Below are 57,353 nucleotides of genomic sequence, written 5' to 3'. Positions count from 1 at the left end.
CGTCTTCGGTCCCATCTGGCTGATCGTCGCCGCCGTCGGCGCCCTCACGCCCCCCGAGACGGCCCCGTGGTCGCACACCGACCTCCTCGCCTTCTTCATCGCCACGATCCTCCTGACTCCGCTGCAGTCGGCCGGCGAGGAGTACGGCGTGCGTGGGCTCATCTTCCGCGTCGTCGGCGGCTGGACGCGCGGCCGGCGGGCAGGCCTGATCGCCGGAGTGGTGATCACGAGCGTGCTGTTCACGGCCGCCCACGCCTCAACGGATCCGTACATCAACATCTGGTATCTGGCGCTCTGGGCGAGCCTGGCCATCATCACCTGGCGCACCGGCGGCCTCGAGGTCGCGATCATGCTGCACGCCATCTTCAACACGGTCACCTTGGTCCTGGCCACGTACTTCCGCATGGATCTGGGTGGCGCGCTGCAGGACCGCTCGTCCGGGGTCGGTACGTCGTACCAGCTCGTTCCCGCCTTTGTCGTCATCGTCATCGCCGCGATCGTCTGGTGGTGCACCCGAAAGACCGGACCGGCACTCACCACGGGCGGTGGTCAGACGTCACGTCACACGCGGTCGTGACGTCACGTCACTCACGGGTGTCTTCGCGGGCTGTCGTCGTCAGTTGTGTGTCCGCCACGCCAACGATCGGAGGCAATGTGACGTTATCGCTGGCTTGACCGTGCCAGGAAGCTGCGGTGTCGGATCGGATGAACGATGCGGCAGATAGGACATGCTGAATGTTGCGAAGGGCAGGTGCAGTGCGCGAAGGTGCTGGTTCCTCTGGATCACGGTGACCGCGCTGCACCCAGATCGAGCTCATGGTGTCGCGGATCGCGATCACGAAGCCGGAGAAGCGGCGCGGCGTGCTGGTGTTCAACCCGTGAGGAGCAGCCTCAGGGTTGGTCGTGGCGGGACGTCACGAGGGCTCGGCCGAGGAAGTCATCGATGAGTTCCGCCACCGTCCGCCCTTCGCTCTCCAGCAGAAAGTGCCCGCCGTCCAACAGGTGAATCTCCGCGTTGGGCAGGTCGTCCCGGAAGGCCTCCGCCCCCTCCGCGGAGAAGATCTCGTCGTTGCGGCCCCAGACCGCGAGGAGGGGGATCTGGCTGTTACGCAGATACTCCTGCAGCCGAGGGTAGAGCTCACGGTTGGTGTGGTAGTTGCCGAACAGCCGCAGTTGCACCGCGTCGTTGCCGGGCCGCTGCAGCATTGCGTGATCGAGCGTCCACGTGTCCGGGGCTACCACACTGCGGTCCGGCACACCGTGCGTGTACTGCCAGACGATCGCGTCGAGGCCGAGGGCGGGCCGGAGAGCGGCCTCGGTCCGCGGATTCGGGTCGTCGCCGTACGCCCAGATCGGAGCCCAGAATTCGGGCACGAAGCCGGCCTCGTAGCCGTTGCCGTTCTGGCTGATGATGGCGGTCACCGGGGCGGTCGGCTGCAGCGCGAGCCGCCACCCGATCGGGGCGCCGTAGTCCTGGACGTAGATGGCGTAGCGGTCGACCCCGAGGTGGCCGAGCAGCCCGGCGGTGAGTCGCGCCAGGGCGTCGAAGCTGTAGTCGAACTCGTCAACCGCCGGGGCGTCCGACTGACCGAAGCCGAGGTAGTCCGGCGCGATCACGTGGTAGCGGTCGGCCAGCCTCGGGATGAGGTCCCGAAACATGAACGAGCTGGTGGGGTAGCCGTGCAGCAGTACCACGGCAGGGGCGTCGGCAGCGCCCGCCTCGCGGTAGAACAGCCGCCGCCCCTCGACGGTGGCGTACCGGTGATGCACCTGCATTTCTAACCTCCACAGTTCAGCAAGGCGGTCAGAGCCATCGACGGGCTTCTAACCTGTCACGCTCGTGGTGATGGTCAGGCGGTGCGATGGCGGTCTGCACTGGCGAAAAGTTCCTCCAGTTCATTCTGAACAGCACCCCGCTGGTCAACGGCGATTCACAGGATCCAGTCCCCGTGCGTGGAGAAGCTGTGGGACCACGAGAACCAGATCAAGTTCCGGAACATCCCATGCTGCGCACCTTTCGACAGCGTGAACAGTGACGCTGCGTCATGGTCCGGCATGACATGGTGCCACTGACGGGCGGCTGCGGCGGCTGGTTGCGTGGGAGGCATCGAGCCGGCAGCGCGATGAAGGAGGCCAAGCCATGAGCAGTACGTCCGTCCCTGTCCCCGGCCGCCCGATCCGGCGGCCACTCGGTTTCGCGACTGCCGCCCTGGTGGTCTGCGGGGTGTCGGTCGTGGCGTGCGCGCCCGCCGGTGATCCCGATCCGGGCGAGAGCGCGTCCAGCACCGCGCTGCAGCGGTACTACGACCAGAAGCTGCAGTGGAAAGGGTGCACCGACTTCGCCACCAGCCCGCGTGAGAAGGAGATCCTCGGGAAGAGTCCGGCGCAGTGCGCGTGGCTGAGCGTGCCGCTGGACTACGACGACCCTCAGGGCACCTCCACCACCGTCGCGGTCCTGCGCGTCGCCGCCCGGGGCGAGTCGCAGGGCTCGCTCCTGTTCAACCCCGGCGGCCCCGGTGGCTCCGGCGTCCTCGGAGGACTGGCCGTCGCAACTCAGCTGACGAAGAGCCGCATCACCGAACGATTCGACGTGATCGGCTTCGACCCCCGCGGTGTCGGCGCGACCAAGCCCGCAGCCGACTGCTACACCGAGGGCGGCACGACCCGGGGCGACGAGGTGTTTCCACTGTTGCCCACGACCGCCTCGCTGACGGAGGAGGACACCCGCGCGGTGCTCGACCGCTGCACCAAGGGATCCGGAGGCGAGAAGGCCCTTACCCAGATGGGTACGCGCACGACCGCTCGGGACATGGACGTGCTGCGGTCGGCGCTCGGCGAGGAGAAGTTGACCTTCCTCGGCCAGAGCTACGGCACCCGGCTGGGAGCGGTCTACGCGGAGCAGTTCCCGCAGCGGGTACGGGCGATGATCCTCGACGGCGCGTTCGACCCGAACATGGGCACGATCGAGCGCCGGCTCTTCGCGTACGCGGGTTTCCAGCGCGCCTTCGAGGCGATGGCCGCCACGTGCGCGAAGACGCCGAACTGCCCCCTTGGGACCGACCCGAAGGCGTGGACCTCGACGTTCCAGTCGATCGTCCAGCCACTACGGGACAAGCCGGTGCCCGCGCTGGACAAGACGCTCGACTTCGACACCGCGCTCGGTGGCGTGATGGCGGGCCTGTACAGCCTGGACAAGTGGCCCACCATCGCCAGCGGTCTCGCCGAGGTGCGGCAGGGGCGCGGTGACACGCTGCTGAAGCTCACGTTCGACTTCGAAGGCGGCGATCCCGACGCTGTGGTCAACGGCAACGCCACCGAGGCGGCGTTCGCGATCAACTGCATGGACGAGCAGCGGCTCACTCCCCAGGACGCCGGCCAGCTGCGCGCGAAGACCTACGAGGTCGCACCCTTCATGAACCCCGGTGGAGACCCCGCGAAGGGCGCCCGGGACGGATGCGAGTTCTGGCCCGCCCCGCCGACGCTGGGTATCCCGTACGCGGAGAACATCAAGGGCCTGCCGGACACGCTGGTCATCTCCATCACCGGCGACCCCACCACCCCCCACCAGGGTGCCATCACCCTCGCCGACACCCTGGGAAGCGCCCTGCTGACCGTCAAGGGCGAGGGACACACCGTCGTCTCCTCCGGCAAGAACACGTGCGTCGACACCATCGCCGCGGACTACCTCATCGACCTCAAGCTGCCGACGAAGATGCCCACCTGCTCCGTCTGAACCGGGTGAGCCTCTCGGACGTCGTCGCCGGCGAGTTCTGACCCCCGCCAGGGTCAGACGGCCGCACCTGGGGAACAACCCCGGGTGCGGCCTTGCTGCCATTTTCATGAGCAACACGCAACCGCGGGTCTCCCTGCTCGACCGGACCCGTACGCGCGTCGGCGAAGCCGAGTCGGCGGCGCTCGAGGGCACGGTCGCGCGCGCGACCCAGGTCGAACAGCTGGGATACGACCGGTTCTGGGTTTCGGAACACCACGGGGTCCCCGGGATCGCGGGCGCGGCTCCGGCCGTGCTGCTGGCCGCGGTTGCCGCCGCGACGACCACCATCCGGATCGGTTCGGCCGGGGTGATGCTGCCCCATCACCAGCCGCTCGTCGTCGCCGAGCAGTTCGCCACGCTGACCGCCTTCGCCCCGAGCCGGGTCGATCTGGGGCTCGGGCGCTCGCCGGGCTTCACCGAGCCGGTCCGCCGGGCGCTGCGGCAGACCGACCGCGACTTCGTGGCCGACCTCGCCGAGGTGCGCGCCTACCTCGCCGGGACGGCGGAGATCACCGCGCACCCGCAGCCGCGGGGCGAGGTGCCGCTGTACGTGCTGGCCACCGGCAGCGGCCTGCAGATCGCGGCCGAGCTCGGTCTGCCGGTGATCGTGGGCGGGCCGGTGCTCGGCGTCGGTGGTGACCCGGCGCCCGGACTGGCCGCGCTGGCCGACTACCGGCGTGCCTTCCGGCCGTCGGAGCAGCAGCCGGAACCGTGGGTGGCGATCAGTCTCGACGTGCTGGTCGCCGACACCGCTGCCGAGGCCGCCGACCTGCTGCTCCCCGAGGCGTGGGCGATGGCTCAGGCCCGTACGACCGGGGTCTTTTCGCCCTTGGAGCCGGTCGAGACGGTTCTTGCCGCCACGCCCACCCGGCGCCAGCAGCACTTCATGGACCGGACTGCGGCGGCCGCCGTCACCGGCACCCCGGCTCGGGTCGAGTCGCGGCTCGCCGAGCTGATCGAGCGCACCGGGGCCGCCGAGCTGGTCGCCTCCGGCGTCACCTTCGACCGGACCGCCTTGGCCGCCTCGGACGCGGCGCTGCGCGAGCTGCTCGGCCGGCCGTGAACGCCGAGCGGCGACGTCGGCGTACAGGGAGTGCCCTGCCGGTCACCGGGACCGCGCCGCAGCCCCGCGTGATCGGCGGGCCGACCCTGGTTCAAGGCGTGTTTCAGGCTCGGCTTGACTGCCCTGATGACACACGCCTGGACGATCACTCGGACACGTACGCCGGGTAGGTGAGGTAGCCGTCGTCGCCGCCGGTGTAGTAGCTGTCCTGGTCGGCGACCGCCAGCGGCAGGTCCGCTCGGAACCGCTCCACGAGGTCGGGGTTGGCGAGGTACGCGCGGCCGAACGAGACCAGGTCCGCCCCTTGGGCCAACCAACGCTCGGCGTCGGCCCGGGTCGACGGGACGGGATTGCTCGGCGTCGACGGGTTGATGATGAGCGTGCCGGGCCAGGCGCGGCGCAGCCCGAGCAGGACGTCGTCGTCGGTGCCGGTCAGGTGCACGTACGCCGGTCCGAGCGGAACGAGTTCGGCGAGCAGGGCGCCGTACACCTCGGGGATGTCGGTGTCGATGGCGTCCCAGATGCCCGCGCCCGGCGACAGCCGCAGCCCGACGCGGTGCGCGCCGATCGCGTCGATCGTGGCCGCGACCGCCTCCACCGCGAACCGGATGCGCCCGGAGACGGACCCGCCGTAGCGGTCCGTGCGGAGGTTGGCGTTGCCGGAGAGAAACTGCCCGATCAGGTACCCGTTCGCGCCGTGCAGTTCCACGCCGTCGAAGCCTGCCTCAATCGCCCCTTGAGCCGCCGTCGCGAAGGACTGCACTTCACCGGCCACCTCACGGGTCGACAGCGCGCGCGGCGTCGGCGCGAGCTGCGGGCCGGTGGGGGTGAACACGTACGCCTCGCGTGCGGCGACCGCGGAAGGCGCGACCGGCTGGTGGCCGGTCGTGTCCGGGTGACTGATCCGTCCCGCGTGCATGATCTGCGCGAAGATCCGACCCCCGTTGGCGTGCACGGCGGAGGTCACCTGCCGCCAGGAGTCGACCTGCGCCGGGGTGTACAGCCCCGGCGTGAGGGGATTGGACTGCCCGACCAGGCTGGGCTGGACACCCTCGCTGACGATCAGTCCCGCGCTCGCCCGCTGCGCGTAGTAGGTCGCCATCGACGGGGTCGCGAGCCCGTCACGGTTGGATCGCACGCGCGTCATCGGGGCCATCACGATCCGGTTGGGAAGGCGGAGTTCACCGAGGGAGACGCTGTCGAAGAGTGATGCCATGGCTCGACCGTAAAACCTGACGTTGATGTGAGGGGCAAGCGTTGGGTGTTGCGACGTGGCGTGGTTCACCGGAACGCGATCCGTCCCCGGAATTTCTTGGTGCGGGCTAACGCTGTTAGCTACAGTTGCGGCTAACAGCGTTAGCCGTACTGAGGAGGGAGCAGAGCATGAGCACAGCCGTCAGCACCACGATCGACATCGCCGCCAGCCCGCAGGCCGTGTGGGAGGTTCTGACCGACTTCGCCGCCTATCCGGACTGGAATCCGTTCATGCGCCGCATCGAGGGCACCGCCGAGGTCGGCACCAAGCTTGTCGTGCACCTCAGCCCTCCCGGGGGACGTGGCATGACCTTCAAGCCCACGGTGCTGGTCGCGGACCCGGGCCAGGAGCTGCGCTGGCTCGGCAAGCTCGGCTTCGGTGGACTGTTCGACGGTGAGCACTCGTTCGTCCTGGCCGCCAACGCCGACGGCACCACGCACCTCACTCACAGCGAACGCTTCTCTGGCGTCCTCGTCACCCTGTTCAAGGGCAGTCTGAAGAACACCCACGCCGGGTTCGACGCCTTCAACCACGCGCTCAAGCAGCGCGTGGAGACCACCCACTTCCAAGGATGACCGCCGATGCCGCGGCCGGCGTCCGGACGGATCGGCGCGCTGAACTGATCGCCGCCGCGCGGCACCTGCTGGAGACCGAGGGCGCCGAGGCGATCACCATCCGCCGCCTTGGCGCCGCGGTCGGGATCCGCGGCCCGTCGGTCTACAAGCACGTGCCGGACAAGGCCACGATCGAGGACGCGCTCACTGCCGCCGGCCTGGCCGAACAGGCCGACGCCCTGCAGGAGGTGCCCGCGACGTTCACCGCGCTCGCCCGCGCCTACCGGACGTGGGCACTGAACCACCCCCACATGCACCGGCTGATCAACGACCGACCCCTCAACCGGGTACAACTGCCCGCCGGTCTGGAAGACCGCGCCGCGGCACCGCTGGTCGCCGCCTTCGACGGTGACAGGGACATGGCTCGTGCCGCCTGGGCCACCATCAAGGGCCTCGTCGACCTCGAACTCGCCGACCGGTTTCCCCCCGACGCCGACATCGACGCGATCTACGCTGCGGCAGACCGGGCCTATGCCACGGCCGAACCCGCCCCACCGGCATGAGCGCCGACCCCAGGGTCTACCGCCGAGCGCACTGGGCTGCCCGGGCGCGAACGACGAGCCAGCAGACCCGACCAACCGGAGTCGCCGTGAACAGAGCCACCAGCCGAATCGCCGTCCGGGTCGCAGTACGTCACCGAAGGGTGCTGCGGCGCTCTCTACGTCACCATCCAGCGACGCGGTGACGAGATCGTGTGGCGCGACCGGCGCGACCGGGCCGCCTCCCGCCTCACCGTACCGGCGTTCACGTTCGACGCCGCTCAGTACGACGCAGAGATCGCCCGCGCCGAATCCGATCGCACCTGGGAGTGGCACGAGCGGACCGTGGCCCGCCTGGTGCGTGAGCGCCTGAATGACGAACCCGAGCTGCTGGGCGGATGGGAATGCGAGCCAGGTTGGGTCGAAGCCCGTCCGAACGATCGTGGACGCATCCACGTGTCGTACCTCTTTCCGCGGCGACCGAGCGCCGGCGACGACCCTTGGCTCCAGTTCGTGGCCGTTCTCGACGTTCCCGCGGGGGACCCGGCGGCCGTCGCCGACGACATCGTCCGAGAACTCTGTGACCGCGACCCGCGGAGGCAGGACCGGCTGGCCGGTGGTAGCCGGGAAGCGGCACAACAGCTCGGCTTCCAGTGGCCACCGCACCGAGCGTAGGTCAGCGGTGACGGGGCGACGCGACATCGGTCAGCTTGTTGCGGCAGGCGGGGTTGTTCGCGATGTACTGGGCGTGCAGGCCGGCGACCAGCTCTGCGGTCCGAGTGGCTGCGTGCTGGTGGCTGCCGGCTCGGAGGTGGGCGACGAAGATCCGTCGCTGTTCGGGTAGTCCGATGTCGCGGGTGGTGAGGCCGCCGGTGCGGCGGATGGTGGGGGCGCAGAGAGTGATTCCCCTGAGTTCCACCAGGGCGGGTGGAAGTTCGTCACCCGCCCGGAACGGCATCTGTCGGGGTTGGAACCCGCCGTAGTTCGCGCATACGGCGACGGTGAGCTGGTGCAGGTCCGGCTGGCTGTTCAGGACGAGCCAGGTCTCGTCGGCGAGGTCGGTGATGGCGAGCCGGGACCGTCGGGCGAGGTGGTGACGCCTTCCGAGCGCCAGCCAGACCGGTTCGGCGGCGACGTCACGCCGTTCGACGCGCTCGGGCAGTGCCAGGGGCACCGAGGTAAAGTCCTGGCCGACCAGGACGTCCAATTCTCCGTCGAGTAGCAGGGCGAGGCCGGCCGGGGTGCCGGTGGTGATGGCCTCGACGGGGTGTTCCGGATCGCCGAGTCGCAGTGCGTCGGTGATCTCCCAGTTGTTCCAGGGCGCGCGGAAGCAACCTACGCGGATCGGGGCGGTGGCCGGCAGTGCGGCTCTTGCGGCGCGGACGGCGTCGTCCGCGGCGGCCAGCGTGGCCTGAGCGTGATGCAGGAACGCTTGTCCGGCCACGGTGACGCGGACTCCGTTGGGGAGCCGTTCGAACAGCTGCGCGCCGACCGCGCGTTCCAGTGCCTGGATCTGGACGCTGAGCGTCGGTTGGCTGATGCGCAGCTGCGCGGCCGCGCGGGTGAAGGTGCCGTACTCGGCCAGGGTCACGGCGTAGCGCAGGTGTCGCAATTCCACGTCGCCTCCATGCGGTCGAACTGAGCTGTAGTGTGCCCCGGCCCGGCGACGGCTCGGTGAAGCCCGTCGAGCAACTGGGTGCTCTACCGCCGCACCCGGACGAGGCGGGCGTCGCCCGGTCACCGAATAGGCGCAGCCTATGGCCCCATAGATGGGCATTATTGGACAAAGCACCGTGGTATGTCGTGAACTACCCCTGCTTCTTGTTTCTCGTGTAGTCGGAAAAGGTGCATGACCGGCCGGCGTCCCCCTGCCGGCCGCTTTCCCCTTGATCGAGGAGATGACATGTTCGCACCCGCGGGCAGCCGACCACTGCCCACGCTGCTCACCCGCGCCCTGGTCGCTCTCGGCTTGGCGCTCGCCGTGGTCCTCGGCTCCACCACGCTCACCGGCGGCGCCGCCGTCGCAGCCGCCACGTCATCGTCCACCACCACCACGGCCACCGGGCTCAACGACCTGTGGCACGGCTGGCCGTGGGCCAACGTGTACTTCAGCGGCTCCAGCGGCACCCTGAACGTCGGCCAGTGCGGCTACCTGGTCGTCTACCGCAACGTAAAGCAGACCTCAGCGACCACCTGGAGTGCCGAAGAGGCCTCGAGTGTCGAGGGTGGATGTCCCGGAAAGGTGGTGACCTGGATACCGGTGACCCTGACCCTGCGGTCACCGAACGAGTTGATCGCACGCGACAACGCCAGCGGCGCGACCTTCGGCTACACCCGGGCGAGCAGGGACGCCGGTAACGGCGCGTTCTGGTACCCGGCGGAGCGCATGAACCTCTACTACGCATGGCTGGGGCTGGCCGCCAAGCAGATCGGCTGGTTCGACTACCGGCTCAGCATGAACTTCGTCAACGGAAAGCCCGTGGTCTACGGAAGCATCCTGGCCATCGGGCAGGCAGAGGGCTGGAACGCCGTCGGCTACGGCACCCAGACGCTGGTCCAGTGCACGAACAACAACTGGAACGACGTGGGCAAGTACCACTACTCACTGTGCTACCTGAAGATCAAGATGCAGAAGCCCGGCAACGTGTCCGGCACGATCGAGGGCACCTTCAAGGGACTCACGGCCAAGGGCGGCTACGACGCCAACAGCGGCTACTCGTTCGTGAACCTCACCGGCAAGGTCGAGATCCGCAAGACCCACGCCGACGCGCCGTACATCCTCTGCTACAACTACCCGGTCGCCCACTGCACGAGCGTCACAGGCCCGTAGGCACCAACCCAGGCCTCGACACGTCTGGTACCACCCACTCGAACGACCTCGCCGACGCACCTTCCGCCAGCCTTCGACCTTGCCGAGACGGGGGCGGCCCGCTACGACTGAGCGTCGCCAGCCGACGCCAGCGCGGCGGGCCGCGTCGTCGGCCGGGAGCCGGGACGCTGTCCTCCGCGGTGCTCACGCCGTCGAATCTTCTCACCAGCAACGGAGATACCCGCCGGATCCGCGGCTTGTTCATCCCGAGGTAAGCAAAAACGGATGAGGTCGTCGACACTGTCCATTCGCTGATTTGCTTCGAAGCATCGGTATGCCGGAGGAGTCTGGGTGGAGTGAAAGTGTGGGGCGATAACGGCTGGTCCGATCCTCGGGTAGGGCGGTGTGGGCGGGCGGCGATCCCACAAGGAAAGCAAATCCCGGGGTTGGAAATGATGACGCCCGCCAGTATCGCCGGTAGATCCTCAACATCGCCGTCGACCGGCTTCCATTCCTCACATCAGTGCTGAAAGGGTCCCGACATGACACACGACCAGAACCGTCACAGCCAGATTACCTCGCTGCTCATTGGTGCCGCGCTCGCGGTGCTGTTCCTCGTCCTCGGCCTCTGGCTCGAGACCTGGGTGGCATTCCTCATCACCTTCGCTGTCGCCCTGCTCGGCTACGGCGTCCGGCGGCTGACCGCCCGCCAGGGGGCACCCGACCGGGGGCGTGTCGTCGACCACCCGTAGGCATCACTTCCTGCTCAGTTGCGGCAGCAACCGGGCAACGCCCAGCAGCCGGCAACTCGGAGCCAGGCCGCTACGAATCCCAGCTGTTGGCGTTGCTGGATGCGATCCGGGTCAACGAGCCCGGGCCGGGTCGGTCCCCAAGCGGCCCGAGGTGCTGATTGCGGACAAGGGCTACGCCCACGACGGCACCCGCCGAGCACTGCGGCAACGGGGAGATCGGCACGTCAACCCCGAACGCTCGGACCAGGTCGCCCGCCGGCTGCCAGGAGCAGTGCCGGCGGGCGGCCACCGGCCCTCGACTAGGCGATCTACCGCAAGCGCAACGTCGTGGAACGCTGCTTCGCTTGTGGACGTATGGCTGCTCGGTGGCTGCCCGTCGACGAGCATCCCTTGCGTTCCGGCCCGTCCGATGGGCTGGGGTGCGCCGTCACCGCCGGGACCAGACAGGACCCGATGGCGCTGCGACCTCGGGCATGGCGTCCTCGGCACCGAGGGCATTGGACTCGCAACCCCGACGCGCGGGGTGCGGGCCGTCCTTCTCCCAGATCGGCTTGCCCTCGCGGCCGGTCGTCCGGATGTGTTCGCTGCGTTCGCTCAGGCTTCCTCGGGCCACTCCGCGCCGCGGACCTTCCGGTTGGCGAGACCTCATCATGTTCTGGTCACCTCGTGACCCCTGACAGGGGATGCCATCCGGCACGGCCGGACGGCTGACGGGGACCGTTTCCGGCCGTCCGCCGGCCGCACACACGTGGTCTCCGTGCCGACGCCGTCGACGATCACGACCGTCCCGGCACCGCTCGCCGCGATCGCCTGACGCTCCGGCTCGCGGTGCACGGAAGACGCCCGGTGTCCGGTCCTCGCGCTGGTTGCATGGTGGCCAACGTGGGGTGCGTTTCCGCGGAAGTCGATTGCCGGCAGCGCGGAGTCGGCCAGATCCTAGCCGGACGAGCCGCCGCCACGCCCTCGCCACCGCTGCCACCGGGACCTCGCCGTGCCGGCCGCCAGGCCCAGGATCTCCCGGACCGACACGGCCACCACCTCGATGACGACCGCGTTGACCAGCATCTCCTCAATACCGAAGCCGACCGTGCCGCCCGGTTGCCCATGGACCAGCCGATTCCATCGTCACCGCCTGCCGCCCGAGCCGTACCATCCATCGACGACGGTTCCCGGGCAGACTGTCCCGGTCCGGCAGGCAGAACGTGTCGGTTGCCCGCCGCAGGCCAGGGCACACAGGGCGACAGCAGTCGAGTCAACACAACCGGTGAACGTCACCCGCCGCCGTGAGACGACGAACGACCTTCGCCGCCAGGTGAGTCGACCGGCGGCCACCAGTTGAGTGCGGAGGCCGGCTGTCGCCGGTTCAGCAGCCGGCAGACACGCATCTGCGATGGACCAGCTACATGACGATGGTGTAGGAGCCTGGCTGTTGGAGGAGCGCAGGGGGTCGTGAACTGCGCTGCGATCGTGCCGGCTGCGGCTTGGTACAGGAGAGGAACCCATGTCCGTCAGACTCGACAACGTCGGCATCGCCGTCCGCGATCTGGAAGCCGCCCTCGCCTTCTTCACCGACCTCGGTCTGACGGTGCTTGGACGCGCCCGGATCAGCGGCGAGTGGGCTGACACCGCTGTGGGTCTGGACGGCAACACCGCCGACATCGCCGTTCTCCAGACACCCGACGGCAACGGTCGGATCGAGATGTTTCAGTACGTGCACCCGGACGCGATCGAGACCGAGCCCGTCCAACCGAACACCATCGGCATGCACCGCGTCTGCTTCGCCGTGGACGACATCGATGCCGCCCTCGCGGTGGCTGCCAGGCACGGCTGTCACCCGCTCCGCGGCGTCGCCGCGTACGAGGATGTCTACAAGCTCACCTATCTCCGCGGCCCCAGCGACATTCTCGTGATGTTCGCCGAGAAGCTGCACAGGACGGATTGAGTGAACCCCTGGGCGCGCACCGCCATCGGATTACGCCCGCCACTCGGAGGGAAGGACGACAGCCACGTTGCCGGGCACCGTCGCGGCACCATCCGATCAACGGGAAGGCCCACCCGATGCACCACCGGATCCCGCGCCTTGTGCGCACCGCTGCCATCGCGACCGCCTGGAGCAGTCTTGTCCTGGCGCAGCAGGCCTGCGCACCCTCCGGTACGGCGGACCCTGCCTCATCGGCATCGGCCACGCCGCAATCGAGCGCTGCCACGGCACCGGCGGGCGAGCCCGTACCGACGCCGACGCCATCCCTGTCGGGCAGCGCCGGTCCCGGCGTGGACTCCGGAGCGAGCCCGATCCTGAGAGGTGAACGCCAGGTGGTCATCCGGCCGGTGGAAGCGTTCGAAGCGATTCTTGCGGTCGATGGCAAGGGCCGGCTGAACCTCACCGACGGCGATGCGGACAAGGGCCTGTTCGTTCTCTTCCCCATCGGCAACGGCAGGTACCAGATCAAGACGGCGAAGGCGCAAAGCGGCGGCGAGCCTGCCTGCATGGGCCTGCGGGACAACGGCACCAGCTCGCCCACCATCGTGGCGGCGGCCTGTGACGTCTCCGCGAAGGGGCAGCTGTTCTCGATCGAGCCGACGGGCACCAAGGACGCGCAGGGGCGGCCCCTGTACGCGATCAGCACCGCGGGTGGGCACTACCTCCGGTCGCTCGACGGTCAGGGACTCGTCGCCCAGAACGGCGGCGAGGCCGGATCGCGCACCACCTTCAGCTTCGTCGACAATGGTGCAGCCCAGTTGCCCCAGGTAGGCGACTGACTGGCGTGACGCCCCCGGCGTGGATCGAGGCCCGGGCCGCTGCCTCATCGAAGTGCATTCGCTTGCACACCGGCTACGGAGCCCTGGGCGGCGCACCGAAAGCGGCGTCTCGGGGGAGACGCCCGACCGGAACCTGTCTATCGCCGCCGGACGTCGGTGGCCGACCACGCGTCCCGGCGACGGCAGGCAGACATGCGTGGCGATCCGCGTTCCACCTCGTCAACTTCCAGGCGCTCCTGTTAGTCGATGGCACACCACACCCCGGGCTCTTTGGCCACTTCGGCGAGCGGTCGGCCAATGGCTGTGGATGATGACTACGGGACGCCGACAGTCTGCTCCGTAAGCGTGGACTGGAAATTTCTTCATGTCACATCACTTCGATAAGGCTGCGCTCTTTCGTGAGGAAGGGATCTACGCCTTCCGGTTCGACACCGATGGCGATGGGCGCGAGGACGTGCCGTTCAAGGTCCTGGCTGCCACCGCTTTGTGTCAGCTCTGTCGGCGGCCGTCCGGGCGGTCCCGGTCCGTACCCCTGATCTGTCCGACAGGCTTCATTCCAAGCGTGCAGTCGGCACTGGTCAGGGCATGACGCCCCCGCATGAAGGAAAGGCCGTCTCATGAGCTTCTTCTCGCCGGGTTTCTCCGGTCGTCGTCGGCAGACCGACGTTGAGCTGCCGCCGGGGCAGTACCTGACGCATGACTTTCCGGTCCTGTCCGCAGGGCCGACGCCGCGGATCGACCTGGATGCCTGGCAGTTCTCGGTGGTGACCGAGCTGGGGGAGCGCAGCTCCTGGTCCTGGTCCGACCTGATGGCCATGCCCGCGGAGGAGATCACCAAGGACATCCACTGCGTCACCGGATGGTCGAAGCTCGGCACGCAGTGGAAGGGTGTTCCGGTCGAGGCCTTCCTGGAGGACGTGGAGAGCGCGGCCGACTACGTGACGGCGCATTCGTACGGCGGCTACAGCACGAACCTGCCACTGGAGGATGTCCTCGACGGGCAGGCGTGGATCGCCTACGCATTCGACGGCGAGCCGCTGACGCCCGAGCACGGAGGGCCCGCGAGGCTGTTCGTGCCGCATCTGTACTTCTGGAAGTCGGCGAAGTGGGTGCGCGCGCTGCAGTTCACGCCGGAGGACGATCCTGGGTTCTGGGAGTCCGCGGGCTACCACAACTACGGTGACCCGTGGCGCGAGCAGCGCTATCAGGGCGACTGACCGCGTACGCAGGTTGATGTGGCGGACCGCCACGCCCGTCGAGCGGCGCCGGAGACAGAGACCGCCAGGGGTGGCTGGCAATCGTCGCGGCGGCGCCGACGGCGAGCCAGCAGATCCGGCTGGCCCCGAGGCCGGAAACCCTGATCCTCCACCGTCCCTTCGCCTTCCGGCTGGCGTGGTGGCCGAGTCTGAGCTGGTGGTGGTACCGCCGGGTCAGGGCTTGGGCGCCGGCGTCCACTCACTTGAGGGTGTGGTCGTCGTCGACTTCTTGGCGGCCGTCCGCGGGGTCGTCAGGCGTCGGTGGGTGAGAGGGCGTCGAGAACCCCGGTGACGCGCAGGGTTCGGGCCACGTTGCTGGCGGGATTGACGACCGCGAAGCTCTTGCGCGCCTGTCGGGCGGTGTTGCGGGCGGTGATCAGTGCGCTGATGACGGTGGAGTCGATGAAGTCGACCGCGAGTAGGTCGACGTCCACGCGGGGTGCGGCCGCGATCGTGGTGTCCAGGAGCTGCTGGAGCCCGCTGGCTCCATTGATGTCGATCTCGCCGCCGAGGAGCAGTACGGTGCGGTCGCGCTCGATGCGAACCTGGTGTGTCCAGCTCGGCTCGGTCATCGCTGGTCGTCCTCCACGAGGTGATCGGGCTCGCCGGGACGCAGCGAACGCTGTGCCGGGGTGTCGTCTGAGATGGCCGGTTCCAGGCAGGCGGTCACGGTGGCGGTCACGCCGTCGAGGCGGCGGGTGAGGATGAGACCTTCGGTCAGCTAGTGGGCCAGCCACAGCCCGCGTCCGCCGGCGGTATCGACTGCGGGCAGTCGCACCGGCAGGCTGCCCGGCGTCGACCCGTGGTCGACGACCTCGCAGATCAGGACGTCGTCCTGCCGGCGCAGTTCGAGATGTCCGCGGCCGCCACCGTGGCGTACGGCGTTGGTGACCAGTTCGTGGACGGACAGGACAAAGTCGTAGCCGACGTCCTCGGTCAGTCCCACGGCCTGCACCCGGGCCCGAAGGGCGTGTCGAAGCTCGGTGACCGTCGCGTCGGTGAAGTCCTGCGACAGCAGCGGCGCCGGTCCCGTGACGGCCGACGCCGCAGACGCGGCGCGGGACGTCGTCGGGTCGTCGGTCACGTCCGCAGACTACCCACACGCAGCAGCGCGGCGACCGTTGCGCGGCAGCAAGCATCCCCACCCGTGTCGACCGCCTTCGCGCGTGTCAACGTGCTGCCGGCTCTCAGACGCCCTGAGGGAATTTATTATGGAACTTTGTTTACAGTGGGCCCTCTCCTGCGATATCCAAGAGGCTCGATGCTTCGCTTCCGTCGTGTCCACGACCTTGCCGAGAGGTGGCTCCCACCATGTTCAGAAGACGCCTGATGGCGATCATCGCGGCGGTCGGCGTGGCCGTCGCGGGTGCTGCCGCGGCGCTGCTGCCGACGACGCCGTCGGCTGCGGCCGAAGCGTGCGCGTCGCCGTACAACAACAGTGCGGTCTACACCGCCTCCATGCGCGTCTCGCACCAGGGCCGGAACTGGACCGCGAAGTGGTGGACGCAGTACGAGGCGCCCAGCGCCGGTGGCTCCGGAGTGTGGCAGGACAACGGTCCCTGCGGTGGAGGCGGTGGCGACGGAGGCGGCGGTACGTGCAACTACCCGAACTGGGCGGCGGGCACCTTCTACCCGGCCGGCGCGATCGTGCGCTATACCAATGGCAACCACTACCGGGCGAAGCACGAGAATCCCGGGTACGACCCGGTCATCAGCACCTGGTACTGGGAGCCGTATACCTGCTCCGGCGGTGGCGGCACCACTCCGCCCCCGGGCGGTGGCACCGACGGGTTCCCGGTCAGCGAGGCGCAGTACAACCAGATGTTCCCGCTGCGCATCCCGTTCTACTCGTACGCCGGACTGATCGACGCGGCCCGCAAGTACCCGGCGTTCACCGGCACCGGCGACGCCACCGCGCGCAAGCGTGAGGCGGCGGCGTTCCTGGCCAACATCGACCACGAGTCCGGCCAGCTGCGCTACGTCGAGGAGCAGAACCAGGCCAACTGGCCGCTGTACTGCGACCGCTCCCAGCCCTACGGCTGCCCGGCCGGCCAGTCGGCCTACCACGGTCGGGGTCCGATACAGCTGAGCTGGAACTTCAACTACAAGGCCGCCGGTGATGCGCTGGGGATCGACCTCCTGAACAATCCGGACCGGGTCAAGAACGAGTCGTCGGTGGCATGGCAGACCGGCGTCTGGTACTGGATGACCCAGAACGGCCCGAACAGCCAGCCCGCGCATTCGGCGATCCTCGGTTCGCAGGGCTTCGGCGGCACCATCCGCAGCATCAACGGCGCCCTGGAGTGCGACGGCCGCAACCCGGCCACGGTGCAGAACCGGGTGTCCACCTACCAGCGGTTCGCGCAGATTCTCGGCGTGGACCCGGGCATCAACCTGTACTGCTGACAGCCAGCGAGGGTGCGGCCACGGGCCGTACCCTCGCTGTCCTGGACCACCGATAACCCGGCGCGCCCTGCGGCGTCCGCTCCGGCGCTGGAACGCCGGACCGGTCGGCTCCAACGTGGAGTCACCGCGCCGCCGGACGGGGCTCGGCCGCTCAGAGGTGGGTCGACCACGACGCTACAGCTGGGCTGCGACAAGGCCAGAAACCCCTCTCCATCGCGCTGACCGCAGGCCACCGCGGCGACAGCCCGCAGGTCATCCCGATCCTGGCCGGCAAGGGCTTCGTCGCCGTCCGGCACGATGGCGGCTCGACGGCGCTCCGACACGAGCGAGAGCGCGGTGACGCGAATCAGTCACGTGGGCCGTCGCCAGATGGCCGGGATGCAGGCGACCTGCTTGGCCTCGCCGACGGTGGGGATGGACGCGAGCCCCAGGTTGAGTTTCTCCATGCCCATCGCCTTGAGATCGGCGTCGAAGGTGGCGTCGATGACGTACAGGCACACCGTGTATCGGTAGGTCGAGGCGACGCCGCTGCTGTTGCCCACGTACACGCTGCCGGTCCAGCGGCCGGCGGCCGGTTCGACGCGCGACCCGGCGTAGAAGCGGCCGCCCTCGTCGCGGGTGAACATCAGCAGGTGATGTCCCGCCGGTACGCCGCCGGAGACCGTACCGGTCAGGGTCAGCACCCGAGCCGTTGTCTCGCACGCCGGGTCACAGCCGATCGTCGCGGTGAGCGGCGTGACGACGGCCGACGCGGACGGCGCGCCGCGGGTGGCGCCGGGCCGGGATCCGACCGTGGTGCCGGGCCCGACGGTGGCGGGTGACGACGGCGGCGACGCCGACGCCGCCGGAGTCGGCGTCGGCTGCGAGCCGCTGGTGGGCGACGCCGAGGCCGTTGCGGTCGCAGTCGGCTGCGGGCCGTCGGTGGTCGTCGTGGCGCTCGGCGGCGCGACGGTCGTTTCCGCAGCGGTCGGAGCGGCGGCGCCAGGCAGCAGGTGCACCGCCAGCGCGACCGTGACCGGGATGGCGACCAGGACGGTGGCGATGGCCGTCGCCGCCCAGGCAGCCCGCCGACGCGACCGAGCACGACGCGCGGTCGCCGGACCGGCGACGCGCTCAGCGTCCGTGGTGGCGGGGGAGCCGGCCGGCTCAGCGTGGTCGCCGGCGGCAGCGGTGGCGATCAGGGCGTCGAGCCAGGGCAGCAGCGGCGCCGGTCGGGCTTCCGGCGGAGCGAGCAGGACGGTATGGACGGCGTCGATGACGGCGGGCGGCACCTTTGCGGTGCCGGTCAGCAACTGTCTGGTCGCGGTGACGTCGGGCCCGCTCGGGCCAAGCGGCGGGGGCTGGCCGAGCAGCACGTGCGCGACGGTCGCGGCGAACGCGAACCGGTCCGTCGCCGGGGTCGTCACCGCGCTGCGGTCGTGCAGCTCGGGTGCCGCGTAGTGACGGGTCCGGCCGACCGGGCGGTCGTCATCGGTGATGCGGGCCGAGCCCAGGTCGACCAGGACCGCCTCGCCGTCCGCTGGAAGCAGGACGTTGTCGGGCTTGACATCGCCGTGGATGACGGGGCGGGCAGGGCTCCGTTCGTCGTGCATGGCGTCCAGCGCCGCGGCGACCGGCCGGAGCAGCTGCAGCCGTCGTCGCAGCGGTAGGTCGGCGTGCCGGCGCACCACGTCGGCGAGGGTGTCGCCGGGGACAAGGGCCATCACCACGTACCGCAGCCGGACGGCGATCTCGTCGTCCGGCGGGCCGGCCGGAGCGTCGGCGGTGCCACCTTCCGGTACATCGGTGTCGGCGAGCTGCCCCGGCCGGTGCGGTGCCGGGCCGAGGAACACGTCGACCACCCGGACCAGCCCGGGGACGCTGTGCAGGCTGCGCAGCAGCCCGCCGTACCGCGTCCAGCGGGTCCGGGCGTCGTGGCCGTCGACACGGCCCCCGATCTTGACAGCGACCCGGGCCCAACTGCCGTCGGACACCGGCTCCTCGGCTTCCCACACCTGGCCCTGCGAGCCTCCGCCGAGGTGGCGCAGGAGCCGGTAGTGGTCCGGCCGACTGTCCGAGCCGACCCAGAGCCCTTCGAAGTCCACCGAAACTCCTTGCGGCAGCGACCGGTGTCGATCGCACGATAGTGTAGCGGGGCCAGGGCGCACGGAACCGTCGATGATGCCGGTCACTGCGGACGCGGCCACCATGTGCGGGAGTCGCCATGCCGGGGATCACGGTCATCGAGTCACGCGCTGGGCAGGTTCGTCACCGCTGGCGGGACACCGTCCACGACGGCCAGTCGCTCACGGTCGGACGCGACGGTGATGTCGCGCTCGGCGTCACGGTGATCGACAACCGGGTGTCGCGCCTCGCCGCCGTCGTCGCTCTGGAGCATCCGCGGTGGCGGTTGGAATGCCGCAACCGCAACGGAGCCGAGCTGCACCTGTGGGGGCACGCGTCGCGGGAGCTGGCCCGCGGGCACGTCGAGACGATCACCTGGCCCCGGGTGGGCGTCTACGTACGCGGCGAGCCGGACCTCGACCACTGGCTGCTGCTGGAGGACGACCGGATGGTGCCCGCGCCCGACGGTGGCGGACCGGCGACCGTGACGGACATGCCGGACCTGCCGCCCGGGCTGACGGCCAAGCAGCTCGACGCCGTGTTCTGCGTCTTCGCCGACCATCTCGCCTGGCCGCCGCGGCGGCGCAGTGTCCCGCGCACCCTGGAGGCCGCCGCCCGCCGGCTCGGCATCAGCGAGGACGGCGTCCGGGACCGGCTCGAGCAGGTCCAGAAGAAGGCGTACCGGCTCGGCTCCCCGCCGCAGCTGGGGCTGACCGACCCGCGGTACGTCCACACCCTCGTGCAGCATCGCTACGTCACGGTCGAGGACAGCGCGCACCGTCATCCGACGACCGTCGCATAGCCGGTCGCGACGCGGCCATCCCCCGGGAGCGGGGGGATCCGATCATGGATGAGTACTGATGCCGTAGCACCATGCGAACCTCTCTCGCCCGCGGCCGTGTCCCGGGCCGTCGCGCCCTCGCTGCCGCCGTCCTGACGGCCACCCTCGCGGCGGTCGTCGTCCCACCCGTCCCGGCCGGTGCCGCCCCGGTCGGCTACACCGTCGTGAGCGCCACCGAGAAGGTGCTCAGCACCGCCACCGTCAGCGGCACCGCCACGGCCCGGCTGACCGGTGCCGGCAACGAGTTCGTGTCGTTCCAGGTGGTCATCGCCGGAGGTCAGAGCGGCGTCTCGGTCAGCGCAGGTGCCCCGCTGACCGGGCCGTCCGGAACGATCGCCAACACCAACGTGACCATCTACCGGGAGGACTACCTCACCACCACCCGGCCCTCGGCGGCCGGCCGGGCGGTCGGTGCGTGGCCCGACATCCTCATCCCCACCGTCGACCGGCTCTACGGACAGAGCCGCCGCGCGTTCCCCGTCGACGTCCCGGCCGGACAGAACCGGGTCGCGTTCGTCGATGTGCTCATCCCGAGAGGGCAGCCCGCCGGCTGGTACGACGGCTCGCTCGTGCTCACCAGCAGCACCGGCACCGCGACGGTCCCGATCCACCTGGTCGTCCGTGACTTCGACCTGCCGTCGACGTCGTCGCTGCGGTCGATGTACGGGATGCTGTGGAGCGGTCCCTGCGACGCGCTGTACGGCACCTGCGACGCCTGGGCGAGTGAGGCCAATCTGCAGCGGGCGTGGCGCACCAACGCCGACTTCGCCCGTCTCGCCCTCGACAACCGCATGACGATCGGCAACCCGCAGTTCCAGCCGCCGGCCAACGCCGGCGAGATCGCCCACGTCAACCAGTACATGCTGCCGCTGCTCAACGGCACGGCGGCGACCCGCCTGCCGGGCGCCCGGCTCACCTCCGTCGAGGTCGACACCGGTCACCTCGCGGCGTGGCGGTCCCTGGCCCAGTCCAACGGGTTCACCGGTCGGGCGGTCAGCTACGACCGGCCCAACTGCGACGAGATCGGCGGCAACGCCACCCGCTGGGCGACCTGCAGGACCCGCGTCGCCGGGTACAAGTCGGCCTGGCCCGGCCTGCCGAACCTGGTCACCGCCACGATCAACGACGTCGACACCCACGACCCGACGCACGCCGCCACCGACATCATCACCCCGGTCGTCGACCACATGGACGACACCACCGGCCCCTACGCCGGTGACCAACACGCCCGGTACGCGTCGTTCCTCGCCGAACCGGGCAAGCAGGTGTGGCTCTACACCTCGTGCGACGTGTCCGGCTGCGCCGCCGCGGGCGAGACCGATCCGAAGGTCGCCGCCCACCGCTGGGTCGACTACACCGTGGACACCCTGGCCGCCCAGAACCGGGCGATGGGCTGGCTCGCCTACACCTACAACGCCAGCGGTGAGCTGTACTACGCCACCACGCAGCGCCTCACGACCGCATGGACCGACCAGTGGGCGTTCGGCGGCAACGGTGACGGCACCCTGTTCTACCCGGGCACGACCGCCCGGATCGGCGGCACCACCCCGATCCCGCTGGAGTCACTGCGGATGAAGATGATCCGCAACGGATACCAGGACCACGAGTACCTCCGGCTCGCCACCGCCGCCGGCCACGGCGCGCAGGCGCTGAGCATCGCCCGCAACCTGTACCCCTCCATGCACGACGCGGCACCGACTGCCGCGGCGATCGACCTGGCCCGCGGCAAGCTGGCCGACCTCATCGACCCACCGCTGCGACACACCGCCAGGCGGGTCACCGGACCGGTCGTGGTCGACGGGCAACTCGGCGAGTTCGCCGGCCAGCCGGCGATCACCTTCGCGGGCTCCGGCAACACCACCAACGCCCGGGTCGTCTGGGACGACCAGAGGTTGTACGTCGGCTACACCGTCGCCGACACCGTCATCGCGGTCAACCAGACCGGCCGCGACGGCGAACTCTGGAACGGCGACGGGGTCGAGGTGATGATCGACCGCAACGCCACCCGGCCCACGCATCCGAACCGCAGCGACTACCACCTGCTCGTCAACACCGACGGAGCCCTCACCGACGAACAGGGCGACGGCACCGGCTGGGACCGTTCCTGGACCGCCGGCGCGGCCACCGCCGTCGCCCGCGTACCGGGTGGCTACGCCGTCGAGATCGCGGTGCCGTGGACCGCGATCGGTGGCCGGCCATCCGTCGGCACCACCGTCGGATTCGACGTCGCCGCCAACGACACCGACACACCGGGCACCGTCCGGCCCCATGACTGGGCCAACCTGACCCGCTTCGCCCAACCCCAGGCCTGGGGCTCGCTCACCCTCGGCTGACCATCGAAAGGAAACACCTGTGTCCCTGCCACATCAGCCAACATCGTCATCCCACCTGCGGCGGGTCGCCGTCGCCACAAGCCTGTTGCTCGCGGTGCTGAGCGCCGTCGTCGCGGTGGCAGCCCCCGCCGCGGCCGCTCCGATCGTCATCCGACCGAACGGCGACGTCGTCCGCCAGTGGACCGGCACCCCCGGATCCGCGTGGGCCGCGATCGACGACCCCGTCGTCCAACCGACCGCCGTGCCGGCCGACTACTTCATCTACGGCTCGGCCGCCGGACGCACCACCGAGGTCACCATGTCCAGCGCACAACTCGGTGGCGGCACCGCACGCGGCGCGGTCTGGTTCTTCGCCAACACCGGAACCACCACCCGGCTGCGCGTCGAGGTGATCACCCTCGGAACCGTGCACGCCACCACCACGGTCGCCGCCGGCGGCGGCTTCGCCTGGCGGTCACTGGCGCTGCCGGACGTCAACCAGGCGCGCCTGGACGACCTGCGGATCCGTTTCACCGTCCTGGACGGCGGGAACTCGAACGTGCGCGCCGCCTACCTGGAACTGACGAGCCTGCAACCGCCGCCGCCCCCGCCGTTCGTGCAACACATCGCCAACCTCGACTTCTACGAAGGCAACAACCTGACCCAGACCCTGCTCTGCCGGGTGCCGGTGATGCTGTCGGATCTGGCCAGCGGACGTCAGGTCAACTTCCCCGCCGGGCAGTTCGGCTGCGACAACGACGAGGCCCGGTCCGTACGGGTGGAGCTGCTCGGATACCACCCGACGTTCGTCATGCAGATCTACAACGACTCGGCCTGCGTCAGCCCGCCCGACTCGGCGCACATCCTGGTGCCCGGCCGCAACGCCAACGCGGAGTATCCCCGGTACCTCAGCTACGACTCCTTCGAGGTCGACGGCGACGGCCTGACCTACCGCCACCACGACGGCGCCCTCGACGGGAAGGTGTCCTGCCTGTACTTCGGCTACAACGCCCGCTCGGAACCCGCCGACCCGGAGCGTGCGGTCCAGGCCGGCGTCTGGAAGAGGGCGATCGAGCAGTGGGGCGTCGAGCTCAACCTCATCCCGCCGATTCCGCTACCGCTGTCGAAGAAGTGGAGCGTGGATCTCTTCACGACCCAGGGCCAGGCAGTCCGCGGCGAGTACAAGTGCTACACCGACGGCGTCCGGACCGGTGGCGGACCGCTGCCTGCCGTCGTGACGGTAAAGTCCTTCCCGTACGGGGAATGCTGGGTGAAATCGCCGGCCGACGGCTACTTCACGAAGCGACCGGTCTCCGGCTGACCGACCGCGGCACCCTCGACGAACCCGGCCCGGCTGTCGCCGGGCCGGGTTCGGCCGCGGCCCCCGCAGGCGCTCAGCGATCCGCGACCCGCAGGTGACCTCCTGGTCCGTGGTCGCCGGCGCGGATGGGAAGCAGCACCAGCATCGCCACCGCCACCAGGAGGTAGGCGTTGCTGCCGAGGAACCCGTGCGGGCCGGCGGAGCCGTTGGCGACAATCCACACCACTCCGCTGCACAGCACCGCGTACGCCGCGATCCCGGCGCACAGCCGACGTCGCGCGGCCGGGGTGGCCGGTGGCCATGGCAGCGTCGCCGCGGCGACGACCACCAGGCCGGGTGCCAGCCACACCAGATGATGCACCCACGTGATCGGGCTGACCAGCAGGGCCAGGGTGCCGGTGAGCGCGAATCCCGCCCGCTCGTCACCGGCGTCGACGGTCCGCCGGATCCGGACCCACCACACCGCGAGCGCCCCGGCGACCAGGACGAGCCAGAGCAGCCGGTCAGGGTGTCCCGCGTCGAGGCGGGCGACCAGTCCGAGCAGGGACTGGTTCGCCACGTGCTCGTATCTCCCGACCCGACCGGTGTCCCACAGCGCCTCGGTGAAGAACACCCGGGTGGCGTTCGGGGCGAGCGCCGCCGCGAGCAGGGAGGCTCCCGCGGCGGTGCCGGCCGCCGTCACGGCCGCACGCCAACGGCGGGTGACCACGAGGTAAGCGATGAAAACCGCCGGAGTCAGCTTGATCGCCGCGGCCAGGCCGATGCCGATGCCCGCCCATCGGCGTCCCCGCTCGAGCAACGACAGGTCGACGTAGACCAGCGCCATCAGCAGGAGGTTCACCTGGCCGAAGCCGATCGTGTCGCGTACCGGGCTGAGCCCGGCGAGCAGGCAGGCGGCGAGCGTGAACGCATACCACCGGGACCAGCCGGCCCGCCGGGCGAGCGGGCCGACCAGCAGGTGCAGCAGGAACCCGGTCGCGACCATGGTGAGCGCCAGGTTCACCACGATCGTCGGGTACCAGGGCAGAAACGCCATCGGCAGCATGACGATCGCGGCGAACGGCGGATAGGTGAAGCCGTACTGGTTCCAGGTCATCCACTCGTAGAGCGAGCCACCGGACACCCAGTGCCGTACCGCGCCGTGGTACACCCCGATGTCGAACCAGCCCCGGCGCCCCGGCAGCAGCACGATCACCAATCCGACCGCGGTGGCGACCCCGGTCACCAGAAGCGCCCGGCGCCACGTCCGGTCGGGAAGCGGCGCCGCGCCGCCCCGCCGTGTGCCGGCGGCGCCCATCCGGTCGGTAGCGGTCTCGACAACCGCGGGCGTGCCGGCGGTGGTCGCGTACCGCTCGGCCGAGGCACCGACGTCGGAGCGGCGTCGCACGTCTTCCGCCGTCACCGGGACACCGCCATTGACGCGGACCGGGGTGGCGGCGGGGCGAGCAGACACATGAGGCCCACCGTAGTCGGCCAGTGGATGTCGATCGGTACCTATGCCTTCGCGGCGGGCAGCACCGGAAGCGTGCTGATCCGTACCGACGGCACCGACGGCACGTGGTGGCCGACGTCTATCCGGTCGTCGCGACCTCTCCGCCGATCCCGGTCTCGTTGCCGTCGTCGTCGTGGAAGACGTACTTCCACACCGGCCCGTGCTTCTCGACGTCGATCGGCTCCAGGCCTCGTCCGGAGATCCTTCCAACCTCGGCTACCGGGTCGTCGACCCAGATCATGCTGACAGCTCCACCGGCCCGGACGGGATCCTGGATGATGTACATGTATCGATCCTCGGCCAACTGCCAGACCGCCTCGACGTCGTTGGGGTAGAAGGACGGTTCAGCGCCGAGGAACCGCTTGTACCACTCCAGTGCGCTGGCATAGTCGCGTACGGGGATACCCGCGAACACGCCTACCGCCATGGTGACCTCCTCAGTCGATGCCGAGCCCCGGCCCGGCGAACCCTGACTTTCCCCGGCGATCCTGCCCAGCGCCTCTGGGAAAGCGAGCTTCGTCACCGACCAGGTCGGCCTCTCGGACTTGTAACTTTACCGAACGTTCGGTAAAAAGGCCTGATGGGTAGAGCCGTGAGTGTCGAAGACGAAGTGATCAACGCGCGACTGGGCGATGTCTTCCGCGCCAACGGCTACGCGGGTGCGTCCCTGTCCGCTCTGTCGGAAGCGGTGGGTCTGCGGCGGGCAAGCCTGTACCACCGGTTTCCCACCGGTAAGCACGCCATGGCGCAGGCCGTCCTCGACAGTGTCGAGGTTCAGCTGGAACACACCCTCGCGCCCCTGGCATCGGAGCCCGACGTTGCCGACGGAGTCGCGGAGATGTGCAGGCGCCTGGCCCTCAGCTACCGGGACGGCCGCATGTCCTGCGCGCTGGACACCATGACCTTGACGGGTGCGCCCGACGACATCAGGGCGCACGCCGGCCGTCTGGCCCGGGCCTGGATCCAGGCCATGGCCGACGCGGCGATGCGAGCGGGGGCAACGGAGGCTGATGCCTACACTCTCGCCCGCGCCGCGCTGGTTCGCATCGAAGGTGCCCTGGTGGTGGCACGGGCCCTCGATGACCCGTCGGTGTTCGAGCAGGCTCTCGCCGAACTGCCCGGGCTGCTCGCACCCTGACCTGTCGATCCGTCCAGTTGCACACTGCCGCAGCTCCGTGCCAGCCGACCAGGGAGTACCAGATGTCGCCATCCGTCGAACAGCAACGACAGTCAGGACCGGAGTCGCTTCCCGTACGCGACCCTCACCTGGACCACGCGGGTGAGCAGGCGATCCAGGAACGGGCTGGTGAGGGCGGCCCGGGATGGGGGTCACCGATGTTCGGCCCGGAGATCCCGCGCGGCTTCTTCCCGTTCCTGCGCGCCCAGCACATGCTGATCATCGGAGCTGCCGATGATGACGGCGCGGTGTGGTCGACCATCCTCTCCGGGCAACCCGGCTTCACTCAGCCGGTTGATGAGCGGACCATCGTCATCGACGCTCTCCCCGCGCCCGGCGATCCGCTTCGCGGAGCCTTCGAGGAGAATCGCGACATCGGGGTGCTCGCCCTTCAACCGCAGACCCGGCGGAGAATCCGGGCGAACGGGTCCGCCCGGCGCCACGGAGATCGACTGCTGATGCGCACCGAGCAGGTGCTCGGCAACTGCCCGAAATACCTGCAGTCCCGTGTCGTCACGTCGACGGGCGAGGCCGGGCCACCCGGGGCGCCGCTTGTCAGCGGCGAGCTCGACGACGGTCAGCGACGATGGATCGAGACGGCCGACACCTTCTTCATCGCCAGCCTCTCGCCGGAACACGGCGCCGACTCCTCGCATCGCGGCGGCATGCCGGGCTTCGTCACCGTCACCGGGCCGCGCACTCTTCGCTGGCCCGACTACGCCGGCAACCAGTTCTACATGACGCTGGGCAACCTGCACCTCAACCCGGCCTGCGGTCTGCTCTTTCTGGACTGGGAGAACGGCCACACCGTGCAACTGACCGGTACGGGTCGGATCGACTGGGATCGCGAGAAGGCCGCGGCCTACCCTGGCGCCCTGCGGGTCGTGGAGTTCACCGTCGACACCGTGGTGCAGATCGACCACGCCAGTTCGCTGCGCTGGACACTCCAGGAGTATTCCCGGGTCAACCCGCCTGCCCCCGCGCACTGACCGTTGGCGGGACGGCGGCTGCGGCGCGTCGTTGCGGTCCACGGAGCCCGGGAGAACGACTTTTGGGTCGAACCCGCATGAAAAGGCACCAATCGTCGTACCGTAATCCGGCGGGGGAGCCTCCGCAGGCTTCGCGGGTGGCGGTGGTGAGGGGGTCTCGCGGATGGATGCGGTCGAGCTGGCTCGGTTCCAGTTCGCCTCCACCAACATCTTCCACTTCTTCTTCGTCTCCCTGACCGTTGGGCTGGCGTTCTTCATCGCCGTACTGGAGACGATCGCCTACCGGCGCCGGCACGCCCGCCAGACGTACGCCCGGATGACGAACTTCTTCGGTCACCTGTTCCTGATCAACTTCGCGGTCGGGGTGGTCACCGGGATCGTGCAGGAGTTCCAGTTCGGCATGAACTGGAGCGAGTACGCCCGCTTCGTCGGCAACATCTTCGGGGTGCCACTGGCCCTGGAGGTGCTGATGGCCTTCTTCATCGAGAGCACCTTCATCGGCCTGTGGTGGTTCGGCAAGGACAAGCTGTCCCCGTTGCTGCGGCTGGGCTGCATCTGGCTGGTGGCCATCGCCACCCAGATCAGCGCCTTCTGGGTGGTGCTGGCCAACGCGTGGATGCAACACCCGGTGGGCTACCGCATCGAGGGGGAGCGGGCTGTCCTCACCAGCTTCAGCGAGGTCGTCTTCCACTACAAGGCGTGGCTGTACTTCGCACACGTGCAGGGCAGCGCGTGGACGGTCGCGGGGTTCTTCGCGTTGGCCATCAGCGCCTTCCACCTGCTCCGCCGACGGGATGTCGAGGTCTTCTCCCGGGCGCTGCGGGTGGCGCTCGTGTTCGCCGCGGTCGGAACGACGTTCTCGGCGACCAGCGGGCACTTCGAGGCGCAGGTCGCCCGCGCGGACCAGCCGATGAAGTTCGCCGCGATGGAGGCGCAGTGGGAGACCTCCGGCTCGCCCGCACCGTGGTCGCTCATCGCCGGTATCGACCAGGAGCAGGGCCGCAACACCTTCAACGTCGAGATCCCGTACGTCGGTTCGGTGCTGGCGTTCAACCGGCTGGAGGGCCGTTACGAGGGGATGCGGGAGCTGAACGAGGAGTACCAGCGGCGGTACGGCCCCGGCGAGTACATCCCACCGGTCGCCCCGGTGTACTGGTCGTTCCGGCTGATGGTCGCCATCGGCGTCCTGCTGCTGCTGACCGCCTTCACCGGGCTCTTCCTCTGGTGGCGAAGACGGGCCCGCCTGGACCAGACCCGCTGGTACCTGCGGCTGCTCGTCCTGCTGGTGCCGCTGCCCTGGGTGGCGAACTTCCTCGGTTGGATCGTCACCGAGCTGGGCCGGCAGCCCTTCATGGTCTACGGCCTGCTCACCGTGCCGGAGGGGGTCAGCGCCAACACCTTCCGGGAGGTGCTCGTCGGCCTGGTCGGGTTGTGGGTGGTCTACCTCGGTCTCATCGGACTGGACATCTTCCTGCTGACCAGCACCGCCCGCGCCGGGATCAGCAACAAGCCCGAGGCGCAGCTCGCCTCCGCGCCGCCGCCGAGCTACTTCTCCGAGGGCCTGCAGGACTACGACCGGAGGAACTGACGCCCGTGGACCTGGTGACCCTGTGGTTCTGGCTGGTGGCCCTGACCTTCACCCTCTACTTCTTCCTGGAGGGCTTCGACTTCGGCGTCGACATCCTGCGACCGCTGCTGGCCCGTACCGAGGCGGAGGAACGCGCGCTGACCGGCACCATCGGCCCGTTCTGGGACGGCAACGAGGTGTGGGTGATCGCCGCCGCCGGGATCATGTTCTCCACCTTCCCCAGCTGGTACGGGGCCGTGTTCAGCGGCATGTACCCGGTGTTCGTCCTCATCCTGCTGGCGCTGCTGCTGCGTGGGGTCTCCTTCGAGTACCGCAACCAGGTCAACCACCAGCGGTGGCGTGACGTCTGGGACTGGATGTCCTTCGGCGGCAGCCTCGTCCCGGCGTTCCTCTGGGGCGTGGTGATGGCCAAGATGATCGAAGGGCTGCCGGTGGACCAGGACGAGCGGGTCGTGGGTGGCCTGGGGACGGTGTTCACGCCCTTCTCGCTGGTCGGGGGATCGGCGACGCTGCTGCTGTTCATGTTGCACGGCGCGAACTTCCTGCTGCTGCGGCTGCACGTCGACTCGGTCCTGCATCAGCGGGCCCGTACCGCGGCGCTGCGTTGGGGTGCCCTGGCCACCGTCGCCACCGTCGGGTTCGTGGTCATGGGCTACGTCACCGAAGGCCTGTTCGCCAACTTCGGGATCCTGCCGTGGCTGTTCCCCATCGCCGCGTTCGCCACCCTCGCGAGCATCTGGCTGGCCCTGTCCCTGCGCCGCGACGCGCTCGCCTTCACCATGAGCGGCCTGACCATCGTCTTCGCCACCGTCACGGTGTTCCTGGCCCTCTACACCAGGGGCAACGTGCTGCCGTCGACCCTCAACCCCCAGTGGAGTCTCACCCTCGGCGGCACCGCGGCCCAGCACTACACCCTGGTGCTGATGACCTGGGTCGGCGCGATCTTCCTGCCCCTGATCATCGGCTATCAGGCATGGAACTACCACGTCTTCCGCGAACGGGTACGCCCCCACGAAGGCGGCCTCGACCAGGGTTACTGAATCCGCTCGACGGTCGTGGCCCTCACCTTCACCCTCTACTTCTCTGTGGAGGGCTTCGAACTGCGGTACCAGTGGAGCTTGCGGCGGTCGATGCCGGCCTCGATCATCAGGCGGTAGCCGAGGTTCTCGGCCCGCCGCTTCCATCCGCGCGCCTGCGCGGGGGTCATGGTGCCCACGTCGGGCATCTCGTCGAAGAATTCCTGCCACTCGTCGTTCCAGCCGAAGTAAGGGTGCAGGCCGTCCTTGCTCAAGTGCTCCTTCGGGCTCACCGTCACCGTCCACTGGTCAATGTCGATTCCGAGTCGCCAGAACTCCTGCCGCCACTCCTTCGGGAAGATGTGATGGTGATGGGCGACGTTGGCGTAGTTCAGCTTCTTGCACTCGGCCGGATCGTCGACGAGCCGTCCCGGCGCCTCGGCGGGCGTCTTGTCGACCGGGTCGGTCATCGGAGCCGTGTCCCGGCCGGGTGCGCTCGCCGTGCCGCTGCTCTGGCCGGGCGCCTGCGCAGGAGTGCTGTCCGCGCCCGGGGCCTCGGCCGGCTCCACCACCAGATAGGTGAAGTCCCGCAGCACCAGCGCGTACAGCACGGCACGCCCGGCGTTGGCCGCCGCCTGCGGCACGAACCTGCCGCCGGTCACCAGGATGGCCTGGGCGATGGACGTGCCGGCCACCTCCAGGGGACCCGAGGCGACGGTCTGGGTGGCGCCCAGGACCCGGGCGCCGGGCGCCGCCTTCACCAGGGCGCCCTGGCCGAGCGCCCGTCCGGCGACCTTGGCCGTGCCGTACGCCGCGCGCAGCGTGAAACCCGCGCCGACCATCGGCGTCTCGCCGGAGATCTTCGGCCACGCGATGTCGCCGGGTATGTCCTGTACCGGGCCGCCTGCCCGGCCGCCGCCCTGGGGCACCTCCTGCAGCTGGCCGCCGCCGGACCTGCCGCCCGCCTTGGGAGCGGGCGCGCCGCCCTTGCCCGACCCCGACGCGCTCATACCCTGCGGTGATTGCTGGCCACCGCCCGAACCGCTTGGACCCGAGCCGCCTGAGCCCGTGGCCGTGCCCGGTCTGCCGGCCTGGCTCGGCGCGGCCTTCTGGTCGGTCTTGGCAGCCGGCTTGGCCGCTCCCGCCGCCGAGCGCGTCGCCGCCTGGCCGCCCCGGATCACCGCACCCGCGACGCCGGCCGCCGACACCGCCACGTCGATCATCGCGTCGATGACTCTGGCCTGCGCCTCGGGGATCTTCGCCTCGATCGCCAACGCGCACGCGCTGATGTTCGGCAGGTCCCTGCTGGTGAAGACGGCGGGGTAGACACGCCCGTTCTTCCGGTGCTTGAAGTAGACGTCGACCAGGCCCGACGTCGCCTTAGCGCCCTTGAGTACGGCGTCGAAGTCGAGGTCGAGGTAACCGCCGCCCTGGTACTCCACCTGGAACAGTCCGGTGAGGACGTCGTAACTGGCATTGACGATGTTGTTGTCGATGTACAGCGGGTCGGCCCTGCCGTCGGTGCCCGGGTCCAGCATCTGCTGGTCCGCAACGGGCACACCGGTGCTCCCGCCGCCGAGGCTGCCGGTCACCTTGATCGCGCCGGGGCCGGCCTCCTGGTCGATCAGCGCCTGAGTGGCTACCCGGCGTGCCTCCTCGCCGACCTCGAAGACCGCGCTGTTGACGCCGAGCGCCTTGTTGTTCAGCGCGCCGATCCTGATCTTGTCGATCTTCTCGATCGTCATCCGGCGCAACCGCTTCATGATGTCGGCCTTGTTGAACCCGTTGAGGTACTCGGCGACGCCCTCCCAGTTGTTCCTGTCCATCTCGTTCCTGATGTTCTTGTCCAGGTACGCGGGCCGGGTGAAGGTCGCCGCGTTCGAGTCCGGCCCGAGACCTGGACCGTTGCGCGCGGCCAGATGGATCGAGGCGATCTGGGCCGGCGTGAGGGCCTTGCGGCCCTTGCCGGGGTGGTCCGACAGCAGTCGGGTGATGTCGTCCGGGGCGAATTGGTTCAGGGCCCGGGCGGCGCTGAGGTAACCGTCGTCGCCGCCGGCCGCGACCCCCTCGAACAGCTGCTGCTCCAGCCTCGGCACGTCCTCGGGCGCACGGTGTACGACGTCGTCCTGGTCGTGGACGGCGTGCTGCACCACGTGCGTCAGCTCGTGCGCGAGCAGCCAGGTGCCGCGATCGGTGGACGGCGCGAAACCGCCGTCGCCGAACACGATGTGGTTGTCCACGGCGTACGCGGCGGCGCCCATCCGGTGCGACGAGCGCGCCGCGGCGGCGTCGGTGTGGATACGCACCGAGCTGAGGTCCGTGCCGAGCTCGCGCTCGAACCGTTGCCGCGTCGGCGCGTCCAGCGGCCGGCCGGCGCCGAGGCCGCTGGTGTCGGCGACCGGCGGCGCCGACCCGCCACTGGCCGGCAGAGTGGGGCGGAAACCCGCGATCCGGTCGGCCGCCGCATGCCCCTCGTGCTCCAGGGGATCGGTGGGGCTCGCGACGGTCCGGCCCGAGGGAACGCCGTGGCGCAGAGCAGGGGCGAACGCCGGACGCGGGGTGCGGGCATCGGGCGCGCTCACGGGCACCCGTGAGAAGTCGAAGTCGGTGGCGACGGTCGCCTCGCGCTCGTGCGACAGAACCGTCTCACCGGTGTGCGGAGCGACGACCGCCGGCGATGTCGCCGCCGTGCTCTGCCGCGGGTTGGCCGCAGTCGGTTCCCGCACTGTCAACCGCCTCTCCCGGACGCCTCGACGTGCCCGCGACACTACCGGCGGCCAGCACGGGCGATCGGTGTCCGCTTCCCGACGGTCATCGACGCAACCCGCGCTGAGTGGGATTTGCAGGCCGTCGCAGGGAGCGGGTGACGGATGTCGGTGGCCCGGCCGCCGGGTCGGAAAGCCGACCGTCGATCTCATGTATTTCCATGAGATCGGCTGCCTACGCTACGGGCTGCCCGAGGTGGTCCCATGCCGAACGGGTGACAGCCCCATGCACCACTCGGCTCAGCTCCGACCAATCCAGCCACCCTCACGGAGGTCGTCATGCCGGTCTCATTGAGCTATCCGGGCGTGTACGTCGAAGAGATCTCCAGCGGTGTACGCACGGTCACCGGCGTCGCCACCTCCATCACCGCGTTCGTCGGGCGCGCCCTGCGGGGCCCGACCGACGAGGACGGGCCGGTGGTCGTCAACAGCTACGCCGACTTCGAGCGCACCTTCGGCGGGCTGTGGGTCCTCAGCCCGATGACCTACGCGGTGCGGGACTTCTTCCTCAACGGCGGTTCGCAGGCGATCATCGTGCGCCTGTTCAAGAAGGCCGGCACGGACGCGACGCACGCCCTGGTCAAGCTCGACCCGGAGGGCGGCGGCGCGAAGTACGCGCTGACGGCGCGCCACCCCGGCCGGTGGGGCAACCGGTTGCGGGCGCGGGTGGACTGGGACACCCGGGACACCACCGACACCAAGCTGTTCAACCTGTACGTCCGCGACGACCTCACCGGGGTGGTGGAGGAGTTCCGCAACGTCTCGGTCGCGCTGGACAGCCCACGCCGCGTGGACCTGGTACTGAAGAACGAGTCCGCCCTGGTCAACGGCGAGCCGGTCGTCGCGGCCACGAAGCGGCCCGACGACCACCCCGCGCCCCAGCCCGGCCAGGACCCCTGGAAGGACCACGCGACCGCGACCAACACCAGGGTCGCCACCGCCGACGAGGTGCCGCACGACGGCGCGATCCCCAAGTTGGCCGAGTACACCATGGCGGGCAAGCGCGGGATCCGGGCACTGGATCACGCCGACCTGTTCAACCTCCTGTGCATACCGCCGTACGAGCTCGACCCCGACGGCGGGGTGGCCGGCAGGGTGGAGGCGGGGGTGATCACCGCCGCCGCCGCGTACTGCGAGGAACGCCGGGCGGTGCTCATCGTGGACCCGGTCTGGACGAAGAAGGACGACGCGGTCACGGGCGCCGGTAACTTCACCAGCAGCGTCGGTACGAACTCGAAGAACGCCGCCGTCTTCTTCCCCCGGCTGAAGCAGCCCAACCCGTTGCGGGACAACCAGCTTGAGCCGTTCGCCCCGTGCGGCGCGGTCGCCGGCACGATCGCCCGCACCGACGCCCAGCGCGGTGTGTGGAAGGCCCCGGCCGGCCTGGACGCCGCGCTGGTGGGCGTGCCCGCGTTCGAGGTGCCGCTGACCGACGCCGAGAACGGCCAGCTCAACCCGCTGGGCGTGAACTGCCTGCGTACGCTGCCCGCCGCCGGTCAGGTGGTCTGGGGCTCACGCACCATGCAGGGCAACGACAGGCTCGCCTCGGAGTGGAAGTACCTGCCGGTCCGGCGAACGGCGCTGTTCATCGAGGAGAGCCTCTACCGGGGCACGCAGTGGGTCGTCTTCGAGCCCAACGACGAGCCGCTCTGGGCGCAGATCCGGCTCAACGTCGGCGCGTTCATGCACGACCTGTTCCGGCAGGGCGCGTTCCAGGGGCAGACGCCCAAGGACGCGTACCTGGTCAAGTGCGATCGGGAGACCACGACGCAGCACCACGTCAACAGCGGGATCGTCAACATCGTCGTCGGCTTCGCGCCGCTGAAGCCCGCCGAGTTCGTCGTCATCAAGCTTCAGCAATTGGCCGGTCAGGTAGCTGCGTAGGAGGAACGATGGCCAGGTTTACGGTGAACCCGCAGCGATTCGACCCGTACAAGAACTTCAAGTTCCGGGTCCGCTGGGACGGCCGCTACGTCGCCGGGGTCAGCAAGGTCGGTGCGCTCAAACGCACCACGGAGGTGGTCGAGCACCGCGAGGGCGGCGACCCGTCGACCTCACGCAAGTCGCCCGGTCGCACGAAGTACGAGGCGATCACCCTGGAGCGCGGCGTCACGCACGACACGGAGTTCGAGAAGTGGGCCAACCGCGTCTGGAACTACGGCTCCGGCCTGGGCATGGAGACCTCGCTGAAGAACTTCCGCAAGGACATCATCATCGAGGTGTACAACGAGGCCGGCCAGGTGGTGCTGGCGTACAAGGTGTTCCGGGCGTGGGTGTCGGAGTACCAGGCGCTGCCGGATCTGGACGCCAACGCCAACGCCGTCGCCATCCAGACCCTCAAGCTCGAGCACGAGGGCTGGGAGCGTGACTACGAGGTCGGCGAGCCGGCCGAGCCGAGCTTCACCGAGCCTGTCGGCTGACGATGACGGCCCCCGCAGCGATCGTCGCCGCGTGGGAGAGTGTGCGGTCCCTGCCATCTGCGGCGAGGCCCGCGGCACTCCTGCGTGCCTTCGGCCGGCAACCGCAACCATCCGTGGGCAGGCGGGAAGCAGCCCTGCTGACCGTCCACGTCGAACACTTCGGCGTCCGGCTGGACGGGCTCGCCCGCTGCCCCCGCTGCGCGACCGACGTCGAGCTCAGCGTTCCCATCGCCGAACTCACCTCCGCCATGCCGCCCGCGGCGCCCGTCGAGCCGCTGGTCGTCGGCGAGGTGACCGTCGACTGGCGGCTGCCGCACGACGACGACCTGGTGGCCTCCGCCGGTGCCCCGGACGGGGCGACACTGCTGCAACGGTGTGCGCCGTCGTGCCCGCCGTCGCTGCGTGCCGAACTGGCCGCACGTATCGCCGCGGCGGACCCGTACGCCGACATCACCGTCGAACTGGTCTGTCCGCAGTGCGCGTACGGGTGGGAGGCCGCGCTGGTGGCCGCCGAGTTCGTCTGGGCGCAACTGCGTACCCACGCCCAGCGGCTGCTGCGGGAGGTCGACGAGCTGGCCCGGGCGTACGGCTGGTCCGAGGAGCAGATCTTCGCCCTGTCGCAGCAGCGTCGCGATTCCTACCTGGAGCTGGTGCGCCATGGCTGAGCCGGATCTGTTCACCAGGCTGGTCGACCCGGCGGGCGTGCCCGGCGCGATCACCCCGCGGGTCCAGTCGCTGTTCGAGAGCGGCGCCGCACCGCCCGACCCGCGCGAGATGGCCGACGACCACGAGCAGGCGATCGCGCCGGGCCCCGGCACGGCGGTGACCGACGCCGCCCGGGCGTCGACCGCGTCGCCGCGCCCGCCGGCTGCCACACCGGTCGCGCCCGAACCGCCTGCCGCACCGCCGTCGAGCGCGGCGCGGATCGCGCACCCGCAGGACCCGACCCCGGTCGAGCCCGAGCAGGAGGCGGCACGGCCGGATCGCGTGGCGCACCGGCTGGACAGGATCCCGCGCCCGGCCGAGGGTGGCGACACCGGCCGGCTGCGGCCTCGGGAGGAACCGGTGGTCACGCCGCCGGCCACGCCGCCGACGCGGGCCGCGCAGCGTACAGCCGCACGGGCGGCGGGCCGGCGCGGTACGCGAGCCGAGGCTGTCACCCCCGCGCCGCCGCCCGCCGTCACCATCAGCATCGGACGCATCGAGGTACGGGCGATCCCCGCCCCACAGCCCCCGACCGCCTCGGTACCGGACCCGCCGGGCGAGCCGCGAGGGCTGACCCTGGCCCAGTACCTGCGCGGCGACGACGGGAGACCGCGATGAGCACCGCACTGGCCATCGGCGCCGTCAGCGCGGTGCTGCGCAACGTCCTGGACAACGGGCTCATCGACGCCGCGACAGCCGTCGGCAGCCCGGTCAAGGTGTCGGCCAAGGCCCCCGACCTGATCAAACTCGACGATCCGCAGGAGGGCCCGCAGCTCAACCTGTTTCTCTACCGGGTGAGCCTCAACCCCGCGTACCGCAACATGGACCTGCCGACCCGCGACAGCGGCGGCCGTCGCCTCGCCAACCCGCCGCTCGCCGTCGACCTGCACTACCTGCTCACGGCGTACGGCCGGGAGGACCTGCACGCCGAGATCCTGCTCGGCTACGGCATGCACCTGCTGCACGAGCGGCCGTTCCTCGACCGCGCGGCGATCCGTAAGGCCCTGGAACTGAGCCCGCTGGACCCGACCGTGCTGCCCGGTCCGTTCCAGGCACCCGCCAACGCCGGACTCGCCGACCAGTTCGAGACTGTGAAGATCACGTGGGAGCCGCTGGAGTTCGACGGGATGTCGAAGATCTGGTCGGCGGTGCAGAAGAACTACCGGCCCAGCGCGGCGTACCAGGTCAACGTGGTCCTGATCCAGGGCGTGGAGCCGGCGGCCGACCCGCTGCCCGTGCTGACCCGCCGGCTCACGGTCGAGCCGTCGCTGGTGGCGCCGCTGCCGGCGGTCGACTCGGCCATCGCACCCGACGGCACCACCACCGCCGAGCTCGGCGAGACGATCACGCTGCATGGCCACCACCTTGCCGGCACCGCCGCGAAGGTCACCCTGGGACACCGGCTGCTCGCCGCCCCGCACGAGATCACCGTCGGCGCGAACACGTCGGCCACCGAGCTGACGTTCGCCCTGCCCGCGGCCGAGTCGGCGAGCCAGATCTGGCCCGCCGGGGTCTGGAACGTCAGCGTGACCCTGATCCCGCAGGGCGAAGCCCAGCCGCGTACCACGAACTCCGCGGCCCTGCTGCTCGCGCCCGAACCGACCGCCTCGGTCGTCACCCGCGACGTCACGACCAACCGCGTGACGGCCCGGGTCGACGTCACCCCGCAGGTCCGGCCGGAACAGACGGTCACCGTCGGGCTCGACTCCGCGCAGGCCACGGTCGATGTCCGTACGCTGCCCGCCGGGCAGGTCGACGCCGAGTTCGCGCCGATACCGGCCGGGTCCGCGACGCTGCGACTGCGGGTCGACGGCGTCGACAGCCGCTTCACCGACCACAGCGGCCCGGTGCCGGTGTTTCGCGCCGACCGGCAGGTGACGGTGCCATGACCGTCACCGAGCCGCAGCGGTGGACCTCCCCCGACCAGCGTCTGCTCATCGCGGAGCTGGACCGGCTGCACGCGCGTCTGAGCGGCGAGTCCGCCGCCGAGGCCGACGCCTCCGACGACACCCGGCTCGCGCGGCTCGTGGAGGTCTTCCGGCTGACCGGCTTCGAACGCGACGTGCTGCTCTGGTGCGCCGGGGTGGAACTCGACAGCAGATTCACCCGCCCCACGTTCGGCGCGGCCCTGTCCGCGCTGGACGGGGGGCACTGGGACGCCCTGGCGCACGCCGCGCCGCTGCGGCACTGGTGCCTGGTCGAACTCGGGGCCGGACCCGGACTGATCGACCGGCCGCTGCGCATCGACGAACGCGTCCTGCACCACCTCACCGGCGCGACCTGCCTGGACGCCCGCCTCGACGGCATCGTCGCGGCCCGGCCGGACGGCGCCGGACGGGTGACGCAGGCGCAGGCGGACCTCGCCCGGCAGCTCGCCGCCACCGTGGCGGCCCGACCGGGCCGGGTGACGGTGCGCCTGGACGGAGCCGACGCGCGGACCCGCGAACGGATCGCCGGCCACGTCGCCGCCGAACTGGGCCGGCTGCTGCTGGTCGTACCCGGTGAACGGCTGCCCGCGGCCGGACCGGACGCGGCGCTGCTGGCCCGCCTCGTCGAACGCGAGGTGGCGCTGCTCGGCGCGCTGCCGCTGATCACCGACGCGCCACCGGCGTTCGTGGCGCAGCTCGGCCACCCCGTCCTGGTCACCGGGGAACCCACCGCCGACGTCGAGCGCACCGTGCCGAGTCCGACCGTCGCCGACCAGCGGGAACTGTGGCGGCAGCTGACCGGACCCCGGGACGACATCGACGAGATCGCCGCGTCGTTCCGGTTCGAGGTCGCCGCGATCGAGACCATCGCCCGCGACCTGGGCACCGGCGGCCTGCACCACGCCTGCCGGGTGCGGGCCAGGTCCGGCCTGGCCGAACTGGCCGACCGCATCGAACCGTACGCGGCCTGGGACGAGGTCGTGCTCCCCGAACCCGCGATCGACACGCTGCGCGACATCGCCAGCCAGGTACGCCACCGCACCCGCGTGTACGAGGAGTGGGGGATGGGCTCACCCCGCGGGCTCGGCGTGACCGCCCTGTTCACCGGCGAATCCGGCACCGGCAAGACGCTGGCCGCCGAGGTGCTCGCCGCCGAACTCGGCCTCGACCTGTACCGGATCGACCTGGCCGCCGTGGTCAGCAAGTACATCGGCGAGACGGAGAAGAACCTCAAGCGGGTCTTCGACGCCGCCGATGCCAGCGGCGCGATCCTGCACTTCGACGAAGCAGACGCGATCTTCGGCAAGCGCAGCGACGTCCGCGACAGCCACGACCGCTACGCCAACCTGGAGATCTCCTACCTGCTGCAGCGCATGGAGACCCACCGGGGCCTGGCGATCCTGACGACCAACCTCAAGAGCGCACTCGATCGGGCGTTTCTGCGCCGGATCCGGTTCGTGGTGACCTTCCCGTTCCCGGACCCGGTCGCCCGCGCCCGCATCTGGCAGCGCATGTTCCCGCCCACGGTGCCCACCGCCGGCCTGGACTGGCGTCTGCTCGGCCGCCTGCAACTGTCCGGCGGCAACATCCGCACCATCGCGCTGGGCGCGGCGTTCCTCGCCGCGGCCATGGACGAGCCGGTCAGCATGGCGCACGTACTCGCGGCGACCCGGCGCGAGTACACCAAGCTCGACAAGACGCTCACCGACACCGAGATCGGGGGTTGGGCATGACGATCGACGTCACCGTCGACGAGGTGATCCTGCACGGCGTCGACCCGGGTGACCCGGAGGTGTTCCGCGAGGCGCTGCATCGTGCGCTCGCCCGGCTCGCCACCTCGTACCAGGGCGAGTTCAGCGCGGGCAGAGCCGCCGCGCTCAAGGGGGTTCCGGTGCCGCTGACCGGCGTCGACCTGGCCGAGAGCGTCGCGCGCTCGGCCTTCCACAGCATCGTGCCGGAACGCCCCGCGTCGACCGCCCAGGAAGGAGCCGGGCGATGAGCGCCTTTCCCGGATCGCCGCGGCTGGTCAAGGGCGGCATCGTGCTGCTCGATCCGGGCAACGCCACGCTGCTGAAGGTGATCTCGCTGCAGTACAACCCGGACACGCTCACCCGTACGTTCCAGATCAAGGCCGCCGGGGGCGACGGCGGCGACCGGTCGCAGGCGCTGCGGCTCAAGGGGGCCGCCGTCGAGACGCTCAAGCTCGACGCCGTGCTGGACGCCACCGACCAGCTGGAATACCCCGACCAGCACCCCGACGCCGTCAAGCACGGCATCCATCCGCAGCTGGCGGTGCTGGAGGCCATGGCGTTCCCGCAGAGCGCGGCGATGCTCGCCAACGACCGGCTGGCCGCCTCGGGCACGCTCGAGGTGCTGCCCGTCGAGGCGCCGCTGGCGCTGTTCGTCTGGTCCAGGAGCCGCATCGTGCCGGTACGGCTCACCGAGCTGTCCGTGGCCGAGGAGGCGTTCGACCCGGCGCTGAACCCGATCCGGGCCAGGGTGAGCCTCGGCCTGCGGGTGCTGTCGGTCGACGACGTCGGCTTCGGCCACAAGGGCGGCGTGCTGTTCATGAACTACCTGCAGAACAAGGAGTCGCTGGCGGCCAAGGCCGGCGCGGGGGCACTGTCGGCGCTCGGGCTGGAGGGCATGCCGTGACCTACGATCCGTTGCAGGCGCTGATCGCGGCGGGGGCAGTGCCCGCCAACAGCTTCCCGCCCAACAGCCGGTACGCCGCTACACCGATCAAGGTGCACGACGGTGTCGCGTACCTGGGCAGGAGGCTGCTGCCGCAGCCGGACAGGCTCGGCACGATCGGCGAGCACGCCGTCGTCGAGGGCGACCGCCTGGACAACCTGTCCGCGCGTTACCTGGGTGACCCCGAGCTGTGGTGGCGAATCGCCGACGGCAACCCCGCCGCGCACCCCGACGAACTGACCGCGACGATCGGAGCCCGTCTGCGCATCACCACCCAGGAGGGCATGCCGGGGGTGCCCGATGCTTGACGGCGGTGTGCGGCTGTCCCTGCTGATCGGACCCGCGGTGCCGGTCCCGGTGCCGCGCGAGGTGCTGGAGGCCGTCGATTCGGTCAGCATCCAGTGCGGATCGGGGCAGACCCAGAGCGGGTTCGAGATCACGTTCAAGCTTTCGCGGCGCTCGCCCCTGCACACGCTGTTCCTGCTGACCGGCGGCTCCACCATCCCGATCATGCGGGTGGTGATCGTGGCGACGATCCGGGGCCGGGCCGAGGTCCTGATGGACGGCGTGATGACCAACCACGAGGTCCGCGACTCGTCCGGCGAGCCGACGCTGGTCGTCAAGGGCAAGGACCTGTCGGCCCTGATGGACTGGATCGACTTCGACGGTATCCCGTACCCGGCGATGCCGCCGGTGCTGCGGGTGCTGACCGTGTTGGCCAAGTACGCGGCCTTCGGCGTCGTCCCGGTGACCGTCCCGAGCATGATCGAGGACGTCCCGATCCCGATCGAGTCGATCCCACGGCACCAGGGCACCGACCTCGCGTACCTCAACCAGCTCGCCGCGGACGTCGGCTACGTCTTCTACCTGGATCCCGGGCCGGTGCCCGGCGCCAGCACGGCGTACTGGGGCCCGGAGATCCGCGTCGGCGCTCCGCAGCCCGCGCTCAACCTCGACCTCGACACCCCGCGGCGCAACGTCGAGGCCCTGTCGTTCACCTTCGACAAGGAGCGCAAGGAGCTCCCGGTCGTCTGGATCCAGGAGCAGCACTCCAAGGCCCCGGTGCCGATCCCCATCCCGGACGTCACCCCGTGGAACCCGCCGCTGGGCGTGGTGCCGCCGCTGCCCCCGAAGATCACGTTCCTCAACGAGAACGCGAAGCTCAAACCGTGGGTCGCCCTCATGCGCGGCCTGGCCTACGCCTCGCAGCACTCGGACTCGGTGTTCGGGCAGGGTTCGCTGGACGTCGCCCGCTACGGCCGGGTGCTCAGATCACGCGGCCTGGTCGGCGTACGCGGCGCCGGCGAGGCGTTCGACGGTCTCTACTACGTGTCCTCGGTGGACCACACGATCAGACGCGGCGAGTACAAGCAGTCGTTCACGCTGGCCCGCAACGGCCTGCTGTCGACCCTCCCGAAGGTACCGGTGTGACATGACGACAACGGCGAAGGCAACCGGGAAGAAGTACTACGGCAAGTACCGGGCGACGGTCGTCAACAACGTCGACCCGATGCAGATCGGCCGCCTGCAGGTGATCGTGCCCGACGTCTCGCACGTCGTACCCACCTCTTGGGCGATGCCGTGCGTGCCCATCTCGGGCATCAACAACGGCACGTTCGCCCTGCCGCTGATGGGCGCGGGCGTGTGGGTGGAGTTCGAGCAGGGCAACCCCGACCACCCGATCTGGGTCGGCGGCTACTGGGGCAACCCCGCCGAGACCCCCGCGCTGGCCAAGGCGGTGCCGCCGGGCGTGCCGGGCATCACCCTGCAGACGGCGACGCTCAACGGCGTGGTCATCAACGACACCCCCGGCGTGGGCGGCGTGACGATCTTCTGCCGGGGAGTCCCGATGATCGCCGTCACCGACGCCGGCATCTCCGTCACGAACGGCAAGGGCGCGATGATCACCCTGGTCGGGCCGGCGGTCAGCATCGTCGGCACGCCGGTGGACGTCAACGCCGGTGGACTGACGGTGATGTGACGATGCCCGGTCCGATCGTCCACGCGGGAGCCGCGATCCTGTGCTCGCACGCCGGGGTCGCCACCCCGCTCGCCCCGAACCCGCGGGTCACCGTCAGCGGCCAGCCGGTCGTCACCGTGGGCACGCCGTACGCCGTCGCCGGCTGCTCGCTGACACCCAGCGGCGTGTTCTGCCAGACCGGGCAGTGGGTCGTCGGCGCGGCCCGGGTGCTGGTCATGGGCAGCCCGGTGGCCGTGCAGGCCGGCGCGTCGGTGTGCGCCTCGACCGGCTCGCCGCTGCTGCCGGTGATGGTCCAGCCCCGGGCGGTGGCGACATGAACGTCGGCTTCCCGTACCGCTTCGACGCCACCGGCCGCACCGCGGCCGTGGATGACGAGACGCATGTCAAGGACATGATCGCGCAGGTGCTGTTCACCAGCGCGGGTGAGCGGGTGATGCGGCCGGACTTCGGGTCGGGCCTGCTGGCGCTGACGTTCGAGCCCCACAGCTTCGAGCTCGCGGCGACGACGCAGTTCCTCGTGCAGGCTTCGCTGCAGCAGTGGCTGGGCCACCTCATCGCCGTCGAGTCGGTGGAGGTCAGCGGCGCCGACGGGACGTTGCGGGTGTCGGTCGACTACGTCATCCGGCGCACCCGGCAGCGCCGGACCGACCAGTTCACGGCTCCGGGGGCGGCGGCATGAGCATCAGGTACACCTGCTGCCAGGACAAGCGGCTGCGCGTGGTCAGGGACGCCGGCCAGCTCAACGGCATCGAACACCTCGAAGTCGCGACGGCCGGGCCGCGGCAGCGCACGCTGCTCGTCCGGCTGCTCAAGCCCGCCTCGGGCATCACGAGGGACCAGGTCACCATCGACGGCGGCGAGCGCATCCGCACCGTCGGCGTCGAGTGGGTCGCCGCCGCGACCGCGCTGCCCGCGGGGGAGGACCCGGGCATCGTGTCCGGGCTGGCCGACCCGCAGCACGTCCTCGTGGTCCGGACGGATCAACCGGGCGACTTCTCCTACTACACCCTGCACCTGGCGGCTGCCGGCGTCGATCCCGTCCTCGACGAGGTCGAGTTCACCTTCAAGGTGGACTGCGGCGCCTCCTGGGACTGCCGCGACGAGTGCCACTGCAACGACCAGTTGGAGCAGGCGCCCCAGCTGGACCACCTCGCCAAGGACTACGCGAGCTTCCGGCGCATGCTGCTGGACCGGCTGAGCCTGGTCTCGCCGCGCTGGCGCGAGCGCAATCCCGCCGACCTGGGCGTCGCGCTGGTGGAACTGCTCGCCTACGAAGCCGACCGGCTGTCGTACCGGCAGGACGCCATCGCCACCGAGGCGTACCTCGGCACCGCCCGCAGCAGGGTCTCGCTGCGCCGCCATGCCCGCCTGGTCGACTACCGCCTGCACGACGGCTGCTCGGCGCGGGCGCTGCTGCGCTGCACCACGGACGGCAACGGGGTGGTCCTGGCGGCCGGCACCAAGGCCTACTCGAAGGTGGACGGACTGGAGCCGCGGCTGGACGCCGACGGCGAGCGCGCAGCGGCCGACGCGGGCGCGGCGGTCTTCGAGACCGTCGACCGGTTCGTGCTCTACGAGCAGCACAACGAACTGCACTTCTACACCTGGGGCGACGACGGGTGCTGCCTGCCCGAGGGCAGCACCGCGGCGACCCTGCTCGGCGACCACCCGAACCTGAAGGCCGGCGACCTCCTCGTCTTCGCCGAGGTGCGCAGCCCCGTCAACGGCAGGCCCGCCGACGCCGACCCGGCGCACACCTGCGCGGTGCGGCTGACCAGGGTCGAGCCCTCCAGCGACCCGTCCGGTGGACAGTTCCTGCCCACACCGAACGGCGACCCGGTCGCGATCACCGAGATCGCCTGGGACCTGGCCGACCGGCTGCCCTTCCCGTTGTGCGTCAGCGCCACGGCCGCCGGCCCGGACCCGGTCAGCGTCGCGTGGGGCAACATCGTGGTGGCCGACCACGGCCGCAGCACCGCCGAGCGGCTCGACGAGGTCCCGCAGCCGCACCTGGTCTACGCCGGTGACACCGGACACTGCGGCATCGAGCAGCGCAAGGAGGTGCCGGCCCGGTTCCGGCCGAAGCTGCGCCACCGGCCGCTGTCGCAGCGGGTCGACGTCAACCCCCGGGTGCGGGTCACCACCGATCTCGACGCCGGTGTCGCCACCGACCTGACCGCCCGCACCTTCACCACGACGGTGAAGGACTGGCTCGTCAGCCACGGGGTGACGTTCCAGCAGTCCCCGGTGACGGTGCGCGGCGCGCACGACGAGTGGTCGGTCAGCGACGGGCTGACCGTGGTACGGGTACGCGCCGACGCGGGCACGCTGTCCATCCTCGACCGGCCCATCGCCGCGGCGGCCGTGACCGCGGCGACGCCGCGCGGCGCCCGGCCACAGATCACCCTCGACGACGGCACGCACACCTGGCAGCCACGCTGGGACCTGCTCGCCAGCGCCGACGACGCCGAGGAGTTCGCCGTCGAGGCCGAGCACGACGGCACCGCGTACCTACGGCTGAACAATCCCGCCTCGGGGCTGGCCTTCACCGCGACGTACCGGGTCGGCAACGGGGTCGCCGGCAATGTCGGCGTGGGCACACTGGTGCACCTCGCGACGACCGCCTCGGTGACGGCGGTGACGAACCCGCTGCCCGCCGGCGGCGGGCACGAACCGGAGAGCGGCGACGAGGTCCGGCGGGACGCGCCACAGGCATACCTGGTGCAGGAGCGCGCGGTGACCCCGGCCGACTGGGAGGAGGTCGCGGTCCGTGACGCCCAGGTGCAGCGGGCCGCCGCGACCTGGCGCTGGACCGGCAGCTGGCACACCGTGTTCCTGACCGTGGACCGGATCGGCGGCCTGCCCGTCGACGTGGCGTTCGAGCGGGACCAGCGGGCGCGGCTGGAGCGGTACCGGCTGGCCGGCTACGACCTCGAGCTGGACGCGCCCCGGTTCGTGCCCGTGGAGCTGGGCGTGCACGTGTGCGTCGGACCGGCCCATGCCCGCTCCGCCGTACGCAGGGAACTGCTCAAGGCGCTGACCGCCCTGTTCCACGCCGACCGCCTGACCTTCGCCCAACCGGTGTACCTGAGCCCGGTCTACGCCGCGGCGCAGGCGGTGCCCGGCGTGACGTCGGTGCAGGTGCACACGTTCCGCCGCCAGCACGATCCCGGCGTGACCGGCGTGGCCAGCGGGGTCCTGCCGATGAGCCGGCTGGAGATCGCCCGCCTGGACAACAACCCGAACTTCCCGGAGCACGGCGTGCTGGAACTGACCCTCGGGGGTGGACGTTGAGCAGCAGACAGTGCGCCTGCGGGTGCTGCCAGGGCGTCGCGCCCCGCACCCCGGTCGAGGTGGTCAACCGGCCGGCGCTGCCGCGGATCGCCTACCGTCCCGGCGTCTACGCGCAGTTCCGCGCGAGCCTGCAGGCCGGACTCACCTCCGCCGACCGTCCGGCGTTGGCGGCACTGACCACCCGCGCCGACGAGGACTTCACCATGGCTCTGCTCGACGGCGTCGCCGGCGTCGCCGACGTGCTGACGTTCTACACCGAGCGGCTCGCGCAGGAGTCCTACCTGCGGACGGCCACCGAGCGGCTGTCGCTGACGGAGCTGGGCAGGCTCGTCGGCTACCGGCTGCGCCCCGGCGTCGCCGCCGCCACCTACCTCGCGTTCCACGTCGAGCCGCCGCCGCCGGCCGCCGTGTCGGCCGCGACCTCGCCGTTCCACCGGGTACGCCAGCCCGGGTCGGTGCCGATCCCCGCCGGCACCGCGGTTCGCAGCGTGCCCGGTCCAGGCGAGCAGCAGCAGGTCTTCGAGACGACGGAGACGATCGAGGCCAGCGCACGGTGGAACGTGCTGCGTCCGCTACAGACACGCACGACGATCCTCGGCAGCGGCCGCACGTCGCTGTACGTCCGCGGCCTGACCGCCACCCTCAAACCCGGCGACCTGCTGCTGTTCCACGGAGCAGCCGGGTTCGAGGTGCGGCCGATCGCGAGCGCCGTACGGCAGGACACGCTCGACCGGACGCTGGTCACCTGGCAGGACCCGCTGGCCGTGGCGGGTCCGCTGACGGCGTACGTGATGCGCAAGAACCTCAACGTCTTCGGCTGGAACGCCCCGCTGTGGAAGTCCATGGCGAAGGAGTTCAAAATCAACTACGGCTGCGGGACCTGCGCCGACTGGCCCTCGTACCACATCCAGCCCATGCCGTCCGGTGGCTGGGGCGACCCGGCCAACTACCCGTCGCAGCCCTGGTACATGCGGGTCGACGTCGACGGATCCCACCCGGACCTGCACGGCAGCCACGTCGTGCTCACGGACGGCGCGGTGCACCGGCACTTCACCGTCGCCTCCGTCGCCGAGCTGTCCCGGGCGGAGTTCGCCGTCTCCGGCAAGGTCACCCGGGTCGAGCTCAGCGGCTCCTACAGCCACTACCTCCCGTTCTTCCACAAGGTGCGGCAGACCACCGTGTACGCCGGCAGCGAGCCGCTGATCCTCGCCGACGAGCCCGACACCTCGGCGGTGTCCGGCAGCCAGGTGACGGTCAGCGGCAACGCCGCCGCCCTCGAACCCGGGCGCAAACTGCTCGTCGCGGGCCAGCGGACGGAGACGATGACGCTGCTGTCGGCCACCAGGTCCGGACCGGACACCGTGCTGACCTTCACCCGGGACCTGGCCCACGCGCACGCCCGCGAAACCGTGCTGATCTTCGGCAACGTGGCCGCGGCGACCCACGGCGAGACCGTGCACCAACTGCTCGGCGACGGGGAGGCGACCAAAGCGTTCCAGCGGTTCGAACTCAAGCACGCGCCCCTGACGTTCGTGCCGGCCGACAACCCGGCCGGCGCCTCCTCGACCCTCGAGCTGCGCGTCAACGACGTCCGGTGGACCGAGACCCCCACGCTGTACCCCGCCCGACCCGGCGACCGCGTCTACGCCACTGCCGACACCCCGGCCGGCACCGTCGAAGCCGGCTTCGGCGACGGCGTACGCGGCGCACGCGTGCCGACCGGGCAGCACAACGTGCGCGCCCGCTACCGCAAGGGAACCGGCGCCGCGGGCAACCTGCCCGCGGGTGCGCTGACCCAACTCGGGTCCCCGCCGCTCGGTGTGACGGGGGTGACCAACCCCGCGCCCGCGTTCGGCGGCGCCGACCCCGACGCCGCCGACCACGCCCGCGCCGGCATCCCCCTGTCGACCACCACGCTCGGACGCGCGGTGTCGCTGACCGACTACGCGGACTTCTCCCGGGCGTTCCCCGGCATCGCCAAGGCCGATGCGACCGTGCTGCCCGTACGCCACGTACGCACCATCGTGGTGACCGTCGCCGGCCCCGACGGCACCGCCGTCCCGCCGCCGGTCCGGGCGAGGCTGGTGAACGCGTTGCACGGCTACGGCGATCCGCTCGTGCCGGTCGTCGTCGTGCCGCACCGGCAGGTGCCCTTCCAGCTGCGGATGAAGGTGCGCCGCGACCCCGGGCACGCGCTGAACCACGTGCTGCGCTCGGTCGCCGACACCCTCACCACCTCCTTCGGCTTCGCCGCGCGCGACTTCGCCCGGCCCGTGCAGCAGTCCGAGGTCATCGCCGCCGCACACCGGGCCACCGGCGTCGTCGCCGTCGACCTGGACCTGCTCTACCGCGGCACGGCGCAGTCCCACCAGCACCGGCTGCTCGCCCACGGCCCGCAGGCGACGCAGTCGCAGGTGTACGGCGCCGAACTGCTGCTGCTCACCGCCGATCCGCTGACCTGGCTGACGGAGATGCCCCTATGAGCGCCCGACCCGAGACCGTCGCCCGGCTCTACGACCTGATGCCCCGGGTGTACCGCACCCGCGACGCGGGTCAGCTCGCCCAGCTCATCGAGGTGATCGCCGGGCAGATCGACGTGCTCGAGGAGAGCCTCGACCAGTTCTACGACGACCAGTTCGTCGAAACCGCCGCCGCGTGGGCCGTGCCCTACCTCGGCGACCTCATCGGCTACCGGCCGCTGGCCGGCCCGTTCGGCTCACCGCGCAGCGAGGTCGCCAACACCATCGCCTACCGGCGCCGCAAGGGCACCGCCGCCATGCTGGAGCAGCTCGCCTTCGACGTCACCGGCTGGAGGGCGCGCGCGGTCGAGTTCTTCGAGCGGCTGACCGCCACCCAGTACATGAACCACGTCCGGCCCGGCAAGGGCGGCACCCCCGACCTGCGGCACCCCGCCCTGCTGGAGTGGATCGGCACACCGTTCGACGACCACGCCCACACCGCCGAGGTACGCCGAATCGCCACCCGCGCCGGACGGTACAACATCCACAACGTCGGCATCTTCCTCTGGCGCGTCGAGGCCGTCGAGCTGACCCGTAGCCCGCTCGTGCCCGACACCGGCTCGCAGCGCCGCTTCCGGTTCCACCCCCTGGGCATCGACTCGCGGCTCTACGGCGCACCGCGTACCGATGACGAGATCGCCCACATCGCCACGCCGCTCGACGTCCCGTTGCCGCTGACCCGCCGCTGGCTGAAAGCCCACCGGGACACCTACTACGGCAAGGACCGCAGCCTGCTGGTCGGGCTGCTCGGCGCCGCCACGCCGGGCAAGGTGCGCTTCTGCGATCTGTCCGACGTGCCCGGCGACTGGGCGCACGCGCCCGCGCCGGGATCAGGCGAGATCGCGATCGACCCCGTCCTCGGCCGGGTCTACTTCCCGGACCCGGTCACCGGGGGCGTCCGGGCGGCCATCGCCACGTACCACTACGGGACCGCGATGCGTATCGGCGGCGGCGGCTACGACCGCTCCCCGTACGTCACCGACGGTCCCGTGGTCACCGACCCCGATCTGCCGACCGCGCTCGACCAGGTCGAGAGCGGCGGCACGGTCGAGATCGAGGACAACGGTCGCTACGCCCAGACCCCCACGATCACCACCGACGACGCGAAGACCGTGGTCCTGCGCGCCGCCGACCGGCGCCGGCCGCTGCTGGCCGCCTCCGGCCCGATCGAACTCGTGCCCGGTAGGGACGGCACGGTCGTGCTGGACGGGCTCATGATCAGCGGCGGGCCGCTGGTGCTGAAGGACACCGGGGACAGCGCCGTACGCACGGTGGTCCTGAAGCACTGCACGCTGGTGCCGGGGCTGACACGGACCTCGGACAACACACCCGGCAGCCCGGCGGCGGCCAGCCTGATCATCGAGCACCCGTTTGCCGTCGTCGAGATCGAGCGGTGCGTGACCGGCCCGATCACGGCCGTCGAGGGCGCCACCATCTCCGTCCGCGACAGCGTCGTCGAGGCCTCGGCCGTCACCGACACCGCGCTGGCGGTGGCGGCGCTGACGCTCGACGAGAGCACCGTCATCGGCGCGATCGAAGCCGTCCGGGTGGACATCTCCAACTCGATCGTGCTCGGCACCGTCACCGCCGAACGCCGCCAGGAGGGATGCGTGCGGTTCAGCTACGTCACCGACGAGTCGCTGACCCCGCAGAGGTACCGCTGCGTGTCCCAGCCCCCGCCCGACTTCACCTCGCTGCGCTTCGCCGACCCCGGCTACTGCCAGCTGCGCGCCACGACCGTGGACGAGATCCGCCGCGGCGCGGACAACGAGAGCGAGATGGGTGTCAGCAACCACCTGTTCGCGCCGCAACGCGAGGCGAACCTGCTGGCCCGTCTCGACGAATACCTCCGCTTCGGCCTCGAAGCAGGCATCTTCCATGCAAGTTGACACCGCGACCTCGAGGACTGTCCATCATGGGTGCTGATTTCAGCAGGGTGCGATTTCATCCGCAGCGTGACTACAGCGGCGTCGGTTTCGAACAGGGCCGGCTGGTGGTGGACGCCGAGCTCAACGAGGAACACGCAATCACCGATCGACGCCGGCGGGCCCAGGTCGCCGACCTGGCCCCGTCACCGACGATCGTCTCGCGGCTGACCCCCGAGGCGTTCGAGATCTCCGTCTCCGGCGGCGCGATCTCGATCGGTGCCGGGCGGATGTACGTCGACGGCATCCTGGTCGAGAACCACGGTGACACCCCGACCTTCGACCCCGTCCTGGCCGAGCCGAACGGGACCGGGGTGGTCGCCTATGACGAGCAGCCCTACTGGCCCACGCCGCAGAGGCTGCCCACCAGCGGGACGCACCTGGCCTACCTGCAGGTGTGGGAGCGCGAGCTCACGCACCTCAACACCCCGGACCTGATCGAGAGCGCGATCGGCGTCGACACCTCGATCCGCACCCAGATCGCCTGGCAGGTACGCCTGCTCATGGACGTCGACACCGACGTGTCCTGCGGCTCGGACATCCCGAGGTGGAACGAGCTGACCGCCCCGTCGTCGGCCCGGCTGACCACCGGCACCGTCGACGTCGACCCGGTCGACGACCCCTGCGAGATCCCACCCGGCACGGGCTACCGCGGGCCGGAGAACCAGCTGTACCGGGTCGAGCTGTACTCACCGACGCAGTTCCTCTGGTCACGCGACAACGCGACCGTCGCCAGCGCCGCCACCGTCGTGACCGCCACCGAGCTGCGCCTGGACACCCTCGGCCGCGACGACGTACTGCGGATCAAGGACAACGACTGGGTCGAGATCACCGACGACCGCCGCGAGTTCGACCACCGTCCGGGGGAGCTGCGCAAGGTCACCGTCAACTCCGCGACCTCGACGATCACGTTCTCCGGCGCCCTGCCCGACGACCTCGTCCCGTCGTCGCACCACCTGCGCGTACGCAAATGGGACTCGCCGCTGCTGACCATCCCGACCGATGGCTCGGCGGTCACGCTGGAACACGGCATCACCGTCTCGTTCAGCTTCACCGGCACCGGCAAGCCGCGGCCCGGCGACCACTGGGTGTTCGCGGCCCGGGCCACCGCGCCGACGCCGGAGGAGTCGCTGGAGCAGCTCGTCGCCGCCCCGCCGCTGGGCATCCACCACCACTTCGCCCGGCTCGCGCTGATCAAGATGCCCGGTAGCGTCCAGTCCGACTGCCGGCCCGACTGGCCGGTCGCGGCCGGTGAAAGCTGCGAGTGCGAGATCTGCGTGACGCCACAGTCGCACAGGGACGGTTCGATGACCGTCCAGGACGCCATCGACCAGATTCGCCAGCGCGGCGGCGGCACCGTCCGGCTGTGTCCGGGCGACTACCCACTGGACGAGCCGCTCCAACTGCACGAGGCCCGTTCACTGCGGCTGGTCGGCGCGGGCGCGGACAGCCGGCTCCTGGCCCGCGACACCGGCATCGAGATCTCGTACTGCCAGGACGTCGTGCTGTCCGACTTCTCCGTCACCGGCCAGGCCGAGAAACCCGCCGTCACGCTGACCGGCGCGAACACCCTGATCCGGATCGAGCACCTGTGGCTGGTCCAGCGCAAGGGCACCGGCATCGGCCTGACCGGGCTGAACCGCTTCGTGTCCATCACCGGTTGCCTGTTCCAGTCGCTGACCGGCATCGGAGCCCTGGCCACGGGCGAGGGCAAGGAGTCGGGGCTCCTCACCTACTGCCTGTCGATTCGGGACAACCTCTTCGGCACCGACCTGCGCGGCATCGACTTCGCCGCCTCCACCGAGCGGGTGATCCAGCACGACGGCCTGGCCTCACTCACCGGCAACACCTTCAGCGACTGCGCCGACCGGGCGATCAGCGTGACCGGCCTGGTTCTGCAGGACGCCGCCGAACTCGACGGCGATCTCGTGGTCGCCGGGAACATCATGGAGGTGCGCGGCGGTGGCATCCTGACCGGTGGCCGCGCCCGGGTCTGCGACAACACCGTCATCTCCACCGACCCCCGCACCGGCTACCCGGGCATCGAGGCCGAGACCGGACCGCCGGACACCCTGGACGGCGTACTGCACGTGCTGGCCAACAAGGTCAGCGGATTCGGCGGCGCCGGCATCGTCGTGGTGGCGCCGCTGCGCAGCGCGATCGTGAAGCAGAACGTCGTGCAGGGCTGCGCGGGAGGCATCCTCGTGCAGTCGACCGCGGGCGCGGTCGGCGGCCACGTGGCCGTCGACAACAACCAGGTCCTGGACCTGCACCCGGTCCAGGAGGGCGGCCGTGTCGCCGCCGCCCGGACCACGACCGGCCGACGGCGTACGGCAGCGGCCGGGGCCGACGAGGAGACCGTCGTGCTCGGCCCCGCGACGGCGGACGCACCCTCGGCGCACGCCGCGGCGGCCGGCCGGGCCACCGGTCTGTTCGGCCGCGCGGGCGCGACGATCGGCATCGCCGTCGTCGGTGCCGCGGACGGCGCCGTCGTCGGCAACACCGTCGACGGGCTCGCCGCCGACGAGGCCGACGCGGGCCGAAGCCGGCACCTGTACGGCATCCTGGCCGCCACCAACCGCGAGGTCCGGATCTCGGGCAACACCGTCGACCGGGTGGGCAGTCCGAACGCGGCGGTCGGCAACGCCTACGGCATCATCTGCGGCGGCTGGCAGGACACCGCGCTCGTCGCGGAGAACATCGTGCTCAGCGGCGCGCCGGCACCGGTCGCCCGGCCCGGCTGGACGGCACTGGCCATGGTCAACGGCGTGAGCCAGAGGGCCGGGGGAGTGCGCGCGATGGACTCGACCGCCGGGCGGCTGTCGTTCGCCGGCAGCTTCGCCTATCTCCAGGACGAGATGCACGGCCACGCCGAACTGACCGGCAACACGCTGCACGGCGGGGCCGACGACGTGGCCGTCACCGTGCAGACCCCGGGGGACGTGCTGATGAGCGGCAACCGCTGCGCCCAGCCGGCCGGCGTCGAGCAGGTCGTCGTACGGCTGGCCGGGGCGACCGCAACGGTGCAGGGCAACCGTGTCCAGGGCGGCCACCCGTCGATGACGATCACGGTCAGCAGGGACTCGACCGGCGAAGCCGGCGCCGCCGCCGTCGTCGGCAACATCACCACCGGCGGCATCCAGGTCAACGGCTCGCCGCTGCAGGCGCCGTGGGCCCCTCTCAACCCGATCGCCTGAGGAGACCGACATGCCACGAAAGACAGTCGACGCGGTCGTCCGCGACCTCCGGGTGGCGGCTGCCGCCCGCGCCGACCTGGGCAAGGTCCTGTCGGCCAGGGACGTCCGCAGGGTCGCCGACGCCGACAGGGACCTGTCGGCGCACCTGGCTGAGGTGAACGAGGTCCTGGCCGAGCAGACCAGGGCCGCCGCGTCCTGGCAGAAGGCACTGACCGAGGCCCACAAACGCTGGGACGCGGAATCCGACAAGCTGTCCAAGCTGCACCCCGGCCCCACGATCTGACCGCGGGGGGGGTCTGTTCGTCCGGAGGAGGAACCGGTCGGATCAGGAGCCCGGCAGACCGACGGCCGGGGTGTCGAAGGAACCGGGGCGGTGCCGGGACGACCGGGCTGTCGGTACGGTCCTGCTGCGGGCAAGTGCCTGTCCGCGCCTGTGCAGCACGGTTGGTCAGCGGCGGACAGGTCCGACATCGGCGTGCCGGCCCGGGCGGCGGGCGGCGTGTCGCTGCCCGGGCCCGGGACCGTGCCGGGCGGCCAGGGCGTCGGCGACCGCGCCGGTGACGAACCCGTAGACGGCCTTGTGCAGGACGTCCACGACGAGTTCGCGGCGGGGCCACGTCTGCGGTGGCGCGCCGACTCCGGTGGCGTTCTCCAGGATCTGGTCGCTGGTCAGCCGGACGACGGTGAACATTCCCGACGCCACCGGCCCGCGCAGACCGGCGTTCGCCATCACCGCGCGCAGCACGCCCACCAGCGCCCCCTGGCCGTAGTGCATGGCGAGGTTGAGCGCGCGGGGCTGCTCGCGGGGTCGCTCCGGCCGGCCGGTCAGGCGTTCCAGGACCCGGGCCGGCACGTGGGAGTCGGGTCGGCCGGACAGGCGTTGTTCGATCTTCTCGCCGAAGGTCATCACTGCCGCGCCGGCGAGGCCGGCGAGCAGGCCCTGGGGCACGGCACGGGGCAGCATGTCGGCTTCTACCCCCGCACTGGTCCCGTATGCCTGAATAGAGCAGGTGTGACGCGCGACAGCGGGACGGGGGCACGAGGCGGTGTGCGTCCCCGAAGCTCTGGGTACGGACTCGCCAGCGCGTGGCGGGCGTTGGGGCCTCGCGCTGGCACGAGGCTCGCGTCACCGATGTCGTCGACCGATCGGGGGTGGGCGGGGGAACCGCAGGACAAGGAGGCAGTCATGCACGAGCCGTCGCTGAGCCCCGAGAGCGCCTTCACGGAGCTGAGCCGGATCCGGCTGGACGAGGTGGGTCTCGACGACATGCTGCAGCGGATCGCGCAACTGGCCAACCGGACCGTGCCCGGGACCCGCGACGTCTCGGTGACGCTGATCCGGGGGCAGGACAGGCGGACCCCGGCGTTCACGAGTGAGCTGGCGAAGGATCTGGACGACTGGCAGTACCAGCGGGGTTTCGGCCCGTGCGTGGACTCCTCGCCCAGCGGTGACTCGGTGAGCGTGCCGGACATGGCGGCCGAGCCTCGGTGGCCGGACTGGGCGGAGTACGCCCGCGGCCGGGGTGTCGGCAGCTCCCTGTCGATCGGTCTGCCGATCCAGGACGCCGTGGTGGGTGCCCTCAACGTCTACGCCGAGCAGGCGCACGCCTTCGACGCGGCGGCGGTCGCCCTCGCCGAGCGCTTCGCCGCGTACGCCGCCGTCGCCCTGGCCAACGCCCATCTCTACGACACGACCGCGACCCTGGCGGAACAGATGCAGGAGGCGATGCGCAACCGGGCGGTGATCGAGCAGGCCAAGGGAATCATCATGGGCGAGCGGCGTTGTGCGCCGGAGGAGGCGTTCGCGATCCTGTCGAAGCTCTCCCAGGACACCAACCGCAAGGTCCGTGATGTCGCCGCGATCCTCGTCGCCCGCGCGGTCGGTACCGCACGCGACTGACCGCCTCGGGCGTTTCCGACCCGATTTTCGGGGCCGGGGGATGGGGCGATCCCCGCGGGCCGGTTCGGTGTCCGGCCCTCGTCGATGTCTGTGCGAGCAAGGAGAGACGTGCGAGCCTCCTCCTCCTGGCCCGAGCCCTCCTCCGGGGAGCTCACCGACGGTCTCATCGATCTGGCCGGCCTTCCGGACGAATCGCCGTGGGTGCCGGGGCTGTTGACCCGGATCGTCCGGCTGACCGTCGAGTTGGTCGGTCCGGCCGACTACGTGTCGGCCACGCCCACCCCGCGACCCGGGCCGCGAGCGACCGGATCGCCGAAACGGTGGACCTGGCCCAGTACGCGCAGGACGACGGCCCCTGCCTGACGACTCTGCGTACCGGTGAGCCGGTGGCCGTGCCCGACGTGGCCGGGGCGGTGGTCTGGCCCCGGTTCCGCGACGCCGCATGGCAGAACGGTGTGCGGGCCTCGTTGTCGGTGCCGCTCTTCGCCGGCAGCGGTGAGACCATCGCCGCGCTCAATCTGTACGCCCGCGATGCCGTCGGGATCTCATCCAGCGTGCCCTCGGCGTCCTGATGGGCCGCGACCACCTCTCCGCCGCCGGAGCCTGTCGGCGGTTGGTGCGGGAGACGCCGCCGGGCACAGCCCTGACGGCGACCGCCTCCACTGTCCTGGGCCACCTTCAGCACTGAGGCGAGCCGCCCGACCTCCGATCCGTCCCCGCGCATCGTGTCGCGGGTGGGGGCGGTCAGCGCCGTCGCCGAGGGTACGTCGCGCCGACCCGGTGACGAGACGGGACGCTCCGGGTCAGCGATCACCGCCCCTGGGTTCCCGGCTGCGGCCGGCCGGGGCGGCGGCGTGCCGCGGGCCGCGCCGCACGGCCGGCGGCCACGGCGCAGGGCTCGGTGCACGACGGTTCGCCGAGGCGAAGTGGCCGCGTGCGGCGGTGGGGTGCTTGAGATCGGCGGGTCGGGGGTACCGCAATCTCATGCCGAGTGTCGGAGAACTCGTCGGAGACCGTTACCGCCTGGTCGAGAGGATCGCCAGCGGCGGTATGGGCGACGTGTGGCAGGCCGTCGACGAGACCCTTGACCGCTGTGTGGCGGTCAAGATGCTGCACCCGCGCCTGGTCGCCGATGCCGGCTTCGGTGAACGGTTCCGCCGCGAGGCACGTGCGATGGCGGCCCTGCGTCACCCGGGTGTCGCCCAGGTCTACGACTACGGCGAGGTCTCCCGGCCCGGCGTGCCGGTCCTCGCCTACATCGTGATGGAGTGTGTGCAGGGACAGCCCCTGTCCGAGCGGATCGCCGAGGTCGGCCGGCTGGACCCGGCCGAGGCGTTGTCGGTCGCCGCCCAGACCGCCCGCGCCCTGCAGGCCGCGCATGACGCCGGCCTCGTTCACCGGGACGTCAAGCCCCAGAACCTGATCATCGAGCCCGACGGGCACGTCGTACTCGTCGACTTCGGCGTCGCCGTCACGCAGGAAGCGGCAAGCCTGACCGCGGCCAACCAGGTCGTCGGCACCGCCCTGTACATGGCGCCCGAGCAGGTTTCCAGGAACGAGACCACACCGGCGATCGACATCTACGCGCTGGGTGCCGTCGTCCACCACTGCCTCGCCGGTAGCCCCCCGTACGAGGGTGACAACGCCGTCGCGGTGGCGCTGCGGCACCTCGAGGAGGAACCGCCGCCACTGCCGGAGGACGTCCCGGCGGAGGTCCGGCAGCTGGTGACCACGGCCATGGCCAAGGACCCGACTCACCGATTCCCGACGGCGGCGGCCATGGGCGACGCGGCGCAGGCCCTCGCGGACTCGCCCCACCGGCAGGGGATGGTCGTCACCGGGGTGGCCGCGACCGGGCCGCAGACCGTGCACCTGGCCGGCCTGCAGCCGGCCCTCAGCGGTGCGGCGGCCGCATCGGGCGGAGCTTCCGCCCGGAAATCGAGCCGGGTCGGTCGTGGCAACACCGCGCTCGCGGTACTGCTCGGATCGCTGGCCGCCGTGGCTGCCGTCCTGGCCTTCG

The 57,353-nt window shown here is 70.6% G+C and carries 52 protein-coding genes and 1 pseudogene (2 of these 53 cut by a window edge); 41 read left to right on the top strand and 12 right to left on the bottom strand.

Annotated elements, in window-relative coordinates:
* Positions 1-577, top strand: partial view of a lysostaphin resistance A-like protein gene (locus ACTMSW_RS09435; protein WP_441180197.1) — the 3' portion only. Its footprint begins 392 nt before the window's first position; only the last 577 of its 969 coding nucleotides appear in the window; its start codon lies beyond the left edge, outside the window; the stop codon is at positions 575-577.
* Between the two features lie 7 nt (positions 578-584).
* Here ACTMSW_RS09435 and ACTMSW_RS09430 read toward each other — a convergent pair whose 3' ends face one another.
* Both ACTMSW_RS09430 and ACTMSW_RS09425 read right to left on the bottom strand, forming a co-directional pair.
* Entirely contained in the window at positions 585-875 is a 291-nt protein-coding gene (locus ACTMSW_RS09430) for a hypothetical protein (protein WP_441180141.1), read from the bottom strand.
* 16 nt (positions 876-891) lie between these two features.
* Positions 892-1,776: an alpha/beta fold hydrolase gene (locus ACTMSW_RS09425; RefSeq protein WP_441180140.1), complete on the bottom strand. Its 885-nt coding sequence runs from the start codon at positions 1,774-1,776 to the stop codon at positions 892-894.
* A gap of 364 nt (positions 1,777-2,140) precedes the next feature.
* Between ACTMSW_RS09425 and ACTMSW_RS09420 the strand changes: the two genes are divergently transcribed.
* Entirely contained in the window at positions 2,141-3,733 is a 1,593-nt protein-coding gene (locus ACTMSW_RS09420; RefSeq protein ID WP_441180139.1) for an alpha/beta hydrolase, read from the top strand.
* 106 nt (positions 3,734-3,839) lie between these two features.
* Positions 3,840-4,835 (top strand): MsnO8 family LLM class oxidoreductase, encoded by a 996-nt coding sequence (locus tag ACTMSW_RS09415; protein WP_441180138.1) that lies wholly within the window; start codon positions 3,840-3,842, stop codon positions 4,833-4,835.
* A gap of 145 nt (positions 4,836-4,980) precedes the next feature.
* Here ACTMSW_RS09415 and ACTMSW_RS09410 read toward each other — a convergent pair whose 3' ends face one another.
* Complete coding sequence (locus tag ACTMSW_RS09410) at positions 4,981-6,051, bottom strand: alkene reductase (RefSeq protein ID WP_441180137.1); 1,071 nt, start codon at positions 6,049-6,051, stop codon at positions 4,981-4,983.
* A 167-nt stretch (positions 6,052-6,218) separates the two neighbouring features.
* Between ACTMSW_RS09410 and ACTMSW_RS09405 the strand changes: the two genes are divergently transcribed.
* From ACTMSW_RS09405 to ACTMSW_RS09395, 3 genes are all read left to right on the top strand, one after another.
* On the top strand, positions 6,219-6,665 hold the full coding sequence (locus tag ACTMSW_RS09405) for an SRPBCC family protein (RefSeq protein ID WP_441180136.1): 447 nt from the start codon (positions 6,219-6,221) through the stop codon (positions 6,663-6,665).
* Entirely contained in the window at positions 6,662-7,207 is a 546-nt protein-coding gene (locus ACTMSW_RS09400; protein WP_441180135.1) for a TetR/AcrR family transcriptional regulator, read from the top strand. The genes ACTMSW_RS09405 and ACTMSW_RS09400 overlap by 4 nt, the downstream gene beginning before the upstream one ends.
* 189 nt (positions 7,208-7,396) lie before the next feature.
* Positions 7,397-7,858: a hypothetical protein gene (locus ACTMSW_RS09395; protein ID WP_441180134.1), complete on the top strand. Its 462-nt coding sequence runs from the start codon at positions 7,397-7,399 to the stop codon at positions 7,856-7,858.
* Between the two features lies 1 nt (position 7,859).
* Here ACTMSW_RS09395 and ACTMSW_RS09390 read toward each other — a convergent pair whose 3' ends face one another.
* The gene (locus ACTMSW_RS09390; RefSeq protein ID WP_441180133.1) at positions 7,860-8,801 is read right to left on the bottom strand and encodes a LysR family transcriptional regulator; all 942 of its coding nucleotides are present in this window, start codon (positions 8,799-8,801) and stop codon (positions 7,860-7,862) included.
* Between the two features lie 285 nt (positions 8,802-9,086).
* On the opposite strand from ACTMSW_RS09390, the gene ACTMSW_RS09385 reads away from it, so the two are divergent.
* From ACTMSW_RS09385 to ACTMSW_RS09375, 3 genes and pseudogenes are all read left to right on the top strand, one after another.
* Complete coding sequence (locus tag ACTMSW_RS09385; RefSeq protein WP_441180132.1) at positions 9,087-10,013, top strand: hypothetical protein; 927 nt, start codon at positions 9,087-9,089, stop codon at positions 10,011-10,013.
* Between the two features lie 521 nt (positions 10,014-10,534).
* Entirely contained in the window at positions 10,535-10,744 is a 210-nt protein-coding gene (locus ACTMSW_RS09380) for a hypothetical protein (protein ID WP_441180200.1), read from the top strand.
* Between the two features lie 77 nt (positions 10,745-10,821).
* A pseudogene (locus tag ACTMSW_RS09375) lies at positions 10,822-11,044 on the top strand (IS5/IS1182 family transposase); the annotation flags it as partial.
* A 636-nt stretch (positions 11,045-11,680) separates the two neighbouring features.
* On the opposite strand, the gene ACTMSW_RS09370 reads toward ACTMSW_RS09375, so the two are convergent.
* Positions 11,681-11,809: a hypothetical protein gene (locus ACTMSW_RS09370; RefSeq protein ID WP_441180131.1), complete on the bottom strand. Its 129-nt coding sequence runs from the start codon at positions 11,807-11,809 to the stop codon at positions 11,681-11,683.
* A 436-nt stretch (positions 11,810-12,245) separates the two neighbouring features.
* Between ACTMSW_RS09370 and ACTMSW_RS09365 the strand changes: the two genes are divergently transcribed.
* From ACTMSW_RS09365 to ACTMSW_RS09355, 3 genes are all read left to right on the top strand, one after another.
* Positions 12,246-12,686, top strand: coding sequence for a VOC family protein (locus ACTMSW_RS09365; protein ID WP_441180130.1), 441 nt, complete (start codon positions 12,246-12,248; stop codon positions 12,684-12,686).
* A 116-nt stretch (positions 12,687-12,802) separates the two neighbouring features.
* Entirely contained in the window at positions 12,803-13,504 is a 702-nt protein-coding gene (locus ACTMSW_RS09360; protein ID WP_441180129.1) for a hypothetical protein, read from the top strand.
* A gap of 617 nt (positions 13,505-14,121) precedes the next feature.
* Positions 14,122-14,721 carry a sulfite oxidase-like oxidoreductase gene (locus ACTMSW_RS09355; RefSeq protein WP_441180128.1) on the top strand — a complete coding sequence of 200 codons (600 nt, stop codon included), beginning with the start codon at positions 14,122-14,124 and terminating at the stop codon, positions 14,719-14,721.
* A gap of 290 nt (positions 14,722-15,011) precedes the next feature.
* On the opposite strand, the gene ACTMSW_RS09350 is transcribed toward ACTMSW_RS09355, so the two are convergent.
* A complete protein-coding gene (locus ACTMSW_RS09350) occupies positions 15,012-15,332 on the bottom strand; it encodes an STAS domain-containing protein (protein WP_441180127.1) in 321 nt (106 codons plus the stop codon).
* A 149-nt stretch (positions 15,333-15,481) separates the two neighbouring features.
* Positions 15,482-15,844, bottom strand: a complete 363-nt coding sequence (locus ACTMSW_RS09345) for an ATP-binding protein (protein ID WP_441180126.1) — start codon at positions 15,842-15,844, stop codon at positions 15,482-15,484.
* Positions 15,845-16,071: 227 nt separating this feature from the next.
* On the opposite strand from ACTMSW_RS09345, the gene ACTMSW_RS09340 reads away from it, so the two are divergent.
* Complete coding sequence (locus ACTMSW_RS09340; RefSeq protein ID WP_441180125.1) at positions 16,072-17,166, top strand: glycoside hydrolase family 19 protein; 1,095 nt, start codon at positions 16,072-16,074, stop codon at positions 17,164-17,166.
* Between the two features lie 350 nt (positions 17,167-17,516).
* On the opposite strand, the gene ACTMSW_RS09335 is transcribed toward ACTMSW_RS09340, so the two are convergent.
* Complete coding sequence (locus ACTMSW_RS09335) at positions 17,517-19,250, bottom strand: protein kinase domain-containing protein (RefSeq protein WP_441180124.1); 1,734 nt, start codon at positions 19,248-19,250, stop codon at positions 17,517-17,519.
* 119 nt (positions 19,251-19,369) lie between these two features.
* On the opposite strand from ACTMSW_RS09335, the gene ACTMSW_RS09330 reads away from it, so the two are divergent.
* From ACTMSW_RS09330 to ACTMSW_RS09320, 3 genes are all read left to right on the top strand, one after another.
* The gene (locus ACTMSW_RS09330; protein WP_441180123.1) at positions 19,370-20,071 is read left to right on the top strand and encodes a hypothetical protein; all 702 of its coding nucleotides are present in this window, start codon (positions 19,370-19,372) and stop codon (positions 20,069-20,071) included.
* A gap of 71 nt (positions 20,072-20,142) precedes the next feature.
* On the top strand, positions 20,143-22,443 hold the full coding sequence (locus tag ACTMSW_RS09325; protein ID WP_441180122.1) for a sugar-binding protein: 2,301 nt from the start codon (positions 20,143-20,145) through the stop codon (positions 22,441-22,443).
* 19 nt (positions 22,444-22,462) lie between these two features.
* Entirely contained in the window at positions 22,463-23,743 is a 1,281-nt protein-coding gene (locus ACTMSW_RS09320; protein WP_441180121.1) for a hypothetical protein, read from the top strand.
* Positions 23,744-23,816: 73 nt separating this feature from the next.
* Here ACTMSW_RS09320 and ACTMSW_RS09315 read toward each other — a convergent pair whose 3' ends face one another.
* Both ACTMSW_RS09315 and ACTMSW_RS09310 read right to left on the bottom strand, forming a co-directional pair.
* The gene (locus tag ACTMSW_RS09315) at positions 23,817-25,145 is read right to left on the bottom strand and encodes a glycosyltransferase 87 family protein (RefSeq protein ID WP_441180120.1); all 1,329 of its coding nucleotides are present in this window, start codon (positions 25,143-25,145) and stop codon (positions 23,817-23,819) included.
* A gap of 169 nt (positions 25,146-25,314) precedes the next feature.
* Positions 25,315-25,662 (bottom strand): VOC family protein, encoded by a 348-nt coding sequence (locus tag ACTMSW_RS09310; RefSeq protein WP_441180119.1) that lies wholly within the window; start codon positions 25,660-25,662, stop codon positions 25,315-25,317.
* 165 nt (positions 25,663-25,827) lie between these two features.
* On the opposite strand from ACTMSW_RS09310, the gene ACTMSW_RS09305 reads away from it, so the two are divergent.
* The 4 genes from ACTMSW_RS09305 (at position 25,828) to cydB (ending at position 30,029) form a co-directional block, all read left to right on the top strand.
* Complete coding sequence (locus ACTMSW_RS09305; protein WP_441180118.1) at positions 25,828-26,373, top strand: TetR/AcrR family transcriptional regulator; 546 nt, start codon at positions 25,828-25,830, stop codon at positions 26,371-26,373.
* Between the two features lie 197 nt (positions 26,374-26,570).
* Positions 26,571-27,401: a pyridoxamine 5'-phosphate oxidase family protein gene (locus ACTMSW_RS09300; protein ID WP_441180117.1), complete on the top strand. Its 831-nt coding sequence runs from the start codon at positions 26,571-26,573 to the stop codon at positions 27,399-27,401.
* Between the two features lie 163 nt (positions 27,402-27,564).
* A complete protein-coding gene (locus tag ACTMSW_RS09295; protein WP_441180116.1) occupies positions 27,565-28,989 on the top strand; it encodes a cytochrome ubiquinol oxidase subunit I in 1,425 nt (474 codons plus the stop codon).
* Positions 28,990-28,994: 5 nt separating this feature from the next.
* The gene (gene cydB / locus ACTMSW_RS09290) at positions 28,995-30,029 is read left to right on the top strand and encodes a cytochrome d ubiquinol oxidase subunit II (RefSeq protein WP_441180115.1); all 1,035 of its coding nucleotides are present in this window, start codon (positions 28,995-28,997) and stop codon (positions 30,027-30,029) included.
* Positions 30,030-30,064: 35 nt separating this feature from the next.
* On the opposite strand, the gene ACTMSW_RS09285 is transcribed toward cydB, so the two are convergent.
* Positions 30,065-32,731, bottom strand: a complete 2,667-nt coding sequence (locus ACTMSW_RS09285; protein WP_441180114.1) for an eCIS core domain-containing protein — start codon at positions 32,729-32,731, stop codon at positions 30,065-30,067.
* Between the two features lie 318 nt (positions 32,732-33,049).
* Between ACTMSW_RS09285 and ACTMSW_RS09280 the strand changes: the two genes are divergently transcribed.
* The 18 genes from ACTMSW_RS09280 to ACTMSW_RS09195 all read left to right on the top strand — a co-directional run bounded on the left by ACTMSW_RS09280 (position 33,050) and on the right by ACTMSW_RS09195 (position 53,716).
* Positions 33,050-34,654: a phage tail sheath family protein gene (locus ACTMSW_RS09280; RefSeq protein ID WP_441180113.1), complete on the top strand. Its 1,605-nt coding sequence runs from the start codon at positions 33,050-33,052 to the stop codon at positions 34,652-34,654.
* 8 nt (positions 34,655-34,662) lie between these two features.
* The gene (locus ACTMSW_RS09275; RefSeq protein ID WP_441180112.1) at positions 34,663-35,190 is read left to right on the top strand and encodes a phage tail protein; all 528 of its coding nucleotides are present in this window, start codon (positions 34,663-34,665) and stop codon (positions 35,188-35,190) included.
* 113 nt (positions 35,191-35,303) lie between these two features.
* Complete coding sequence (locus tag ACTMSW_RS09270; RefSeq protein WP_441180111.1) at positions 35,304-35,855, top strand: hypothetical protein; 552 nt, start codon at positions 35,304-35,306, stop codon at positions 35,853-35,855.
* Positions 35,848-36,513, top strand: coding sequence for a hypothetical protein (locus ACTMSW_RS09265; protein ID WP_441180110.1), 666 nt, complete (start codon positions 35,848-35,850; stop codon positions 36,511-36,513). Before ACTMSW_RS09270 ends, ACTMSW_RS09265 begins: the two co-directional genes overlap by 8 nt.
* The gene (locus tag ACTMSW_RS09260; RefSeq protein ID WP_441180109.1) at positions 36,510-37,784 is read left to right on the top strand and encodes a DUF4255 domain-containing protein; all 1,275 of its coding nucleotides are present in this window, start codon (positions 36,510-36,512) and stop codon (positions 37,782-37,784) included. Before ACTMSW_RS09265 ends, ACTMSW_RS09260 begins: the two co-directional genes overlap by 4 nt.
* Positions 37,781-39,556, top strand: a complete 1,776-nt coding sequence (locus ACTMSW_RS09255) for an ATP-binding protein (protein WP_441180108.1) — start codon at positions 37,781-37,783, stop codon at positions 39,554-39,556. Before ACTMSW_RS09260 ends, ACTMSW_RS09255 begins: the two co-directional genes overlap by 4 nt.
* The gene (locus ACTMSW_RS09250) at positions 39,553-39,822 is read left to right on the top strand and encodes a hypothetical protein (protein ID WP_441180107.1); all 270 of its coding nucleotides are present in this window, start codon (positions 39,553-39,555) and stop codon (positions 39,820-39,822) included. The genes ACTMSW_RS09255 and ACTMSW_RS09250 overlap by 4 nt, the downstream gene beginning before the upstream one ends.
* The gene (locus tag ACTMSW_RS09245) at positions 39,819-40,478 is read left to right on the top strand and encodes a CIS tube protein (protein WP_441180106.1); all 660 of its coding nucleotides are present in this window, start codon (positions 39,819-39,821) and stop codon (positions 40,476-40,478) included. Before ACTMSW_RS09250 ends, ACTMSW_RS09245 begins: the two co-directional genes overlap by 4 nt.
* Complete coding sequence (locus tag ACTMSW_RS09240; RefSeq protein ID WP_441180105.1) at positions 40,475-40,825, top strand: hypothetical protein; 351 nt, start codon at positions 40,475-40,477, stop codon at positions 40,823-40,825. Before ACTMSW_RS09245 ends, ACTMSW_RS09240 begins: the two co-directional genes overlap by 4 nt.
* Positions 40,818-41,948 (top strand): hypothetical protein, encoded by a 1,131-nt coding sequence (locus ACTMSW_RS09235; RefSeq protein ID WP_441180104.1) that lies wholly within the window; start codon positions 40,818-40,820, stop codon positions 41,946-41,948. The genes ACTMSW_RS09240 and ACTMSW_RS09235 overlap by 8 nt, the downstream gene beginning before the upstream one ends.
* A 1-nt stretch (position 41,949) precedes the next feature.
* On the top strand, positions 41,950-42,498 hold the full coding sequence (locus ACTMSW_RS09230) for a phage baseplate assembly protein V (protein ID WP_441180103.1): 549 nt from the start codon (positions 41,950-41,952) through the stop codon (positions 42,496-42,498).
* A gap of 2 nt (positions 42,499-42,500) precedes the next feature.
* On the top strand, positions 42,501-42,815 hold the full coding sequence (locus tag ACTMSW_RS09225; RefSeq protein ID WP_441180102.1) for a hypothetical protein: 315 nt from the start codon (positions 42,501-42,503) through the stop codon (positions 42,813-42,815).
* Positions 42,812-43,177 (top strand): GPW/gp25 family protein, encoded by a 366-nt coding sequence (locus tag ACTMSW_RS09220; protein ID WP_441180101.1) that lies wholly within the window; start codon positions 42,812-42,814, stop codon positions 43,175-43,177. Before ACTMSW_RS09225 ends, ACTMSW_RS09220 begins: the two co-directional genes overlap by 4 nt.
* Entirely contained in the window at positions 43,174-45,792 is a 2,619-nt protein-coding gene (locus ACTMSW_RS09215; RefSeq protein WP_441180100.1) for a hypothetical protein, read from the top strand. Before ACTMSW_RS09220 ends, ACTMSW_RS09215 begins: the two co-directional genes overlap by 4 nt.
* Positions 45,789-48,275: a putative baseplate assembly protein gene (locus tag ACTMSW_RS09210; protein WP_441180099.1), complete on the top strand. Its 2,487-nt coding sequence runs from the start codon at positions 45,789-45,791 to the stop codon at positions 48,273-48,275. Before ACTMSW_RS09215 ends, ACTMSW_RS09210 begins: the two co-directional genes overlap by 4 nt.
* Positions 48,272-50,200: a hypothetical protein gene (locus ACTMSW_RS09205; RefSeq protein WP_441180098.1), complete on the top strand. Its 1,929-nt coding sequence runs from the start codon at positions 48,272-48,274 to the stop codon at positions 50,198-50,200. The genes ACTMSW_RS09210 and ACTMSW_RS09205 overlap by 4 nt, the downstream gene beginning before the upstream one ends.
* Positions 50,201-50,226: 26 nt before the next feature.
* Positions 50,227-53,433, top strand: coding sequence for a DUF6519 domain-containing protein (locus ACTMSW_RS09200; RefSeq protein WP_441180097.1), 3,207 nt, complete (start codon positions 50,227-50,229; stop codon positions 53,431-53,433).
* A 10-nt stretch (positions 53,434-53,443) separates the two neighbouring features.
* The gene (locus ACTMSW_RS09195; protein ID WP_441180096.1) at positions 53,444-53,716 is read left to right on the top strand and encodes a hypothetical protein; all 273 of its coding nucleotides are present in this window, start codon (positions 53,444-53,446) and stop codon (positions 53,714-53,716) included.
* 165 nt (positions 53,717-53,881) lie between these two features.
* Here the strand turns inward: ACTMSW_RS09195 and ACTMSW_RS09190 are convergent, their stop codons facing one another.
* The gene (locus ACTMSW_RS09190; RefSeq protein WP_441180095.1) at positions 53,882-54,397 is read right to left on the bottom strand and encodes a hypothetical protein; all 516 of its coding nucleotides are present in this window, start codon (positions 54,395-54,397) and stop codon (positions 53,882-53,884) included.
* 222 nt (positions 54,398-54,619) lie between these two features.
* Between ACTMSW_RS09190 and ACTMSW_RS09185 the strand changes: the two genes are divergently transcribed.
* The 3 genes from ACTMSW_RS09185 to ACTMSW_RS09175 form a co-directional block, all read left to right on the top strand.
* A complete protein-coding gene (locus ACTMSW_RS09185) occupies positions 54,620-55,333 on the top strand; it encodes a GAF and ANTAR domain-containing protein (RefSeq protein WP_441180094.1) in 714 nt (237 codons plus the stop codon).
* A gap of 197 nt (positions 55,334-55,530) precedes the next feature.
* Positions 55,531-55,905, top strand: coding sequence for a GAF domain-containing protein (locus tag ACTMSW_RS09180; RefSeq protein ID WP_441180093.1), 375 nt, complete (start codon positions 55,531-55,533; stop codon positions 55,903-55,905).
* Positions 55,906-56,317: 412 nt separating this feature from the next.
* Positions 56,318-57,353 carry the 5' portion of a protein kinase domain-containing protein gene (locus ACTMSW_RS09175; protein ID WP_441180092.1) on the top strand. Its footprint extends 506 nt past the window's final position, so only the first 1,036 of its 1,542 coding nucleotides appear in the window; the start codon lies at positions 56,318-56,320; the stop codon falls past the right edge of the window.

Source organism: Micromonospora sp. BQ11 (genome assembly GCF_052068135.1).
GTDB lineage: Bacteria > Actinomycetota > Actinomycetes > Mycobacteriales > Micromonosporaceae > Micromonospora.
Note: the sequence above shows the minus strand (reverse complement) of the source record. Positions and strands in the feature narration are given on the sequence as shown.

Bases quoted from the DNA above. Each gene is read 5' to 3' on its own strand.
- ACTMSW_RS09275 (WP_441180112.1), top strand. From the start codon at position 34,663: ATGGCCAGGTTTACGGTGAACCCGCAGCGATTCGACCCGTACAAGAAC.
- ACTMSW_RS09255 (WP_441180108.1), top strand. From the start codon at position 37,781: ATGACCGTCACCGAGCCGCAGCGGTGGACCTCCCCCGACCAGCGTCTG.
- ACTMSW_RS09355 (WP_441180128.1), top strand. From the start codon at position 14,122: ATGAGCTTCTTCTCGCCGGGTTTCTCCGGTCGTCGTCGGCAGACCGAC.
- ACTMSW_RS09370 (WP_441180131.1), bottom strand. From the start codon at position 11,809: ATGCTGGTCAACGCGGTCGTCATCGAGGTGGTGGCCGTGTCGGTCCGG.
- ACTMSW_RS09300 (WP_441180117.1), top strand. From the start codon at position 26,571: ATGTTCGGCCCGGAGATCCCGCGCGGCTTCTTCCCGTTCCTGCGCGCC.
- ACTMSW_RS09325 (WP_441180122.1), top strand. From the start codon at position 20,143: ATGCGAACCTCTCTCGCCCGCGGCCGTGTCCCGGGCCGTCGCGCCCTC.
- ACTMSW_RS09380 (WP_441180200.1), top strand. From the start codon at position 10,535: ATGACACACGACCAGAACCGTCACAGCCAGATTACCTCGCTGCTCATT.
- ACTMSW_RS09205 (WP_441180098.1), top strand. From the start codon at position 48,272: ATGAGCGCCCGACCCGAGACCGTCGCCCGGCTCTACGACCTGATGCCC.
- ACTMSW_RS09425 (WP_441180140.1), bottom strand. From the start codon at position 1,776: ATGCAGGTGCATCACCGGTACGCCACCGTCGAGGGGCGGCGGCTGTTC.
- ACTMSW_RS09280 (WP_441180113.1), top strand. From the start codon at position 33,050: ATGCCGGTCTCATTGAGCTATCCGGGCGTGTACGTCGAAGAGATCTCC.
- ACTMSW_RS09410 (WP_441180137.1), bottom strand. From the start codon at position 6,051: ATGGCATCACTCTTCGACAGCGTCTCCCTCGGTGAACTCCGCCTTCCC.
- ACTMSW_RS09230 (WP_441180103.1), top strand. From the start codon at position 41,950: ATGACGACAACGGCGAAGGCAACCGGGAAGAAGTACTACGGCAAGTAC.
- ACTMSW_RS09190 (WP_441180095.1), bottom strand. From the start codon at position 54,397: ATGCTGCCCCGTGCCGTGCCCCAGGGCCTGCTCGCCGGCCTCGCCGGC.
- ACTMSW_RS09420 (WP_441180139.1), top strand. From the start codon at position 2,141: ATGAGCAGTACGTCCGTCCCTGTCCCCGGCCGCCCGATCCGGCGGCCA.
- ACTMSW_RS09260 (WP_441180109.1), top strand. From the start codon at position 36,510: ATGAGCACCGCACTGGCCATCGGCGCCGTCAGCGCGGTGCTGCGCAAC.
- ACTMSW_RS09235 (WP_441180104.1), top strand. From the start codon at position 40,818: ATGCTTGACGGCGGTGTGCGGCTGTCCCTGCTGATCGGACCCGCGGTG.
- ACTMSW_RS09250 (WP_441180107.1), top strand. From the start codon at position 39,553: ATGACGATCGACGTCACCGTCGACGAGGTGATCCTGCACGGCGTCGAC.
- ACTMSW_RS09295 (WP_441180116.1), top strand. From the start codon at position 27,565: ATGGATGCGGTCGAGCTGGCTCGGTTCCAGTTCGCCTCCACCAACATC.
- ACTMSW_RS09340 (WP_441180125.1), top strand. From the start codon at position 16,072: ATGTTCAGAAGACGCCTGATGGCGATCATCGCGGCGGTCGGCGTGGCC.
- ACTMSW_RS09310 (WP_441180119.1), bottom strand. From the start codon at position 25,662: ATGGCGGTAGGCGTGTTCGCGGGTATCCCCGTACGCGACTATGCCAGC.
- ACTMSW_RS09360 (WP_441180129.1), top strand. From the start codon at position 12,803: ATGCACCACCGGATCCCGCGCCTTGTGCGCACCGCTGCCATCGCGACC.
- ACTMSW_RS09215 (WP_441180100.1), top strand. From the start codon at position 43,174: ATGAGCATCAGGTACACCTGCTGCCAGGACAAGCGGCTGCGCGTGGTC.
- ACTMSW_RS09265 (WP_441180110.1), top strand. From the start codon at position 35,848: ATGGCTGAGCCGGATCTGTTCACCAGGCTGGTCGACCCGGCGGGCGTG.
- ACTMSW_RS09245 (WP_441180106.1), top strand. From the start codon at position 39,819: ATGAGCGCCTTTCCCGGATCGCCGCGGCTGGTCAAGGGCGGCATCGTG.
- ACTMSW_RS09385 (WP_441180132.1), top strand. From the start codon at position 9,087: ATGTTCGCACCCGCGGGCAGCCGACCACTGCCCACGCTGCTCACCCGC.
- ACTMSW_RS09220 (WP_441180101.1), top strand. From the start codon at position 42,812: ATGAACGTCGGCTTCCCGTACCGCTTCGACGCCACCGGCCGCACCGCG.
- ACTMSW_RS09365 (WP_441180130.1), top strand. From the start codon at position 12,246: ATGTCCGTCAGACTCGACAACGTCGGCATCGCCGTCCGCGATCTGGAA.
- ACTMSW_RS09195 (WP_441180096.1), top strand. From the start codon at position 53,444: ATGCCACGAAAGACAGTCGACGCGGTCGTCCGCGACCTCCGGGTGGCG.
- ACTMSW_RS09330 (WP_441180123.1), top strand. From the start codon at position 19,370: ATGCCGGGGATCACGGTCATCGAGTCACGCGCTGGGCAGGTTCGTCAC.
- ACTMSW_RS09225 (WP_441180102.1), top strand. From the start codon at position 42,501: ATGCCCGGTCCGATCGTCCACGCGGGAGCCGCGATCCTGTGCTCGCAC.
- ACTMSW_RS09400 (WP_441180135.1), top strand. From the start codon at position 6,662: ATGACCGCCGATGCCGCGGCCGGCGTCCGGACGGATCGGCGCGCTGAA.
- ACTMSW_RS09405 (WP_441180136.1), top strand. From the start codon at position 6,219: ATGAGCACAGCCGTCAGCACCACGATCGACATCGCCGCCAGCCCGCAG.
- ACTMSW_RS09200 (WP_441180097.1), top strand. From the start codon at position 50,227: ATGGGTGCTGATTTCAGCAGGGTGCGATTTCATCCGCAGCGTGACTAC.
- ACTMSW_RS09415 (WP_441180138.1), top strand. From the start codon at position 3,840: ATGAGCAACACGCAACCGCGGGTCTCCCTGCTCGACCGGACCCGTACG.
- ACTMSW_RS09185 (WP_441180094.1), top strand. From the start codon at position 54,620: ATGCACGAGCCGTCGCTGAGCCCCGAGAGCGCCTTCACGGAGCTGAGC.
- ACTMSW_RS09350 (WP_441180127.1), bottom strand. From the start codon at position 15,332: ATGACCGAGCCGAGCTGGACACACCAGGTTCGCATCGAGCGCGACCGC.